This is a genomic window from Pseudomonas sp. ACN8, assembly GCF_002303925.1.
GTDB lineage: Bacteria > Pseudomonadota > Gammaproteobacteria > Pseudomonadales > Pseudomonadaceae > Aquipseudomonas.
In genome coordinates this window covers 1-55,281 of sequence record NZ_MRCS01000039.1, presented here as the reverse complement: position 1 = coordinate 55,281, position 55,281 = coordinate 1, and the positions used below count along the sequence as shown (strand labels likewise).

Below are 55,281 nucleotides of genomic sequence, written 5' to 3'. Positions count from 1 at the left end.
CTGGCGTCGCTGCATGCGGTGATCGGTGCGCTGATGTCGCTACTCAGGGTCAAGACCGGGCAGGGTGGCGGGCAAATCGTCGATGTGTCCCTGGCCGAAAGCGTATTCAACGTCATGGAGAGCCTGGTGCCGGAATACGACATGCTTGGCCATGTGCGCGAACGCAGCGGCGGCGCCTTGCCGGGCATCGCGCCGTCCAACACCTATCTGACCGCCGATGGCGCCTACGTGGTGATTGCCGGCAACAGCGATCCGATCTACAGGCGTCTGATGCAAACCATCGGCCGCGCCGATCTGGCCGAAGCGCCGGAGTTCGCCCACAACGACGGGCGTGCAGCCAAAAGCAATGTGCTCGACGCCGCCATTACCCACTGGACCAGCAGCCTGCCGATCGATGAGGTACTGGTCGCCCTGGAAGCCGCCGAAGTCCCGGCCGGGCGCATCTACTCGGTGGCCGACATCGTCGCCGATCCGCACTATCAGGCGCGGGACATGCTGCTCAATGCCGAACTGCCCGGTGGCGCCACGGTGAAGATGCCGGGCATCGTGCCGAAACTCTCGCAAACCCCTGGCGGCGTGAACTGGTCCGGCCCCGGACTGGGCCAGCACACCGACGGCATCCTCGCGCAATTGGGCCTGACCGCGATGGACATCGAACGCCTGAAAGTCGAAGGAGTAGTGCAATGATCACCGATTATTCCGACAGCCTGATCGTGCAGGAAGTGTCCCCGCGCGACGGTTTGCAAATCGAGCCGACCTGGGTTGAAACCCACGACAAGATTGCTCTGATCGATCAATTGTCGCAGGCCGGATTCAGCCGCATCGAAGCCGGTTCGTTCGTGTCGCCCAAGGCCATTCCGGCACTGCGCGATGGCGAACTGGTGTTCAAGGGCATCACCCGGCAACCGGGGGTGATCTACGTCGCGTTGATTCCCAACCTCAAGGGCGCGCAACGGGCGCTGGCATGCCGTGCCGATGAACTGAACCTGGTGATGTCCGCCAGCCAGACCCACAACCTGGCGAACATGCGCATGCGCTGTGAAGATTCATTGGCCGCGTTCGGCGAGATTGTGCAGTTCGCTGGCGACAGTTCCGTGCGACTCAACGGCAGTATCGCCACCACCTTCGGCTGCCCGTTCGAAGGCAAGATCGATGAGGACCGCGTGGTGCAAATCGTCGAGGCCTATCAGGAACTCGGCATCCAGGGCATCACCCTGGCCGATACCACCGGCATGGCCAATCCGCGTCAGGTCGACCGACTGGTGCGCCGGGTGCTGCAGCGTGTGTCCGCGGCGGACCTGACCCTGCACTTTCACAACACTCGCGGCCTTGGCCTGTGCAACGTGCTGGCCGCTTACGAGGCTGGCGCCCGACGTTTCGACGCGGCCCTCGGCGGCGTCGGCGGCTGCCCGTTTGCGCCGGGTGCGTCGGGAAACATCTGCACCGAGGATCTGCTGAACCTGTGCGATGAAGTCGGCATCCACACCGGTATCGATCTGCCGCTGCTACTGAAACTGTCCCGAGGACTGCCGGCGCTGCTCGGCCATGAAGTGCCCGGACAACTGGCCAAGGCCGGGCGTAATTGTGACCTGCACCCGATCCCTACCTGACACCAACCCCCTGTAGGAGCGAGCCTGCTCGCGATAGCGGTGTGTCAGTCGACATCAATGTTGGATGTGACTCAGTCATCGCGAGCAGGCTCGCTCCTACAGTAAAAAAGCACCTTAACCAGACAACAAAAACAATCGGACACCTACGGGAAGTCCGCCTGGAGAACTGCAATGAGCCTTAATGCACTGGAGGCCGGCGCGAGCCCGGCCGTTAGCCACGACGAAGAAAAAGCCCTGGTCAGCAAAGTCGCCTGGCGCCTGATGCCGCTGATCATGGTCTGCTACCTGTTCGCCTTTTTCGACCGCATCAACATCAGCTTCGCCAAGTTTCAGCTGCAGGCCGACCTGAGTCTGAGCGACACCGCTTACGGCCTGGGTGCCGGGTTGTTCGTGGTCGGTTATGTGATTTTCGAAGTGCCCGGCAACATGATGCTGTACAAGGTCGGCGCCCGGCGCTGGATCGCCCGGATCATGATGTCCTGGGGCCTGGCCACGGCGGCCATGGTGTTCGTCAACAGCGAATGGCAGTTCTACGTGCTGCGCTTCGTGATCGGTGCGATGGAGGCGGGTTTTGCCCCGGGCGTGCTGTATTACCTGACGTTGTGGTTCCCGCAGCACTATCGCGGGCGCATCACCTCGATGCTGTTCCTGGCGTCGGCGTTCGCCGGCCTGGTGGGCGCGCCGTTCTCCGGCCTTGTGCTGCAACACCTCGACGGCGTGCTGCAAATGCGTGGCTGGCACTGGCTGTTCCTGCTCGGTGGCGTGCCGTGCATCGGCCTTGGCTTGTTGGTGCTGACCCTGCTCAAGGACCGCATCGAAGACGCCCATTGGCTGACGCCCTCGGAGAAGACCCTGCTGGCCAGCCGCATTGCTCAACATGAACCGCACAAGAGCGGTGGTTCGCTGCTCGCCGCACTTAGGATTCCGGGTTTCCTGACCTTGGGCCTGATCTATTTCCTGATTCAGGTGGCGTCCTACGGCTTGAATTTCTGGGCACCGCAACTGATCCGTAGCGCAGGGACCGAGAGTCCGGTGATGATCGGCTTGCTGACAGCCATCCCTTATATCTGCGGTGCCATCAGCATGGTGGTGATCGGACGCCTGTCCGATGCTACTGGCGAGCGACGCAAGTTTGTCGCCGGTCTGGTGGCGGTTGGTGCGGTCGGGTTCTTCAGCGCGGGGATCTTCGCCAGTCACACGACCTTCCTGATTGTCGCGTTGGGCCTGCTCGGTGCCGGGATCATCGCCTCCATCCCGAGCTTCTGGACCCTGCCGCCAAAACTGCTGGCCGGTGCCGGCGCGGGCGCTGCCGGCGGGATCGCGGTGATCAACACCCTGGGCCAGTTCGGCGGCATCGTCAGCCCGGTGATGGTCGGCCGGATCAAGGACCTGACCGGCAGCACCACGCCGGCGCTGTATGTCATTGGTGTGTGTGCGCTGATCGCGGTGGCGCTGTTGCTATGGGGGTTGCCGCAGAAGTTGCGCACGCTGGATAAGTTCTAAACGGTTCGCAGGCTACGCCGGTCCCTGCACGGACCACGCATCCGTGCCGGGGCTGGCGAAGGCTGTGATCAATGGTCTGAAGTCTGTGGTGACAACGCTGACGCCATCGCGAGCACCACAGCACTGTCGCCTTACCCCGTCACCAAAGTTTTGCTCGGTGTGGCACCGAATTGAATCAACACCACCCCTGCAATCAACAACACCGCCCCGAACACCTTGGGCAATGTCACCTGCCGCTCCGCCAACCCGAACCAGCCAAAGTGGTCAAGTAACAGTGAAGCCACCACTTGCCCCGCCAACGCCAATGCCATGAACCCCGAAGCCCCCAGCTTGGGCAGTAGCACCAGCGCCAGCGAAATAAAACACACCCCAAATGCGCCACCGGTCCACATCCACAGTGATGCCTTGCTGATAAACGCCAGCGAGGGCAGGGGTAAACGCAGCGCCAGCATGATCGGCAACAACACCAGAACGCTCACCACCAACGATGCCAGTGTTGCCCACAACGGATGGCCCAACCCGCGCCCGAGGTTGACGTTGATTGCGCTTTGAAACGGCACCACCGCCCCGGCGATCATCGCCAGCCCTATCAGACCGGCCCAATGCAACGTACTCATGATCGATCTCCAACAGGTTTTGCTGGACTCTAGGGTATTCGTCGCGCAGATTTAAATTCCGTTTTGTTATCCAGAACATGCAGCAGATGAATGATCTTCGACGTATCGACCTCAACTTGCTGGTGATCCTCGACGCTTTGCTCAGCGAGCAACACGTGACCCGGGCGGCCGAGCGTCTGCACTTGAGTCAGCCAGCGGTTAGTCATGCGCTGGCGCGGTTGCGTGACCTGCTTGGCGATCCGCTGCTGGTGCGCGCTGGTGCCGGCCTTGTACCAACTCCGCGAGCGCTGGAGCTGGTGGCGCCGCTGGCCGAAGCCCTGGCCCAGGTGCAAGCGCTGCTGGCGCCGAACGCCTTCGATCCTGCGACCACCCAGCGGACCTTTCGCCTGGCGATGTCCGACTACGGCGCAGCCATTGTCCTGCCGGGACTGATCCGGACCTTGCGCCGTGAAGCGCCGGGCATCGACCTGCAAATCAGCCATGGCAGCCGCGAAAGCATGCTCGAAGGGGTGCTCAACGGTGACATTGATGTCGCCGCCGGTGTATTCCCGGAAATGCCCAATGAATTGCGCAGCACTCCGCTGTTCGAAGAGCACTATGCCTGCCTGGTGGACGGCGACAGCCTGCCCGCCGATGGTGTGCTCGACCTGCCCACCTACCTGGCACGACCTCACGTCCTGCTGGAGATGCGCGGCAGCGGCACCCCGGAAATCGAGCGCGCCCTGACTGCATTGCGCGAACGTCGTCGTGTGGCTGTCAGCCTGCCGCACTGGCGCGTCGCCCCGGAATTCATCAGTGGAACCGACCTGATCCTCACTGTCGCGTCGCGAGGCTTGCGCGATATCGATGAGCAATCACTGATTGTCGTCCCGCCGCCATTTCACATCCCGTCGTTCACCTTTGTGCTGGTCTGGCACAAGCGTCGGGGCGGAGATCAGGCGTTGAACTGGTTGAATGAACGGATCGTGCAGGGGACCCACCGCTGAAGAATTTCTGTCGCGATCAGGCAGTCGACAGCTGAAGACCTGATATAGACTGGCCACCATTCACCAGGCAGTTCAAAAGGACTCCCCATGACCCCATCCTTGCTAATGGCCGTGCTTGCCTCGGGTTTTATCTACGGCATCACCCCGGGACCGGGTGTGCTGGCGGTTTTCGGCATTGGCGCGGCCCATGGGCGACGGGCCGGGGCGGGGTTTCTGTGCGGGCATTTGCTCGGCGATGTGATGTGGTGCAGCACGGCGCTGATCGCGATTGTCGGTGCGCGGGAGATCGGCAGTACCGCGTTCGACGTGCTCGGAGTGCTCAGCGGACTGTACCTGTTCTGGCTCGGCTGGCGTGCGGTGCGCGCCCGTCGCAGCAGCGCTGATGCGCCACAGGGCCCGGCGCGGCAGCCGTTCTGGCACGGCATTCTGTTTGGTCTGACCAACCCCAAGGCCTATCCGGTGGCGGTGGCGACGTTCACGGCACTGCTGTCGAGCCGCGCGGAACTGCTCAACTGGTCGATGCTGCCGGCGCTGATCGCCCTGAGTTTCGTCGGCGGTTTGCTCGCCTACGCTATTCTCATTGGCGTTGTCGGTGCGCGGCGGGTGCGCAGCCTGTACCAGCGTCATGAACTGGCAATCACCCGGTTGTGCGGGGTGATGTTCATCGGTTTCGCCATCAACGCGCTGGTACATGCGTTGCCGGGGCTGATGCCGAACAAGGCTTGAACGTGATCACAAGGACGCAAGGCTGGCAGGGCAGGGATGATTGATGAGCGCTGCATTATCGGGACACCCACGCTGAACCATGGAAAACCGGAATTCCGCGCCGCTGGCGAGCTATATCGATTTGTTGCTGGACGCCGTCTGTGCGGTGGATAAGCAGGGCCGCTTCGTCTTTGTCAGCGCGGCGTGCGACCGTATTTTCGGCTACAGCGCCGAAGAGATGATCGGCGAGGCGATGATCGACATGGTGCACCCGGGCGATCGCCAGCGCACCCTCGACGCCGCTCGGGAAATCATGGGCGGCGAGCCCAAGCTCAACTTCGAAAACCGCTACCTGCGCAAGGATGGCAGCGTGGTGCACATCCTCTGGTCGGCACGTTGGTCCGAGGACGATCAGTTGCGCATCGCGGTGGCTCGCGACATCACCGAACGCAAGCAGGCCGAATCCCGGCAGGCCGCGTTGTATGCGATTTCTGAGGCGGCCCATGCGGCAGAGGATCTGCTGGCGTTGTTCAAACGCATCCACATGATCATCGGCGAATGGCTGCCGGCACTGAATTTTTCCGTGGCGCTGTACGACGAGCGCTGCGCGCAGTTGAATTTCCCTTATCACGTCGATGACCATGAGCCACAGCCCGAGCAGCCCGGAACCATGACCGGGCGCCTGTGCGCCGAAGTGATCCGCACGGGGCAGCCGATCCTGTTGACTCCGGACCAGCACCCACCTCCCGTTGGCTTCGAAGTGCTGCCGACCGGGCAGAACGCACCCTGTTGGCTGGGTGTGCCGCTGAACTCGCAGAACGGCACCATCGGCGCGTTGATCGTCAAAAGCATTCCGGGCGGCGAGCGCTACACCGAGCAGGACAAAGAACTGCTGCAATACGTCTGCGCCCAGGTCGCGACCGCCATTGAGCGCAAGCAATTGCACGCCCGCCTGCAATACATGGCCCAGTACGACCAACTGACCCAGTTACCCAACCGCGAGCTGCTGCGCGACCGGCTCAAGGCGTCACTGCAAGTGGCCCGGGAGGACGACGGGCGCATGGCGCTGTTGTACGTCGACCTCGACCGCTTCAAGCAAGTCAACGATACCCATGGCCACGCGGTCGGCGACATGCTGCTGCAAGCGGTGGCCAACCGACTCAAGGGTTGCGTGCGGGAAACCGACACCGTGGCCCGCATCGGCGGCGATGAATTCGTGGTGTTGCTGCACAGCATTCATGCGGCGGACGATACCGACATCGTGGTCGAGAAAGTCCGTCAGGTCCTGGCCCAGCCTCTGCGGCTGGACGGGCACAGCCTGAACATCCATCCAAGTATCGGCGTCGCTCGATACCCCGATCACGGTACTGAAGAGAAGCAATTGTTTCGGCATGCCGACGAGGCGATGTACTGCGCCAAACGCGAACATCACCTGCGACTGGTCTGAAAAACCGCGCACCGTTCGTCGTGGCAGCCAGGTAATTTTCTAAACCTTTTGGGGCGCGCAAATTCAGATTCTATGCGGGCTACAGCTCGCCGCGACTACCACCAAGAGGAAGAGAATCATGCCTAATTCAAGAAACTCGAACTCGGGGAACTTCGCCAACGATCGAACGAAGGCTTCTGAAGCCGGTCGCAAGGGTGGGAAAACCACCACTACGACCGTCGAAAAAGACCCGGCGAAACCCGACATGGGCCGCAAGGGCGGTCAGAAATCCCGCTAAAGGATGCAGGTGGTTTTGATTGAGAGGCGGGGGCGAAAGCTCCCGTTTGAATTTAACGAGGAGGGCGCGACCATGAACCGGATGGCCACCCGATTATGTAAGACCAGTCTTGCCACGTTACTGGGCCTGTTTGCCAGCGGCGTCTTTGCCCAGTCGACTGCCGAATTCATCGACGAGGCCTCGGCAAAAGGTATTGCCGATATTGAAACGAGTCGCTTGGCGCATCAGAAAGCCGAATCCAAAGAGGTCAAGGACTACACCATTATCGTCATCAACGACCGCACCACGGCGAACCAGCACCTGGCGAAAATCGCCAGGCAACTGGATATACCGGTCGCCCCCCGCGAAGAAATTGTCGAAAAGGCCAAAGCCCTGATGCCACAAGTCATGGATGGGGCGACCTACGACGAGGCCTATACCGCCAGTCAGGTGAAGACCACCCAGGAAGCCATCGATCAGTTGCAGCAGGAGGCGCAGACCACCGACGTACCGCAAATCAAGGCATTCGCCGAAGAAACCCTGCCTAAATTGCAAAATCACCTGGAAATGGCCAAGGCGTTGCAGGCCAAAAGTTAAGCGAAAAGTTTGAGCACAAACGGCGCGGGGCTTCAGTCACGCGCCGTTTTTCTGATCAGCACTGATCCAGATGCGGCTTGGGATTATGCGTTGGGTTCAGGCCATCGAGGTCGAACACCTGGTTCTCGCCCATGGCGCGGTAATGCCTGCGCAGCGCCTCCAGCTGCTTGAGGTCCAACGCCTCAAGCCCGAGCATGGCCTTTTGCGCCTCCTTGGTCACCCGCAACAACTCGTCGACTTTCAAATGCAGGATGTCGGTGTCGCGGTTCTGCGTGTTCTGGATCAGGAACACCATCAGGAACGTGATGATGGTGGTCGAGGTATTGATGATCAGCTGCCACGTATCGTTGAAATGAAAAATCGGTCCACTCAACCCCCACAGGAAAATCAGGATCAACGCGCTCATGAACGTCTTGGGGCTACCGGCCCAGAGGGCGAGTTTCTGCGCGATTTTTGCGAATTTCATGACCGAGTTCCTTTTGAGGGGGCGCCTGATTTTTCAGACAGTGGCGTTGGGATGAAAATTCGAAATGTTCGAAAAGGTGATTCTCTGAAACCTTTAGCGGTGTTCATCGCGGTATCGTAGCGTCCCGAGGACAACGTACCGACAGGAGAACACAATGAGTTGGTCCGCCAAACAGTACGTCGCTTTTGAAGATGAACGCACCCGTCCCGCCCGTGACCTGCTGGCGGCCATCCCCGCCGGGGACGTGCGCTTGGCCATCGATATCGGTTGTGGGCCCGGCAACTCCACCGAGTTGCTGGTGGAGCGCTTTGCCAATGCCAAGGTGTGTGGGCTGGACAGTTCCAGCGACATGATCGAAGCCGCTCGCAAGCGCCTGCCGCAGGTGCAGTTCGACATCGCCGACATCGACACCTGGAATGACAGTGGCCCGTTCGATGTGATTTTCGCCAACGCGGTGTTGCAGTGGGTGCCTGATCACGCGACGTTGCTACCCTCGCTGGTTAGCAAACTGGCGCCGAGTGGCAGCCTGGCTATCCAGATGCCTGACAACCTGAATGAGCACTCGCACCGCTTGATGCGCGAAGTCGCCGCTGATGGCCCATGGGTCGGCAAACTGGCAGGCACCGCCGGGCTGCGGACCGAAATGGCCGATGCCAGCGCTTATTACTCGATACTCAAAGCCTGTTGCACCCGCGTCGATGTGTGGCGCACCACTTACCATCATCCGCTCGCGGGCGGTGCGTCTGGCGTGGTGGAGTGGTTCAAGGGTAGTGGCCTGCGGCCGTTTCTCGAACCGCTGGACGAGGCGGAACGGGCGCAGTATCTGAACCAATATCAGACTGCTATTGAGCGGGCGTATCCGGCCCTGGCCGATGGTTCGGTGCTGTTGCCGTTTCCGCGACTGTTTATCGTCGCGACCCGCTGACGGGAAAAAGGGACGGCGTGATCTGTCCCTTTTTGATCCATCAACGCTGAACGCCGACCAGCATCATCATTGGCCGCTCCCGCTCTTCGGCAAGGGCTGGTTGCGCCGCCACCTCGGCATCGCTCGGCCCCCATTCGTTGACGTGCCGGATGCTGAACCCTGCGCCAATCAGCGTGTTGAGCAACGTGCCAATGGTGCGATGCTGCTTGATCACACCGTCCGCGAGCCAGTTGGTCACACGCTCGCCTTCCAGCTGATAACCATTCACGGGCCAACTCTTGCGGCCCTCGGCATCGATGATCCAGCCAGGGTTACGCGGCGCCATGAAGATCGGGTGTTCGATGGAAAACACGAAATGCGAGCCGGGCTTGAGCGCTGCGTGGACACTGGCGAACAGCCCAGGCAAGTCCTTGATGTAATGCAGCGCCAGGGAACTGTAGGCCAGATCGAAACCGGCGGCGGGCAGATCGAGATGCTCCAGGTCGGCGCGCTCATAACGGATGTTTGATGCGGATGTGGTCTTGCGCGCCTGCTCCAGCATCTTTTCCGAAACATCCAGACCGAGCACGCTATCAGCGCCTTGCTCGCTGGCCCAGCGACAAAACCAGCCGTAGCCGCAACCGAGATCCACCACCTTCAGGCCCCGCATTGGCGGCAGCATGGTCTTCAATGCAGGCCATTCCGGTGCGGCATCGAGGCCGCTGATGGAACGGGGCATCTGGCTGTAGCCCTGGAAGAATTCAGGGTCGTCGTAGATGTTTTGAGTCATGTGAAAGTCCATGTCCCGGAAAGAAAAGGCCCGAACATAGTACCGGACCAAGCCAGCACTGGAAGATCGGGCATGGGGCATCAGGACGGCTCTGCATCCATGCGTCGAGCGATTACATCCAGCACATCGCAACCGTCGCGCAAAGGCACGCAGCAGAGCAATGCGAAGTCACTGAGTACAACCGAGTCAGAGGTCAGGTCGCCGCGCATTGCGAGGTTTTCAAGAAGCTGCGTCACGGCGCGAATTCTGTAGCTGGCGGTGCTGAGCAGGGAGTGCAGGGGTTGGGTGGTGTTGACGTAGAGGGAGGGGAGGTCGTCGGCGTTGCTGGTTAGAGCCATGTATTCGTTCATGAGTGATTCCTTGAATTGAGGTGAACTACCACTCAGAGTCGCCAAACAATGGGTGGCAGCTGTACGCAGGTTGGCGAACCGGGACAAGGCAAACCGGCAGACCCAAAGGTCTCCCACGCACAGCCACCATAAACAGGTAGCCAAGTGCGTTCAGAAACGCTCCGAGATAGCTCGGAGGTTTCTATGCTTTGCCATCGAGTCGCCAAACCCGATACGCCATTTTGGCGTGGTCGGACTATAGGTCTCATGACAAAGGCACAGCAATGCGCAAGTGTACGGACATTTCCCAGTGTCGTGTAGGACGTTGCTTTTTCTGGCGTTGATCTCCGTTGGGCCTTTAAAAGTGGGTCTTTGCACTGACTTCGACGGGCCCTTTATCAAATCCCGCCCACAAAAAAACCGGCCACTTGGGACCGGTTTATTCATGTCGAAAGCAAGGTTTTCAGCTCTGTTGCAAGACCTTGAGTGCCGCCGAGGCCAGAAAACCCGAACGGCTTTTCTCTTCCGGGTGATGCAGTACGTACTCATCAATCCGGTTGAGGAGGTAGCCAGGCAACGTGATGTTCAGCTTCTGGGCCTTGCCCAGATATTTGGTTACGTCGATGTCCACCAGCGCCCACGCACACCCCGCATACTTTGGGTTGGCAGCATGTAAGGTCACTTTATTGGCGGGGGGAATTGGCGAACCGTCTTCGGCCAGAATCTCGAAGTGGCCTTCAATGGCTTCCCGCGCCATGGCCATCGCGTCATCCAGGTCTTCCCCAGCGGAAAAGCAGCCCGGAATGTCGGGGACTTCCACACCCCAGGCGTGTTGGTCGTCGCCCATTGAAATTGCAATTGGGTACAGCATGTTCATTGTCCTCCACGGACCTAGCGCATCGGGCTCCTTAGAGCAGCGCCTGTTGCAAAATACTGATGGCCGTTTTCTTGAGCAGATCTTTCTTCGGGTGAGGGACTGTCACTAGCCCCGGTTTGGTCGGGTGCTTGAAGTGATGATGGCTACCTCTGATTCGTACCAGATACCAGCCGTCCGCAACGAGTTGGCTTATCAAAAATCGGCTATTCACATCACCTCCCTGTGGTGTGCTTGTGGTTACTATACCTACTGCTATTTGTTAATCAACACTATAACCACCGGATCCTTCCTGGGGCCGGCGGGAACGCTATAGGAATCGAGTCTAGAAGGGTGTTCTGGCAAGGGCTTGGGGCAAACCTGAATTGATCTGTTTTGTGTATTGCGAGGTTTTGCCGTGAACACGGGATCCAAATTTCAGGCACAAAAAAACCGGTACCTGAACCGGTTTTTCTATCTCTGCATCTCCCTCCACCATCCTGACGTGAGGTTGAAATTGGGGGAGGCCTACGTTATCAGGCAACACCCGCCAGCAAGCTTTCGTAAGGAATCCGCAACCCGTCGTGCAGGCGCTTGATCATCGACAGGCTCAATTTACGTTTACGGTTCAGCACCTCAGATACCCTTCCGCTCGTGCCAATGAAGGGTTCCAGATCGCGAGGGGTCAGGCCTTGCTGGTCCATGCGAAATTTAATTGCCTCAATCGGATCGGAGGGCGGCATCGGGTAATGCTCGTCTTCGTACTTTTCGATGAGCAGCGCCAGATTTTCCAGCTCATCGCCCTCAGGCGAACCCATTTCAGCTCCCCACAATTGCTCCACGCGTGCAAATGCAGCGGTCAGGTCTTCTTGGTTGTGAATAGGTTTAATGTCCATCACACGGTCTCCGCGTTGATCTGATCGTACTGGGTGTGGGTGCCAACGAATCGTATGAAACCGAGCTGGCGCTGATAGTCGATTGCCATGATTACCCGGTATTTATTGCCACCGATGTTGAATACAACCCTGCCACCCTTGAGGATGCTGGCCGTTCTCAGCTCCGCTTTAACCTCTTGCGGCGTGCCGTAAACGGCTTTCTCCATGTGCCGATACCATTCAACCAGTGGTGTTTCGGAGTCAGTATAAGCCGGGCTACTTTCCCGGAACTCCCGCAATGTCCCTTTTGCAATCACACACACTGCACTTCCTCCCGTTTTGGGAGGTGGTAGTCTTCGTTTCGAAGAGATGCAATCTCTGATTCCGTGGAGGAAATCCTTTATCGGGATAAGTAAAACGTTAACAAAACCCGGTTCTTGCGCCAAAACGCTAATTTTCAGAGTTTGGAGACGCTAATCCAAATTCCGGACACAAAAAAACCGGCCACTTGGACCGGTTTTTTCTGTCTCTACATCCCCCGTCAAAACCACCCTGACGTGAGATCAAAATTCGATTGGAGCGGGTGAAGGGAATCGAACCCTCGTTATCAGCTTGGGAAGCTGGAGTAATGCCATTATACGACACCCGCTCAGAGCGGTGACTTTGTACCAGATACGGCCGCGGATTTGAAGTTTTTCTTTACGTGGAGCGGGTTTAACGCAGATGTGACAAAAAGCCCGGACCGCATGACGGTCGATCGCGGGCAAGCCTCGCGCCTGCAGAATACGTTTAACGCAGCAGGGCGGGGCTTGCTCGCGATGACGCTACTTCAGCTTGCCAATGCATGGTGTTCCTGGACGTTGTGGTAACGCGGTCGGCTTTCGAGTTGCGCTGGTTTAAGGAAGCCCATCAGTGCGTTGCGGCTGTCTCGGCAGGCGGCTTTGTGCTCCATGTCGAGAAAGTGGCCGGTGGCCTGAAGGGTGCTGAACGTGCTGTGTTGCACGTGGCCGGCGAACAACCGGGCGTCGTCGGCGGCGGTGTATTCGTCCCATTCGCCGTTTAGGAACAGCACCGGCACGTCGATCTTCTTCGCCGCGTGCAGGTAGCACTGGCGGTCGCTGTGAAGCACGTCGCTGATGTGGAAGTGCATCTGCCCGTACTCATGTTCGGCCAGGGAGCTGACGTGGCGATAGTTGAAGCGCTTGAACAACGACGGCAGGTGTTTGCCGATGGTGTCGTTCACCAGGTGTCCGACCCGGTCGCGGTCCAGGTTGCCGAGGTGTTCGACGCCGCGCTCGAGGTAGTCGAGCATATGCGCGTTGATCACCGGGGAAAACGAGCTGATCACGGCTTTTTCGATGCGCCGTGGCCGTTGCGACAACGCCATCATGGTCGCGGCACCGCCCCAGGAAAAGGACAGCACGTGTTCGGCGGCGAAGTGGTCGATCAGCTCAAGCAGGATCTGCCCTTCGATTTCCTTGGTGAGCATTTTTTCATGCAGGTTGTGGGCTTTTGACCGGCCCGCGTAGGGCTGGTCGTAGCAGACGACGTTGAACTGCGGATGGAGGTTTTTCACGGTTTGTGCAAACGACGCAGTCGTGGCCATCGAGCCGTTGACCAAAATAATGGTCTTCTCTGCGGCGTCTGCGCGATAGAACTCCGTGTAAACCCGATACTGACCCTGTATATCCAACACAGCGATTTCTGGCCTCATGTCATAAGACTCCTGGCAAGCGGGTATGCGCGCAAATGAGATTGCACGAGCTTTGTGACAGGTAGGCATACGCCTGGAATTTGAGAGGCCCATGTCGATCCATTGCAGTCCGGTCGACGGGTATTGTTATTGGCGGGCAGTCTGCCGGATGAGGCCGGAACCCTTGGGCTCCTACCGGCAAAAAGTTTCTTAGAGGTATGTGGTGACTCGTCGGTCACATTTCGGCCGACGTCCTGATTCAAGCAGGGGTCACATCAATGCGCAAGTGCCATTGGTAAATTGTTCGACAACTTTCTGCTGAGCGGTCGCTGGCTTAGATCGAGCCGATCTCTTCATCGCTCAGCGGGCGGTATTCGCCCGGTTTCAACGCGTCGTCGAGTACCAGCGGCCCCATGCATTCGCGGTGCAGGCGCATGACCTTGTTGTTGAAGTGGCCGAACATGCGCTTGACCTGGTGATAGCGGCCTTCGACGATACTCAGGCGCGCGCATTTTGGCCCGAGCAACTCTAGCCCGGCCGGTTGCGTGGTGAGGTCTTCGAAGGCGAAGTACAGCCCTTCGTTGAATTTGATCGCGTATTCGGGGCCGATGTCCTGTTCGGTTTCAACGTAATAGACCTTGGGCAGTTTGGTCTGCGGCTGGGTCAGGCGCCGCGACCAGCTGCCGTCGTTGGTGATCAACATCAAACCCGTGGTGTTGAAGTCCAGGCGCCCGGCGATGTGCAGTTCGTCCTTGTCCGGTTCATCGATCAGATCGAGCGCGGTCGGGTGCTGCGGATCCCGGGTGGCGCTGACGCATCCGGCGGGCTTGTGCAACATGAAGTGGCGCAGGGGTTTGCCGACTTGCAGCACGTCATTGTCGACCTCGACGCGGCTGAATTCGCGGACTTCGCTGTGGGGGTCACTGACGATTTTTCCGTCAACCCTGACGCGTTTTTCCACCAGCAACAGGCGTACCTGCTTACGGTTGAAGCACGGCAGGTTGCTGAGGAAACGGTCGACACGCATGACTTAAGGATCGGTGAAGAAAGGGGCGCGCATCTTACTTGATCGACTCGGACGCTGCTTGCAACTGCGCCTCGACCTCGGCGCAGCGCGGGCACAGGCACGAGGCGTCGCGCAGTTCCGCCGGCAGCGCCTGGAGCACGGCCGGGTCGATGCTGACGCCGTAGCACCAGCAGGCGCGGTCAGCGGTTCGCGGATCGGCCAGGGTGCAGTCGTTGGGGGCGCCGCAGGCGGGGCAGAGGTCAGGCTGGTTCATAGCTGGAGTGAGACATTTCCATGCAGGTTCGGTTGCGGCCACTTTGCTTGGCCCGATACATCGCATGATCCGCCCGTGACAGCAGGCTGTGCAAGGTGTCATCGGGCTGCAGGGTGGTGAGTCCGATGCTCACCGTCAGTTGCAAGGTCTTGTCGTTGTAGGCATAGCGCTGTTGTTCCACATGCTGACGAATTTTCTCGGCAATCATCAGAGCGGTCTTACCGTCAGTGTCCTTGAGCAGCACGATGAACTCTTCACCGCCCCAGCGGCAGACGATGTCGGAGTGCCGCAGGCAACTTTCCAGGTCCCGGGCGAAACCGATCAGTACCTGGTCGCCGGCCAGGTGGCCGTAGGTGTCGTTCAGCGCCTTGAAGTGGTCGAGGTCCAACAGCAAAGCGGTCAGCGGCTTGGGCTCGCGCCGGGCTTCGTGCATGGCTTGCGCGGCCAGCAGGTCGAAGCCACGACGGTTGGGCAGTTCGGTCAGGCTGTCGAGGATGGCCTGGGCCTGGATCTTGTCCTGATAGCGCTTGATCACCCGGTTGAGCAGGGCCAGCACAATCAAGGTCACCAGCAGACAGATCAGCAGGTTGAGGTACAGCGAGTGGCGGATTTCACCAAGGGCGCTGTCTTCGCGTTTGTCGACGAACAGGTACCAGTTCAGCTCCGGGATAAACCGCACGTTGAGGAAATGCCCCTGGCCCTGCACGGAATATTCATAGCTGCCGCTGTGGGGTTTGGGCAGCCGGCTGACCAGGTCTTTCATGCTGTCGAGTTCGCTGAGTTTCTGCCCGATGTGCGCACCCTGCGGACCCCCTTCGGCGCCGGTGAGCACCAGGCGCCCGAAGTTGTCGACGAAATACACACTGCGTTGATAGCGCTGCTGGTACTTGTCGATCAGCTTGATCACGGCGTCGACGGTCAGACCAACCCCGGCCGCGCCGATGAATCGGCTGTTGTAGTCGTAGACCTTGTAGTTGATGAAGAAGGTCAGGTTGTCCTTGTTGGCGAGGTCCGGGTCGACGTTGATCTCGTACGGATCCTTCATGTCCCTCACGCGAAAGTACCAGGCGTCGCGGGGCTCGGTGGTCTTGACCTGTTTGAGCACGCCCTTGGCGTGGTAGTAGGTCAGGCTGGTGTTGGAGACGAAGAACGCGGTGTAGGCGCCGTAGTGGGTCATGACCTCGTTGAGGTAGCGGGTCATCTGGTCGGAATCCTTTTCACCATTGACCACCCAGTCGCGCATGAAGGTGTCGCGGGCCATCATCGAGGAAATCAGGATCGGCCTGACGAGGTCTTTCTGGATTTCCGAGTAGACCGTGTCCGATGTCAGTGGCAACTCGGTGTTGACGATGTTGTCGCGGATCGAAGCCCGGGAGGCGTAGTAACTGAGGAAGGAGGTGGCGAGGAAACCTGCGCCCAGCAACGCGACCAGCGTGAGCACCAACGAACGTTGAGAGTACAGCGGCGAGCGAAGCGGCATGGCAGTTCCATTGGCAGTCATCCGATGGTTGCATTCTAATGGCACAGCGGAGAAATAACTGCTCCATGTGCGCGGCGAATGGTCGTTCCCATGTTCCACGGAGGTTGCAGGTGCTCCTTGTGGGGAGCTTGCTCGCGATATAGGTGTGTCAGTCACATCAATCGTGAATGTGCTGACGCTATCGCGAGCAGGCTCGCTCCCACAGGGTTTGGTGTTGCATGGGCGTCTGGTGCTTAGCCCAGTGATTTCAGATACATCCGCCACCCGCCCAAATGGCTGATGTTCACCGCGCCCTCCAGCCCATACGCCTCACAGATAAACCCGCTCTCCCAGCGACCGTCCGACAGTTGCACCTTGCCCAACCCCAGTGGCGCCGGGATTCCGGTCAGGAATGAACCCAACTCGCTGCTCGGCAACTCCCAGATCTCCACCGCAATCGCCACGCCGCCGTCCTTCACGCGGACCATGCCCGGACGAAACGGCGGGCCGCCGGCCAGGGCATGGAGTTGATAATCCGGCGAGCTGAATGTCGTTTCCACCAAACGGGCCCCGCGCTGCTTGAGTTGCCAGTTCAACGCCAACCCGTCCAGGTGTGCACCACAGACCACCAGCCGCGCCCGATCATGGCGGGCAACCGTCGTCGGTGCAGGCGCGACCAGGCCTTGCTGACGCTGCAGGGTATCCGCCACGCTCAACAGGTACTGATCGGTAAAGGCCCGGCCAAACAGCGTCACCCCCCAGGGCATGCCGTTGTCCATGAACGCGCTGGGCACGGCGACGGCGGCGTAGTCGAGCAGGTTCATGAAGTTGGTGTAGTAGCCCAGTTCCGAATTGCGCAGCACCGGTTCGGCCTCGAGCTGCGCCAGCGTCACCGGGCGGCCGATGGTCGGCGTGACGACGCAATCCAGGCCTTCCAGAGCTGTGTCGCACAGGGCTTTGAGCGCTTGCAGCCGGTATTGGGCGCGGAAGGTTTGCACGCCATCGACGGCGGGTGCCTTGGCCAACACGGCGCGAATCACCGGCAACACGGCCTCGGGATTTTGCGCCATCAACTTCCCGGCCACGCTGTAGCGTTCGGCCACCCACGGACCCTCATAGAGCAAGCGTGCGGCCTCCAGAAACGGCGACAGGTCCAGTTCCACCGCTTCGCCACCCAGGGCCTTGAGGCGGTCGATGGCATCACCGAACAACAGCGGACCCTCAGGGCAACCGAAGAATTGCAGGTCCTGTGCACGGGGTACGCCGAAACGGAAGGGGCGCGGTGTACCGAACGCCGAACCGTCGTTCCACAGGGGGTTGCTGCGGCTGTATTCGTCCCGAGGGTCGAGGCGTGCGGTGAGCGCCAGCAACTGACTGGCTTCCCGCGCCGTGGCGGTGAAGGTGGTGACGCAATCCAGCGTACGACAGGCCGGAACCACGCCAGCCGTCGAGATCAGGCCCTTGGTGGCCTTCATGCCGACCAGATTGTTCAACGCCGCCGGCACACGCCCTGAGCCGGCGGTGTCTGTGCCCAGCGCAAAACTCGCGACCCCGAGCGCCACCGCCAGCGATGATCCGGCGCTGGAGCCGCCCGACGGATACTCCGGCAACACGCTGTTGGGGCACGCGCCATACGGTGAGCGGCTGCCGTTGAGCCCCGTGGCGAACTGGTCGAGATTGGTCTTGCCCAACGGAATCGCACCAAGGGCCAGCAATTGTTCGACGATGGTCGCCGAACGCTCCGGCACGTAGGCGAATGCCGGGCACGCCGCCGTGGTCGGAATGCCCGCCAGGTCGATGTTGTCCTTGATCGCGAACGGCACGCCATACAGCGGCAGGCTAGCGAGATCGCGATCGTCGAGGGCGGCGAGGTAAGGCTCCAGTTCATCGACACTGAGCAAGTGGATGAACAGGTGATAGTCCGGGTTCAGCGCGGCGGCTTTGTCCCGCAGTTGCAGCAGCAATTGCCGTGGCGTGATGCGGCCGTCGCGATAAGCGCCGCGCAGGGTGTCGAGTTGCAGATCGATGTTCATGGCGATAGTCCTTTTCAACATGGGTTCAGTCAAGTTCCAGCACCACAACGCGCTGCCCGGCGCGCACCGCCGAACCCGGTTGCACGCGAATCTCGCGTACCACGCCGGCCATTGGCGCGAGCAGGGGGATTTCCATCTTCATCGACTCCAGGATCACCAGCACGTCACCGGCCTCGACACGGCTACCGGTCTCGACCTGAACCTGCCAGAGGTTGCCGGCGATGTGGCTGTCGACGCTTTGCTGACCGCTGGTCAGCGGTGCATCTTCGGTCGCCTCCGGGGCCAGTTCTTCACTGTCGAAATGCGCCTGGCCACTGGCGATCCAGCGTTCGCGCTCGGCGTTGAATGCGCCTTTTTGCTGCTCGCGAAACGCGTCGATGGTCTCGGCTTCCCGGGCCAGGAACGCCTGGTATTGCGCCAGGTTCAACTGACTGTGCTCGATGTTCAGGTCGAAGCGCCCGAGGGGGAAATCCCGGCGGATGCGCAGCAGTTCATCGGCGCTGACCGGGTAGAAACGGATCTGGTCGAAAAACCGCAGCAACCAGGGTTTGCCATCGAACGCGGCGACTTCGCGGTAGCGGTTCCACATCTGCAAGGTGCGCCCGACAAACTGATAGCCGCCGGGGCCTTCCATGCCGTAGACGCACATGTAGGCGCCACCGATGCCCACGGAGTTTTCCGCGGTCCAGGTGCGCGCCGGGTTGTACTTGGTGGTCACCAGGCGATGGCGCGGGTCGAGCGGGGTGGCGACCGGTGCGCCGAGGTAGACGTCGCCCAGGCCCATCACCAGGTAACTGGCGTCGAACACCGTGCGCTGCACTTCATCGAGGTTCGGCAGGTCGTTGATGCGGCGGATGAACTCCAGGTTGCTCGGGCACCACGGCGCGTCCTTGCGCACCGTGGTCATGTATTTCTCGATGGCCAACCGGCACGCCGGGTCGTCCCAGGAAAGGGGCAGATGCACGATGCGCGAGGGCACTTGCAGGTCCTTGGCGGCGCACACGGCGTCCCATTCGCCGGCGACGATGCCGAGCAGGTCGGACAGCGGCAGTTGCTCGGGCTGATAGTGGATTTGCAGTGAGCGGATGCCGGGGGTGAGGTCTATCACGCCGTGCAGGTCTTTGCTTTCCAGCGCCTGCATCAGGGCGTGGGCGCGGAAGCGCAGGACCAGGTCCAGTTCCGGGGCGCCGATTTCCAGCAGCAGGTGGGTGTCGCCGGACAGGCGCGCCACCAACCGCGTATTGTCCTGACCCAAATCCAACACAACAGGCGACACAATCCCCTGTAGGAGTGAGCCTGCTCGCGATTGCGGTGTTTCAGTCACAGAGATGTCGGAGGTGATGCCGTCATCGCGAGCAGGCTCACTCCTACAGGAGGGATTCCATTTCAAGGCGAGGGCTCGGGCAGTTTTGATATCGACCGGCAGGAACTGCACCTTGTCCCCGGCCTTGAGCTGCCCCAGTTGCCAAAGATCCGCCTCGATCACCGTCACCGGGCACACGAACCCGCCGAGGCTCGGGCCATCCGGGCCGAGGATGACCGGCATGTCACCGGTAAAATCCACCGCACCGATCGCATACGGATTGTCGTGGATGTTCGACGGATGCAAACCGGCTTCACCACCGTCGGCACGCACCCACTCAGGCTTCGGTCCGATCAGGCGAACGCCGGTGCGGCTGGAGTTGAAGTGCACTTCCCACTGTGTGGCGAAGAAGGTGCCAATGTAGTTTCGCGTGAAGTATTCCGGCGCACCGTGGGGGCCGTAGATCACCCGGATCTGCCGAATCGCCGACAACTCGGTGAGCTGTTCTTCAGCCAGCTGCTGACCGGCACAGCGGTCATTGAGGGCTGGCAGGTGCAACACATCACCGGCGCGCAACGCGCGGCCACCGTGACCACCAAACTGGCCGAGGGTAAAGGTGCTTTTGCTGCCCAGATAATCCGGTACTTGCAGGCCGCCACGCAGGCACAGATAGCTGCGTGCACCTGTGCCTGCGATGGTGCCAAGGCTCAACGTCGCGCCCGCTGGAATCAGTAGTGCCGTGCTCATCGGTACGCTTTCACCGTTGAGCAGCAATGGAATCACCGCGCCGGTCACCGCCACCACCGCCTCGCAATTGAAGCGCAGCAACGGCCCGCTCATGGTGATTTCCAGCGCCGCCGCGCCTTCGTCATTGCCCAGCAAACGGTTACCCAGACGCAACGCCCGACTGTCCATCGGCCCCGATGGCGGCACGCCGACCGCCCAGTAACCGAGACGGCCGGGATAATCCTGAACGCTGGTCTGGGTGCCGGCGCTGAGCACCTCGAACGTATTGGCCTGATAGACCAGGCCTTCCAGGCAACGGGTCCACGGCTGGCCGCTGGCGAAAGGCGCATCGAGCAGAATCTGTCGCAGGTAATCGCGGTTGGTTTCCACGCCATAGAGCAGGCTGGCCCCCAGCGCCTGATGCAGATCCGCAGCGGCCTCCTCGCGAGTCGGCGCCCAACTGATGACCTTGGCGATCATCGGGTCGAAGTAGGGCGGGATCTCGCAGCCAGCCTCGACCCAGGTGTCGATACGCAGTTCAATGCCATTGGCCACGGGGAAATCCACGGCGGTGAGCAAGCCTGGGCTCGGTTGAAAATCCCGCCCCGGATCTTCGGCATACAAACGCGCCTGAATCGCATGGCCCACCGGTTTCAAACCCTGTACCAGATCGCTCAGGGGCGGCAGGTCGCCGGCCGCCAGTTGCACCATCCAGCGCACCAGGTCGACACCCCAAACCTGTTCGGTGACGCCGTGCTCCACCTGCAATCGGGTGTTTACTTCCAGAAAATAGAAACGCCGGGCCTCACTGTCGAACACAAACTCCACGGTGCCGGCGCTGCGGTAGTTCACTGCCTTGGCCAGTTTGATGGCCGCCGCGCACAGCGCCTCGGCCATGCCGTCGGGCAGGTTCGGCGCTGGGGTTTCTTCGAGGACTTTCTGGTTGCGACGTTGCACCGAGCAATCGCGTACGCCGAGGGCGATCACCTCGCCACGACCGTCGCCGAACACCTGCACTTCCAGGTGGCGGGCGCGCTGGATGTACTTCTCGATGAACACCCCGGCGTCGCTGAAATTGTTCTGGCCCAGGCGCTTGACCGCTTCGAAGGATTCGCTCAACTCGGCCGCGCTACGGCACACGCGCATGCCGATCCCGCCACCGCCAGCCGTGCTCTTGAGCATCACCGGGTAGCCAACCTGTTCACCGGCCAGCAGCGCGGCATCGAGGCTGTCGAGCAGTTCGGTGCCTTCGAGCATCGGCACGCCGTGTTGTCTGGCCAGGGCGCGTGCGGTGTGCTTGAGGCCGAACACCCGCAGTTGTTCCGGCGTTGGGCCGATGAAGGCAATGTTGACGGCCTCGCAGGCTTCGGCGAACGCGGCATTTTCCGAAAGAAAGCCGTAGCCGGGATGGATCGCGGTGGTGCCGGTGGACTTGGCGATGGCGAGGATCTTGTCGACCGCCAGGTAAGTTCCAGCCGCTGCACCCTCACCGAGGCAGTGGGCCTCATCGGCTTGCAGGATGTGCAGGCTGGCGGCATCGGCTTCGGAGTACACGGCAACGCCCTGCACTTGCAGTTCACGCAGGGTCCGCAGGATGCGACAGGCAATGGCGCCACGGTTGGCAATCAGGACTTTTTCGAACATGGCATAACCCCTGATGGGGATGCGGGCCGTCCCGCAGTTTTTCGAAAGGCACCGGGGTCGTCCCCGACGGCAACATCAACGCAGATCACTGTGGGAGCGAGCCTGCTCGCGATAGCGGTGGGTCAGCCAACACAAGTGGTGAAGGTGCTGACGCCATCGCGAGCAGGCTCGCTCCCACAGGGTTTAGTGGTGTTTGGACGGTTTGAAGCACTGCCCGGAACGTGCCTGGCACAAGACAAACAACCAGCGGCGCAGTCTCGGGAATTTCAATTCCATACCAGCAACTCCGCAGGGGTGGGGTTGTAGGCGTTGCAGGGGTTGTTCAGTTGCGGGCAGTTGGAAATCAATACGATCACGTCCATCTCGGCCCGTAGGTCGACGTACTTGCCCGGTGCGGAGATGCCGTCTTCGAAGGTCAGGCCGCCGTCGGCGGTGACCGGTACGTTCATGAAGAAGTTGATGTTCGGCCCGATGTCGCCCTTGCCCAGTCGACCATCGTGAGCACAGGCGCGCAGGTAGTTGTCGCGGCAGCTGTGCATGTAGCGTTTTTCCAGGGCGTAGCGCACGGTGTTGCTCTCTTGCGCACAGGCGCCGCCCAGGGTGTCGTGACGCCCGCAAGTGTCGGCGACGATGGTCAGCATCGGCTTGCCGAGGTTGGAATAGAGCACGCTGCCGGTGCTCAGGTACACGCTGTTCTGCCGACGCAGGGTGCGCTGCACGTCGTAGCGCTCCCTGGGATTGGCGACGCTGTAGAACAAGGTGTCGACAGCCTGGTTGCCCTCAAGGTCGAGGATGCGCAGGGTCTGTCCGGCCTTGACCTCCATCAGCCAGGGTTCGCCGGCGGCGATGGTGGCGCGGTAGACGGCCGTTTCAGGCGACTGTGGAGCGATGGCGATTGCGGGTGACATGGCAGCGATCCTCAGACAAACAAACGGTCGGTGTTGATGAAGCCGCGCTCGTTTTCCGGGCGCGAGGTGCGGCAGTGTTCGGCGACGCTGGCGTCGGCGTTCATCCAGCTGAGCTTCAGCGGTTTCGGTGCATATTCCGGCGACGGATCCATCGGGTGCTGCAGGGCGGTGAGCACCACCAGGGTGTCCATCGGCGCGTACAACTCGATGTAGTCGCCAGCCTTGGAATTGCCCTCGACGAAATGGAAGCGCCCGGCGTCATCGACGCTCACGCGGCTGAACAGGTTGAGGGTCATCAGCAGATCGGACAGGCCCAGCCCCCACTTGCCCAGCTCCACCAACAGGTTGTCGGTGCCGTTGCGGAAGAAGCCGTTGCGCAGTTCCTGATAGCGGCCCGCGCCGTACTTTTGCGCCACTTCTTCAGCGCAGAGCACGCCACCCAGGCTGTCGCTCCAGCCGCAGGTGTCGGCGGTGATGGCAGCCAGCACGCGGCCCATGTCCGAGTACAGGCAGTGGCCTGCGGTGAGCTTGGTGGTGTGTTGGCATTTGAGGCTGTCGGGCAGGTTCAGGCGTTCGGTTTTTTCATTGGCGTTGAGTAATGTCAGGCTGACGTTGGCGCCGCCACGCAGGTCGGTCAGGCGCAGCAGTTGTCCGCGTTTCAAGACGAAGGAACGATGGCCGCCGCCGGGGAGCATTTCTTCGGCGAAGGGCGGGAACAGTCGGGTCGAATCAGTCATTTGCAAAATTCCTCTAAGCGATACGAAGCGTGCCCGCCAAAGGAGCCGGCAAGGCATCGACGGCGGCACGGTGGGTGCGGCGGTCGCTGTTCAAAGGGATGTCGTAGGTGATGCGTGCGCCATAGCGGCCGGGCGCATGCGGGTCGAGGCGGACCTTGTCGAACACCAGCAGGCGTGTGCCGAGGCTGAAGCCTTCGGACAGGTCATGGGTGACCATGAACACCGTCAGTCGGGTCTCGCGCCACAGCTCCAGGAGCAAGGCGTGCATGTCTTTGCGGATGCCCGGGTCGAGGGCGCCGAACGGTTCGTCGAGCAGCAACACCCGCGGCTTCATGATCAGCGCCTGGGCGATGGCCAGCCGTTGTTGCATGCCGCCGGAGAGCTTTGCCGGGTACTTGTCCAGCGAGTGGCCAAGGCCGACTTTGTGCAGCAGCACCGAAGCCTGTTCGCGGGCCTCTTTTTTCGCGCTGCCGAACAGACGTCCGAGTAGCGGCGAGCGGGGCAGTTCAAGGCCGAGGGCGACGTTGTCCAGCACGCTGAGATGGGGGAACACCGAGTAGCGCTGGAACACCACGCCACGGCTGGCGTCCGGCTCGCCGGCCAAGGGCTGACCGTCAAGCAGGATCTCGCCGCGACTGGCGCGTTCCTGGCCGAGCAGCAGGCGAAGGAAGGTCGATTTACCGCAACCGGAAGCCCCCACGAGGGTGCAGAACTCACCTTCGTTGACGTTCAGGTTGAGGCCTTCGAGTACCACTTGATCGGCGTATTGCTGCCAGACGTTTTTCACCGTGATGAAGCTCATTTGGCCGCACCTTCATACCAAGGGAATGCGTGGCGGGTCAGTTGCTTGAGCCCCCAATCCATCAGCCAGGCGAGCAAGGTGATCCACACCACGTAGGGCAAAATCACGTCCATCGCCAGGTAGCGGCGCACCAGGAAAATCCGGTAGCCGAGGCCGTCGGTGGAGGCGATGGCTTCGGCGGCAATCAGGAACAGCCACGCCGAGCCGAGCATCAGTCGCAGCGAAATCAGCAGTCGTGGCAGCAGTTGCGGCAACACCACCCGCAGCATCAGGGTCCAGGTAGACGCGCCGAGGGTCTGGGCCTTGATCAGCAGTTCCACGGGAATTTCCCGGGCGCGCTGTTCCAGGTCCCGGGCCAGGGCCGGGGTGATGCCGATCACGATCAGCATCACTTTCGACAACTCACCCAGACCGAAGACGATGAACAGAATCGGCAGGATCGCCAGCGGTGGCACCATCGACAGCACGGTCAGCAAGGGTGACAGCGGCGCACCGAACAGCGGCAGGGTACCGGCGGCGATCCCCAGGCACAGCCCGGCCAGGGCGCTGATGCCCAGGCCGATGGCCAGACGCCGCAGGCTGGATGCCGTGTCCTGCCAGAGCAGGTATTCGCCGGTGCGGCTGTCGGCGACGAAGGCCAGGCGTTTCACTGCATCGGTCATCTGCACGGCGCTGGGCAGCAGCTTGTCGTTGGGGTTGTCCGCCAGTCGCTCGGCCGAGCCCATGAAGTAGGCGAACAGCACCAGGGCGAACGGCAGGATCACCAGCAACAGGCGACTCGGGCGGTCCGGGTGACGGTTGATCAGGCGCATGGCCAGGTCTCCTGATTACAGCTTGGCGTCGGCGGCCATCTGCACGTAACTCGGGTCGAAGCGCAGTTTGAGGTTGCCCTTGTCGCCGCTGGTCACGCCGTTGGCGAAGGCCATGCCGACCGCGCTGGTGTCCTTGGCGCCTTCACCCAGCAAGCCGTGCTGGAAGGAGAACTCGGCGACCTTGCGCATGGTTTCCGGCAGTTGCTTGCTGGTGCTGAACGCCAGGGCTTCTTTCGGGGTGGCGAACAATCTGGTGGTGTCCAGTTGCGCCTGAAAACCCGCCAGGTCAGTGCCGGAGGCCTTGGCCATGTGCTCCAGGGCGGCTTTGCTGGCGGCGTTTTTCGCGCTCATCAACTCGACCACTTCGAACCAGGCGCCGGTCAGTGCCTTGCCGAGGGCCGGGTTGTCTTTGAGGGTCTGGGAGTTGACCACCATCATGTCCATGATTTCACCGGGGATCTGGCTGGAGTTGAACACCTCGGTCACCGCGGGCTTGGCCTTGATGTCCGAGAGCATCGGGTTCCAGGTGGTGACGGCGTTGACCTGATCGGTGTTGAAGGCGGCCGAGATATCGGCGTCGGAGGTATTGACCACTTTCAGGTCTTTCTCGGTGAGGTCCACCGAATCCAGGGCCCGGGCCAGCAGGTAGTGGGAGACAGAGAGCTCCACGAGGTTGACGTCCATGCCCTTGAGGTCGGTGACTTTCCTGCCTTCGCCCTTGAGCACGATGCCGTCGTTGCCGTTGGAGAAATCGCTGACGATCAGCGCGGTACTGTCGACGCCGCCGGCGGCCGGAATGGTCAGCGCGTCCATGTTGGTCATGGTGCAGCCGTCGAACTGGCCGGCGGTGTATTGGTTGATGGATTCGACGTAGTCATTGAGCTGCACCACATCAATTTTGATGCCGTACTTTTTTGCCCATTTGTCGACGATGCCCTGGCTGCCGGCATATTCCCACGGCATCCAGCCGGCGTAGATCGTCCAGCACACGCTGAAGTGGTCTTTCTGGGCGGCCTGGGACGAGAAGCTCACGAGGGCGGCGAACGTAGCGGCGAGCAGGGCGGGTAAACGAAGCTGAGACATGGTGGTTCTCCAGTTGATCAAGGACGGACAGGACGGCAGCGGCACCGCTAACGGTGGCTTGTCTCCCGGGCTTTTGTCCCGCCGTGTAACCTCAACTGGAGGTCGCCAACTCTCGGACCAGTCACTCGCGATTGCGAGCCGGAACCCTAGTCAGCCATTGCAAATTGTGGTGCCGCGAACCTGTAGTGACGCCTGCACTTTTTTTGGAACAAGTGCGCTAAAGCGAGAGACGTGCCAAGTTGGTCCGAGCGCTCTAGCGTGGGGGCCAGGGAGGTCGACGGTGTTGGTTGGAAAGGCGCGCTGCCTTGTGATGGTGCGCGGGTGCACCGCATTGGAACCTGTCCGCCGCTGATCAGACGGTGGATGCAACGTCGCACTTGGCAGGGGATTGCCAGTCAAAAAAGGTGTCACTGCTGTCGCAGGTCTTTACGGAGGCCGCCATGTTACGTCGATTGTTGTTAGGTGCAGTACTCGGTCTTGGGTTGTCTGGCTGCTACTACTACGCCGGTCCTGCCGACGTCTACGGGGGATCTTATTACTACCCCGGCTACTACTCGCCCTATTACTACGGTTACTACGGTCCACGTTATTACGGTGGCCATCGCTCTTATTACTACGGTGGGCATGGTTACTACCGTGGCCACGGCGGTGGACATCATGGCGGTGGCCATCGCGGTGGCCACCGTTGATCAGGGCGTGAATGGATGAAAAACCTTTCATCGGTCAGATGTTTCTAGGTGTTTCAAGGACGCACCAGATTCCGAATTCGGTGTCTGATATTTCGACAGTCACCGAACATTTGACTGTCGCCTGCCAGCGTCGTTGGTGTGGCTTACCCGCGGTCCAGGAGGCCGCCATGCTCTGTCGAATACTTCTGCTAGCTGTGTTGGGATTATCCCTTGGTGGGTGCGTGCCTTATTACGATGAAGGAGGCAGTTACTACAGTTCCGAGGCCTATACCTCGCCGGCGCCAACCCATTACGCCGGGGGGAGTTCCTACTACTACAATGGTGGCGGTTACTACACACCGCCGCCCCGGTATTACGTGCCTCCAGCGCGCTACTACCAGCCGACACCGCGCTATTACTCACAGCCGCGGATCTATCAACCGTCGCGCTATTACTCGCAGCCGCGGATGTATCAACCCTCGCGCCATTACCAGTCGGCCCCTCGTTACTATCAGCCGTCGCGGGGCGACTACCGCATGCATCAGAACCATCACTGGGACGGCCGTAACCGCGGGAACTGGAACAACGACTATCGCGGTCACGACGGTCGCGGCTATCGCAGCGGGCGGAGTAATCACCGCTAACCGTTAAACCGAATAAATACAAAACCTGTGGGAGCGAGCCTGCTCGCGAAGGCGGTGTGTCAGACAGCAATAACGTCGACTGACACGCCCTCATCGCGAGCAGGCTCGCTCCCACATTTTTTATGCCTGGACTTCAGTATTCGGACAAATCCGCCAACGGATGCCGACCTTCCCACGCCTTGTGAAAGTGCGCTTCTACCACCGCGTCCGGCACTTTGTTGATGTCCGGCCAGTGCCAGTGCGGTTTCTGGTCCTTGTCGATCAATCGGGCACGTACGCCTTCGCTGAATTCCGGATGACGACAGCAGTTGAGGCTCAGGGTGTATTCCATCTGGAAGACTTCGGCCAGCGACAGGTGCCGGGCACGGATGATCTGCTCCCACACCAGATGAGCGGTCAGCGGCGCGCCTTCGCTCAGGGTCCTGGCTGCACGGCTCAGCAACAGGTCGGTGTGATCGCGCAAGGCGCTGATGGCCTTCCAGGCGCAACGCACGTCGCTGACATCCAGCAACTCGTCGATCTGCTGTCGGCGCGGCAGCCACTGGGCTTCGGGCATCTGCGCCACGGCTTCCTGCTGCAAGGCCTTGAGCAGGCTGTTGAGCTGCATCGGTGTCTGTTCCTGCCAGTTCAATTGCAACAGGCCTTCGATCAATTGCGGCTGCTGCTCATCGAGCAGGAAACGATCGGCCAGGTCCAGGTCGATGGCATCGCGGCCGTTCATGTGCGCGCCGGTCAGGCCCAGGAACAGCCCGAGCTTGCCAGGCAGGCGCGACAGAAACCAACTGGCGCCGACGTCCGGGTACAGGCCGATGCTGATCTCGGGCATGGCCAAGCGGCTGCTCGGCGTGACGATACGGGTGCTTGCCCCTTGCAACAGCCCCATGCCACCGCCGAGCACATAGCCATGGCCCCAGCAGATCAGCGGTTTAGGGTAGGTATGGAGTTTGAAGTCCAGGCGATATTCCGCCGCAAAAAACTGCGCGGCCAGTGGCGGTACTTCACCCGGATGGACGCGACAGGCCTCCACCAGGCTGCGCACTTCGCCGCCGGCGCAAAAGGCCTTGGCGCCGTTGCCGCGCAACAGGACGCAGACGATTTGCGGGTCCTTGGCCCAGGTTCCCATGCGGTCGCGCAGGGCGTTGATCATCGGCAGGGACAGGGCGTTCAGGGATTTTTCGGCATCCAGGCTGGCGATGCCGATGCGTGCGCCGTCGGTGCCGGTGAGTTCTTCGAAGTGCAGATTCATCGTGACCTCGATCGGGAATTTGAGGGTTAAGTATGATCGCTGTGTGGGAAAGTGCCGGATCTGCGACAGATCAATTGACAAGCGTGATGCGCTTTCCTAGGGTTCGCCCCATTGTTTTTGCCGGATGTAACCATGACTGCTGACGACCGTATCAAACTCGAACCGGGCTGGAAGGAGGCACTGCGTGCCGAATTCGACCAGCCTTACATGGCAGAGTTGCGAAACTTCCTGCAACAGGAGCGGGCGGCGGGCAAGGAGATCTATCCGCCGGGGCCGATGATTTTCAACGCGCTCAATTCCACGCCGCTGGACAAGGTCAAGGTGGTGATCCTCGGTCAGGACCCTTATCACGGCCCGGGCCAGGCCCATGGCTTGTGCTTCTCGGTGCAACCGGGCGTACCGGCGCCGCCGTCGCTGGTGAACATTTACAAAGAACTCAAGCGCGACCTGAACATCGACATCCCCAACCATGGCTACCTGCAGAGCTGGGCCGATCAGGGCGTGCTGATGCTCAACACCACCATGACCGTCGAGCGCGCCAACGCCAATGCGCACAAGGACAAGGGCTGGCAGTTTTTCACCGATCGGGTCATTGAAGTGGTCAGCCAACAGCAACCGCATCTGGTGTTCATGCTGTGGGGCGCTCATGCCCAGAGCAAGCAGAAGCTGATCGATGCGACCAAGCATCTGGTACTGACCTCGGTGCACCCGTCACCGCTGTCGGCCTATCGCGGCTTTCTCGGTTGCGGGCACTTCAGCCGCACCAACAAGTTTCTGGAGCAGAATGGCGAGACGCCGATCGAGTGGCGGTTGCCGCCGGTTTGAAAAGCATCGCCAGCAGGCTGGCTCCCACATTGGTTTGCGGTGTTTACAAAACCTGTGGGAGCCAGCCTGCTGGCGATGAATTCAACTCGGTCTTACTCCGGATTCCGGTTCCAATACTTGAACAACGGCTCCGCCAGAAACAGCACAAACAACAGCCGCATCACCTGCATCGCCGTCACCAGCGGCACCGACAGTTGCAGGGTCTCCGCCGTCAGGCTCATCTCGGCAATACCGCCAGGCATCATGCCCAAAGTCAGTGAACGCAGATCCAGATGGGTCAGCGCACTCAAGCCCAATGCCGCCACCGTGGCGATCAACATGGTCAACACCGTGCCGATCAGGGTGCGCCCCATGAACGATGGCGCATGCCGGAAAAACTGCCGGTTGAAGTGACAGCCCAGGCCGCTGCCGATCAACCATTGGCCAATCTGGCTTCCGCCATTGGGCAAACCGATGTGCAGATCCCAGCCGATGCTGACCGCCGCGCTGACCAGCAACGGCCCGAACAGCCAGGGGTTGGGTTGGCGCAGGCGCTCCCAGATCCAGGCCGCCAACGCACCCGCGGGGAACAACACCGCCAGCCAGCGCCAATCGATGCTGCCAACGTGGGAATTTGGCGTACCGTCGCCCAACAAATACTTGAAGGCTGCCGGTACGCACAGCACCACCACCAACACCCGCAAGCTCTGCCCCGCCGCCACACGGCTGAGCACCGCGCCATTGCGGGCGCCGAGGTTGACCATCTCCCCGGAACCGCCGGGCATGCTGGAAAAGAACGCCGTGGCGCGATCTTCACCGGTGCGACGCATCAGCCACACGCCGACGACCGCCGACAGGCTGGTGACCAACGCACCGAAGAAGATCAGACCGAAATGACTGAGTACCTGCTCCACCACCACTGGAGTGAAGTGCAGGCCGATACCGATACCGACGATCCACTGGCCGCACTTGCGCCCGCCAGGGATTTCGGCCAATTGCCAGGGTGTCAGACAGCGCACGAGGATGATCGCCAGCAATGAGCCGACCATCCACGGCAAAGGCCAGCCGACCTGGCTGGCGAGGAAACCGCCCAGCAGGCCGACCAGCGGGGTTCCCCACCAGAGTGTGAAGGGGGACCGATCAGACATCGGCGATAACGCCTTGCGCGGCCGAACGTTTGCGCCAGATGCGGATGAGCGGCATCAGCAGCATGATCGCCGTCAGGATCCAGCAACCGAAGGTGATCGGGCTCGACCAGAGGATTTCCAGCGCACCGTTGGAAATCGACAGGGCGCGGCGCAGGTTTTGTTCCATCAGGCCTCCGAGGATGAAGCCCAGCAATACCGGCGACAGCGGGAAGTCCAGCTTGCGCAGGATATAACCGAAGATGCCGATGCCGATCATCAGGAACAGGTCGAACGTTGTCGCGTGCACCGCGTAGACGCCAATCCCGGTAATGATCGCGATCACCGGTACCAGTGCCCAGTTTGGCACGGCGAGGATGCGGGTGAAGATGCGGATCATCGGGATGTTGAGGATCACCAGCATCACGTTGGCGATGAACAACGAAGCGATCAGGCCCCAGACGATGTCCGGTTGCTGTTGGAACAGCAGCGGGCCCGGGGTGATGTTGTACAGCGACAATGCGCCGATCATCACCGCCGTGGTACCGGAACCTGGAACGCCGAGGGTCAGCATCGGCACCAGCGCACCGCAGGCCGCGCCACCGATGGCGGTTTCCGGCGCTGCGAGGCCGCGCATGTCACCCTGGCCGAAAGTACCCTTGGCACCCGCCATGCGTTTTTCGGTCATGTAGGCCACGGCACTGGCCAGGGTCGCACCGGCACCCGGCAACACGCCCATGATGAAACCCAGTACGCCGCAACGGATATTCACCGCGAACACCGACGCCGCTTCCTTGAAGTTGAACATCATGCGGCCGGTGGCTTTCACTGCTTCCTGGCCGTGATGGGTTTTTTCCAGCAGCAGAAGGATTTCGCTGATGGAGAACAGGCCCAGCACCAGCACGACGAACTGGATGCCGTCGGTCAGGTGGATGTTGTCCCCGGTGAAGCGATACACACCGCTGTTGGCGTCGATGCCGACGGTCGACAGGAACAGGCCGATCAGCGCCGCGATGAACGTCTTCAGCGGACGGTCACCGGCCATGCCGCCGAGGCAGACAATCGCAAACACCATCAGCACGAAGTATTCCGCCGGGCCGAAGGCAATCGCCCATTTCGCCAGCAGCGGGGCGAACAGCACCATGCCGCAGGTTGCGATGAAGGCACCGATGAACGAACTCCATGCCGACAGCGACAGCGCTACACCGGCCAGGCCTTTGCGGGCCATCGGGTAACCGTCGAGGGTGGTCATCACGGTGGACGCTTCGCCCGGGATGTTCAGCAGGATCGAGCTGATCCGGCCGCCGTATTCGCATCCCAGGTACACCGCCGCCAGCAGGATCAGCGCCGATTCCGGTGGCAGACCGAGGGCGAATGCGATCGGGATCAGCAACGCCACGCCGTTGATCGGCCCCAGGCCCGGCAACAGGCCGACCACGGTGCCGATCAGGGTGCCGCACAGTGCGGTCACCAGGTTGTACGGGCTCAGCGCGACGCCGAAACCCTGACCCAAATAGCCAAGAGTATCCATATCAGTTCTCCAGAACGTCGAGCACGCCAAGCGGCAGCGGCACGTCCATCAACTTGTCGAACAGCAGGTAGAGGCCGACGGCCATCAGACTGATGATCACGATGCTCGGCACCCAGCGACCGCCATACAGACGGGCCATGGGCACGCCGATCAGGATGCTGGCGACGATGAAACCCAGGGGTTCGAAGGTGCCGGCGAACACCAGCAAAAGCGCCACACAGATGCCGATCTTGGTCAGGGTTTCGCGGTCCAGCGGCGGCTCGTCATCGCTGTGCTTGATCGGCGCGGGACGAAACACCATGTACAGCAGTGCCGAACCCATCAGACCGAGCATCAGCAACGGAAAGGCCCGAGGCCCCACCGGTTCGTAGGAAAAAGCCGCTTGATACGGCCACGCCATCAATGCCAGGCCGAGACAGGCCAGCAACAGCACCGAAGCAAAAATGCGTTGTAAGAGCATGGGGAACTCCTGTGCCGCGACTCCGCCAAACGGAGCCGCGGCCGCTAGACAGGGGCGATCACTGGATCAGGCCGAACTCTTTGGCCAGCACTTTGTAGTCGGCGACTTGTTTCTTCACGTAAGTGTCCAGCTCCGGGCCGGTCATGGCGAACGGGAACAGTTCACGCTGATCGCGCAGCTTGGCGAACTCGGGTGATGCCAACAGCTTGTCGAAGGAGTCCTTCCACCAGGCATAGTCTTCATCGCTGACTTTCGGCCCGAGGTAGAAACCACGGACCACTGGCCAGACGATGTCGTAGCCTTGCTCGCGGGCGGTCGGGATGTCCTTCATTTCCGGCTCGTCCAGGCGCTTGTCGGCGAACACCGCCAACAGGCGCATGTCGCCGCTCTGGATGTGCGGCATGGAGTCGGAAATGTCGGTGCTGCCGACCTGGATGTGGCCGCCGAGCAGGGCGGTGGCGATTTCGCCGCCACCTTCGAGGGCAACGTAACGCAGGTCACGGGGGTTGATCCCGGCGGCCTTGGCGATCAAGGCAGTTTGCATCCAGTCCTGGCTGCCGACGGTGCCCCCGGAACCGATCACCACTTTGCTCGGATCTTTCTTCAGTGCCTGCACGAGGTCGTCGAGGGTCTTGTAGGGCGAATCGCTTTTCACCGCGATGGCGCCGTAGCTGGTGCCGACAGCGGCCAGCCAGCGCACATTGGTTTCATCGAAACGACCGAACTTGCCCTGGGCCAGGTTCAGCAGCGAACCACTGGACCAGGCCACCAGGGTGCCCGCATCGGCCGGACGCTGGGCGACCACCGCGTTGTACGCCACCGCGCCGACACCGCCGGGCATGTAGGTCACGCGCATCGGTTTGGTCAGCAGTTTTTCGTTGACCAGCGCGCTTTGCGCCAGTTTGCAGGTCAGGTCGAAACCACCGCCGGGCGAGGCCGGGGCGATGCATTCCGGGCGTTTTGGCTCGGCCATGAGTTGGCCGGCGAACAGCACACAGCTGGCGGCGAGGGCGAAACGGCGCATTGAACGGCTCATTTTTGTCTCCATTGGAGTTGTTGTTTTTCGGGATGATTCAGGTGCGACGATTTCGCACGGTGCTGGCGCGTTCGAGTCCGTACGGACTGAACGACGAGCAGCCGGCTTCGGCGCTGGCAAGCGTAAACATCGGGGAGCGAGAGAAAGGGCGGGGCGGGCAAGCCTGAAGCTGTGTGGACAGCATGGTGCAATACCTCGTTTATTGTTTTTATTGGCGAAAACGCTTCGAGGCGTTTTTCGGTAGTTACATGTCAAAGCACGCTTTCAAACTACGATTCGATGGTTGGCAGTCGAAACCATCCGTGGGCCGACTCTAACGTCCCAACCTTTCGCTAACCTTTCAGCGGGCTTTCACGATTTTTCGGGCTTCACAGCGATGGATGCCGCTGTAAACTCCGCGCCAAAGAATGGCGTCGACCATCCCTGAATGAGGTAAAGATCCATGCGTGTCCTGCTCGTCGAAGACCATTTGCAGCTCGCCGAAAGTGTCGCTCAGGCGCTCAAGAGCACCGGGCTGACCGTGGACGTTCTGCACGATGGCGTGGCAGCCGACCTGGCGCTGGGCAGCGAGGAGTACGCCATGGCGATCCTCGACGTCGGCTTGCCGCGCATGGATGGATTCGAAGTGCTGGCGCGTTTGCGGGCGCGGGGCAAGAACCTGCCGGTGTTGATGCTGACCGCCCGAAGCGACGTCAAGGACCGGGTCCATGGCCTGAACCTCGGCGCCGATGACTACCTGGCCAAGCCGTTCGAACTGACCGAGCTCGAAGCCCGGGTCAAAGCCTTGTTGCGCCGCAGTGTGCTGGGCGGTGAGCGCATTCAGCGTTGCGGTGTGCTGGCCTATGACCTGGAAACCCGGCGTTTTACCCTTGGCGAAGAATTGCTGACCCTGACCTCCCGCGAACAGGCCGTACTCGAAGCCCTGATCGCGCGCCCCGGTCGGGTGATGAGCAAGGAGCAACTGGCGTCGCAAGTGTTCGGTCTTGATGAGGAAGCCAGCCCCGATGCGATCGAAATCTACGTGCACCGCCTGCGCAAGAAACTCGATGGCCAGCCGGTCGCCATCGTGACCTTCCGCGGCCTCGGTTACTTGCTGGAAAGCCGCGATGCATAAGCCCAGCAGCTTGCGCTGGCGGTTGCTGTGGAACCTGGCGCTGTTGCTGGTGGTGTTGATGCTGGCCAGTGGTTTGAGCGCCTACTGGAACGGTCGTGAAGCGGCCGACACGGCCTATGACCGGACCCTGCTGGCCTCGGCGCGAACCATCGCCGCCGGCGTCTCCCAACGCGACGGCACCCTGAGTGCCGACGTGCCCTACGTGGCCCTCGATACGTTTGCCTACGACAGTGCCGGGCGAATTTTCTACCTGGTCAACGACATCAATCAGAAGCTGATTTCCGGATACGAAAACCTGCCGGCGCCACCGCCGGGAACACCGCGCACCGATGACTATCCGGCGCTGGCACGCTTCTACAACGCCCAGTATCGCGGGCAGAACGTGCGCGTGGTAAGCCTGCTCAAACCCGTGAGCGAGCCGAACATGAACGGCATGGCGGAAATTCGCGTGGCGGAAACCGATGAAGCGCGTGTCAGCATGGCCCGTAGTCTGGCGGCCGACACCTTGTTGCGCTTGGGCATGCTGGCAATCGGTGCGCTGATGCTGGTGTGGTTTGCGGTGAGTGCCGCGTTACGTCCGCTTGAGCGTCTGCGCACGGCGGTGGAAGAGCGCCAGCCGGACGATCTGCGCCCCTTGCCGTTGGTGGAAGTGCAGCGCGAATTATGGCCACTGGTGCGCGCGCTCAATCACTTTACCGAGCGCTTGCGCGGCCAGTTCGAGAAGCAGGCGCAATTCATCGCCGATGCTGCCCACGAACTGCGCACGCCGCTGGCGGCGCTCAAGGCGCGCCTGGAACTGGGCATGCGCTCAGCCGAGCCCGAAACCTGGCGCAGCACGCTGGAAACCGCCGCCCAGGGCACGGATCGCTTGACCCATCTGGCCAATCAGTTGCTTTCCCTGGCACGGGTCGAAAACGGCGCCCGGGCGATTGCCGAGGGCGGCGCGCAGTTACTCGACCTGAGTCAATTGGCTCGGGAACTGGGCATGGCCATGGCGCCGTTGGCCCACAAGCGTGGCATCGCGCTGGCGCTGGAGGCGGATGAACCGGTCTGGCTGCGGGGCGAGCCGACGCTATTGAACGAACTGCTGAGCAATCTGGTGGATAACGCGCTGGCCCACACGCCGCCGGGTGGCAACGTGATTCTGCGGGTCTCGGCGCCCGCCGTGCTGGAAGTCGAAGATGATGGTCCCGGCATACCACTTGAAGAGCGGGATCGGGTATTCGAGCGTTTTTACCGACGCAATCAGCAAGTGGCCGGTTCCGGATTGGGTCTGGCGATTGTCGGTGAGATCTGCCGCGCGCATCTGGCGCAGATCAGCCTGCACGATGGTGAGCACGCGGGGTTGAAGGTGCGGGTGAGTTTTATTGCGGGGGAGTGATGGGGCTTGTTCTGGCCCCATCGCGAGCAGGCTCGCTCCCACATTGGATCTATGCAGAACTACAAATCCCTGTGGGAGCGAGCCTGCTCGCGATGGGGGCGACGCGGTCTAGATCAGTAAAACATCGAGCGTGTTTCTTCCAGGTCAGCACACATCGCCTTATCGTCCGGATCGATCCCGAGTTTGACGAAAGCAGGCACGCTGAAGGCATCGATGCGCGAGATTGGATGGTCAGTGTCTTTGTGGCAATACAGGCTGGCCACCTGCACCAGATCCACATAGTCGACCTGCGCAGACTGACGTTTGAAGTTCAGGTATAGCTGTGGAACTTGCACCAGCATGTCGGGAAATTCCCAGACCTTGAGCAGTTTTTCGCCGATCAGCGGATGAATCCGGTCGATCACATGATTGAGGCTGACCGGGTCGGACAGCAGCTCATAGTGATCTTCGGCGTAGGTCAGGATCGGCAGCACACCGATCTGGTGCACCAGCCCGCCAAGGGCCGCCTGATCGGGCTTGAGTCGGGTGTAGCGGCGGCACAAGGCGTAGCTGACGCCGGCAATTTCCAGGCTTTTGCGCCAGACATCGCGCATCTTCTGTTCCACCACCTCGGAGCGGGCATGGAAAATCTGCTCCATGACCAGGCCGATCGCCAGGTTACAGCTGTAGTTGATGCCCAGGCGGGTGATCGCGGTATGCAGGTCGGTCACTTCCTGGGCCGCGCGCAACAGCGGGCTGTTGACCACTTTGATCAGGCGTGCCGACAGCGCGGTATCACGGCCGATCACTTTGCTCAGGGTGCTGACGCTGACTTCCGGGTTTTCCGCGGCTTTGCGAATCTGCAGGGCCACTTCCGGTAACGTTGGCAGAACCAGGTCATCGTTATTGATGGCCTCAACCAAATCCTGTTGGACCTTTTCCGCCAGCTCGCTCATTTAGTCTCTCTAGGTGTTGCGTCAAATACTGCCGTTATTGCTGGATTTCGCGGTCGCGGTCCAGTTCATAAGGCAGGTCGAGCAGCTTCAAGGACGGCCCTTCGAGCGCGCCCAGGTGGATGTCTCCACTTTCTGCTGCTTCGGCTTGCAACACAGCCAGGAGTTCAATGTTCTGTCCGGCGCGGGCAGCCAGCACCACTTCGCCGATGGAGCTGCCGTGGGTCGGGGAAAACAGCGGGGTACCCGGTTCAGGCAGTTCGCCGGCAGCCAGTTGCAGGCGGTACAGGCGGCGCTTGAGTTTGCCCAGGTACTGCATCCGCGCGACGATTTCCTGCCCGGTGTAGCAACCTTTCTTGAAACTCACGCCACCGACCGCTTGCAGGTTGAGCATCTGCGGGATGAACAACTCGCGGGTGCCGGGCATGACCTGGCCGATCCCTGCGCGGACCTGACCCAGCAGCCATTGATTCAGATCGCCTTCGCTCAGTACCGCTGAAAGCTTGCCTTTGACCGCATCGGCTTGACCGGCGGCGACCCACAGTTCGGTGCGTTCCGGCGAGACACGGATAGCAATCAGCCCATCGTTGCGCACGACGCTGTCGGTTTCCGCCGGCAGGTCCAGGCCGAGGCTGACCAGTGCGGCGTCGCCATGGTCAACGCCGAAGCGGACCCAGGCGGAGCTTTCGTCGGTCAGTTTCGACTTGGAAAACACCGCGTATTTTTTCAGGTCCGCCAGTTGCGGTTCGAGCAATTCGCTGGCCATGGCCAGGACCACGCCGTCCCCTTCGAGCAGGATGCGGAAACTCGACTGCATCCGGCCTTTTTGCGTGCAGCGCGCACCGAGGCTGGCCCGGGAGTCGCTCAGGTAATTGAGGTTGCAGGTCAGTTGGCCTTGCAGGAATTTGCTGGCGTCCGCGCCGCGGACCGCGAGAACACCTTCATGAGAAAGGGTGCAGAAAAAAGCAGAATCGGCCATGGGTCATCGCAGGGTAAAAAGTCTGGTGGACATCATAAGGGCGCGCCTTCGAAATGGGTAGTTAACAAAGGCTCGACGGTGGCCGACCAAAGCCGACTGTTCGATGGGGCGCGGGCCTGTATACTTGCGGCCTATTTGAGGAGCGCTCCATGGTCGAAGATGTTGAACTGAACCGCCTCTTTTGGCACAGCCGCCGCGGCATGCTTGAGCTTGACGTGCTGCTGGTACCGTTCACGAAAGAGGTTTACGCAACGCTCAACGAAGTGGATCGCGCGTTGTACGTCCGACTGCTGACGTGTGAGGATCAGGACATGTTCGGCTGGTTCATGGAACGCAGCGAATCGGAAGATCCCGAGCTGCAACGCATGGTCCGCATGATCCTGGATCGTGTCCAGCCCAAATAACGGGTTCGAATGCCGCTGGCATGCCTCACGGCAGTTGCTGGCGGCGTATCTTCTGGCCCAGCTGTTCGCGTTGGGTTCGTTGTTTTTACTATCAATTCCACTCTGGGCCAGTTTGCTCGGTGTTTTTGGCTGTCTGCTGCATGGCTTTTGGGTGCTGCCGCGTCGGATTTTACTGACGCACCCACAGGCATTCCGCGGCTTGCGTCGCGATGCGGATGGCTGGCAGTTGTGGAATCAATCGAAGGGTTGGCAGCCCGTGCAACTGCGCCCGGACAGCCTGGCGCTGCCATTGGTGGTGGTACTGCGTTTTCGGCTGCGTGGCGAGCGCCGGGTCCGGGCCATTTGCGTGCCCCGGGATGCGCAGGCGGCGGATGTGCACCGACGCCTGCGGGTCCGGCTCAAATTCAGCCGACGTAGGTGGGCGGCACCAGAATAGTGTCCAGCGCGACCGGCAACATGTCCGGGTAGTCGAGGGTGTAATGCAGGCCGCGGCTTTCCTTGCGCTCCATGGCTGACAGAATCATCAGCTCGGCCACCTGGGCCAGGTTGCGCAGCTCGATCAAGTCCCGGCTGACCTTGTAGTTGCTGTAGAACTCGTCGATTTCATCCAGCAACAGTTGCACGCGGTGTTGCGCACGTTGCAGACGCTTGTTGGTGCGCACGATGCCAACGTAGTCCCACATGAATCGCCGCAGTTCATCCCAGTTGTGCGCAATGATCACGTCTTCATCGGAATCGGTGACCTGGCTCGCATCCCAGACGGGAAGGGGGGCCGGCATCGGCACCCGGGGCAGTTGTTCAATAATGTCCGCCGCCGCCGAACGGGCGTAGACGAAACATTCCAGCAGCGAGTTGCTGGCCATGCGGTTGGCGCCGTGCAGGCCGGTGAAACTGGTTTCGCCAATGGCGTACAGCCCAGGCACATCGGTACGGCCCTGTTGATCGACCATCACGCCGCCGCAGGTGTAGTGCGCCGCCGGGACAACCGGAATCGGTTGTTTGGTGATGTCGATGGAAAACTCCAGGCAGCGTTCGTACACCGTCGGGAAGTGCGACTTGATGAAGGCTTCGGGCTTGTGGCTGATGTCCAGGTAGACACAATCGACACCCAGTCGCTTCATTTCATGGTCGATGGCCCGGGCGACGATGTCCCGTGGCGCCAACTCGGCCCGTGGGTCGAAGCGCGGCATGAAGCGCTCGCCGTTGGGCAGCTTCAGGTGCGCACCTTCGCCTCGCAGGGCTTCGGTGACCAGGAAACTCTTGGCTTGCGGGTGATACAGGCAAGTAGGGTGGAACTGGTTGAATTCCAGGTTCGCCACCCGGCAGCCCGAGCGCCAGGCCATGGCAATGCCATCGCCGCAGGCACCGTCAGGGTTGCTGGTGTAGAGGTAAACCTTGGCCGCACCACCGGAGGCGAGGATCACAAAGCGGGCGCCGTAGGTGTCGACTTCGCCGGTGCCGCGATTGAGCACATAGGCGCCGAGGCAGCGATCACCTTCGAGTCCCAGGCGTTTCTCGGTGATCAGGTCGACCGCCACCCGCTGCTCCAGCAGTTCGATGTTCGGCCGTTTCCGGGCCTGGTCGAGCAGGGTGGTGAAAATGGCCGCGCCGGTGGCATCGGCGGCATGGATGATGCGCCGATGGCTGTGGCCGCCCTCGCGGGTGAGGTGGAACTCGAACCCGCCGTCTTCGTTACCCGACTGTTCATCGCGGGTAAAGGGCACGCCCTGGTCGATCAGCCATTGAATCGCTTCCTTGCTGTGCTCGACGGTAAAGCGCACGGCCTCCTCATGGCACAGGCCGCCGCCGGCATTGAGGGTGTCATCGACATGGGATTCAACGGTGTCGGTGTCGTCCAGCACGGCCGCAACGCCGCCCTGGGCCCAGAAAGTCGAGCCATTGGCGAGGTTGCCCTTGCTCAGAACGGCAATGCGCAAATGACCGGGCAAGGTCAGCGCAAGGCTCAAGCCGGCAGCGCCGCTGCCAATTACCAGAACATCGTGTTGAAACTGTTGGCTCATTTCAGGATTCCGCTCAAAGCGACCCGGGTCGGGGTTGGCGCAGCTGGACTGTCGAGTCAGTGCAGCCGCACAGCCCACTAGTATATAGAGGGGGGGAGCGGCACAATACCCGAGCGTTCATGGCATTGTGAAACTACCGTGACCCAAAACACCGGACGCTTCGTCGGATGTTTTTCTGCCCGTTGGGCGCGAGAATGACTGTATCGCCGATTTAACAGTCTTTTTCCCTTCACGGTTGCACAATGTCGGGTTGGCACGACTATAAATATTTGGAACTTTTGCCAAAGGGCCAAGATCAATAGACGGTTGCCTGAAACAAGGGACAGTGTCGGTTTCAGCGCGGGATTGCAGTTCGATCCTTGCTGAAGAATCCGATGACAAGATTATCCGCGCAGCCGGGTCAACTCGTGCTGCGCTTTTCGTGCGTGCCAAATCAGAGCCCGCAGGAAACTTGCCTGGAGGGGGAGAACTTTTGCGAAAAGCACGAGTCTATGTTTGCAAGTCTGGTGGTTTACTTCTGCAAGCCTCCTCCGAGCTCATCGAGGAGTGTTCATGCTAACCCAGGAAGAGGATCAGCAACTGGTCGAACGCGTTCAGCGCGGCGACAAGCGTGCTTTCGATCTGCTAGTGCTGAAATACCAGCACAAAATTCTCGGGTTGATCGTGCGTTTCGTGCACGACACCCATGAAGCCCAGGATGTGGCACAAGAAGCCTTTATCAAGGCATACCGTGCACTTGGAAATTTTCGCGGAGACAGCGCGTTTTATACGTGGCTTTACCGCATCGCCATCAACACGGCGAAAAACTATCTGGTTTCACGCGGCCGTCGGCCGCCGGATAGCGATGTCAGTTCCGAGGATGCAGAGTTCTACGATGGCGATCATGGCCTCAAGGATCTCGAGTCGCCAGAGCGGGCCTTGCTGCGGGATGAGATCGAAGGCACCGTCCATCGAACCATTCAGCAACTGCCGGAAGATTTGCGTACGGCTTTAACTTTACGTGAGTTTGATGGTCTGAGTTACGAGGACATTGCGAGTGTCATGCAATGTCCGGTAGGCACCGTGCGCTCCCGGATCTTCCGCGCCCGGGAGGCCATCGACAAAGCCCTGCAGCCGTTGTTGCAGGAAAACTAAAGACAGCGGCGACAGCCAAGAGAGGAACGCCATGAGTCGTGAAGCCCTGCAGGAATCGCTGTCCGCAGTGATGGATAACGAAGCGGACGAATTGGAATTGCGTCGGGTATTGAATGCCTGCGACGATGTTGAAAACCGTGATACCTGGGCTCGTTATCAGATCGCTCGGGCAGTGATGCACAAGGATCTGCTGCTTCCACGCCTGGATATCGCCGCGGCTGTTTCTGCTGCCCTGGCTGACGAAGCCGTACCGGCAAAAGCCTCCCGTGGTCCATGGCGCAGCCTGGGTCGTCTGGCGGTCGCAGCTTCCGTGACCCTGGCGGTGCTGGCCGGTGTGCGTCTGTACAACCAGGATGAGATCGCCGGCGTCGAATTGGCCCAGCAATCCACTCAACCCGCGTTGGCCGCTCCTCAAGTAAAAGGCCCAGCCGTTCTGGCAGGCTACAATGAGAGTTCGGATGCTACCGGCCCAATGGCCAACGGCGTATTGCAAGGTCAGCCAGGCTGGCACGATCAGCGTCTGCCAGGTTACTTGCGCCAACACGCACAACAGGCTGCACTGAAAGGCACTGAGAGCGCTCTGCCGTACGCTCGTGCCGCAAGCCTGGAAAACCGTTAAGGAGGATCATGCGCGCCATACCTCTACTTTCGCTTCTGCTCAGCGGCTGGTTCATCGTTCCAGCCCAAGCCGATGAAGCCCAGGACTGGTTGACCCGCCTGGGCCAGGCAGAGCAACAGCAAAGCTTTCAGGGTACTTTCGTCTACGAGCGTAACGGTAGTTTTTCTACCCATAACATCTGGCACCACGTCCAGGATGGAAAGGTCCGAGAGCGATTGATCCAGCTCGACGGTTCCGCTCAGGAAGTCGTGCGCATTGATGGGCAAACCCAATGCGTCAGCGGCACACTGATAGCCGGGCTTGGGGACTCCCCGAACTCCGCTGCCCGTGCACTCGATCCTCAAAAGCTCAAGAATTGGTATGACCTCGCCGTCATCGGCAAGTCGCGTGTCGCCGGGCGTCCGGCGGTGATCGTATCGCTGAAACCCCGCGATCAGCACCGCTACGGCTTTGAACTGCATCTGGACAAAGAGACCGGCCTGCCTCTGAAGTCCTTGCTGCTGGACGACAAGGGGCGGTTGTTGGAGCGCTTCCAGTTCACGCAACTGGATACCGCTGACGTTCCTTCCGAAAAAGACCTGCAGGCCAGTAATGATTGCAAGCCGGTCAACCTCGAGAGTGACAAGGCTTCTGCCGCCAAGTCTGCCCAGGTCTGGCGTTCCGACTGGTTGCCGCCCGGCTTCGAGCTGACCAGCAGCACCGCTCGCAAGGATCCGCAGACCAAGACCCAGGTCAACAGCCTGATGTATGATGATGGCCTGACGCGCTTTTCGGTATTCCTCGAGCCGTTGAATGGCGAAACAGTCACCGACACCCGTACTCAGTTGGGGCCGACCGTTGCGGTTTCCCGGCGCCTGGCCACGGCACAGGGCGACATGATGGTGACGGTCGTCGGCGAGATACCGGTCGGTACTGCTGAACGGATAGCGCTTTCGATGCGCACCGACACCGCTGCAACCAAGCAGTGAGCTGAATTCGAAATGTTTCGTGAGCATTTCAATTTGCAAAAATCCCGTAAATTTCTTATAGGTCAGAGCCCCTCGGCTCTGGCCTTGTTTGTTGTTCCCGGAACAAAAATACCGGCGTATCGTTCCCGGTGTTCCTTGCTCCATATCGCTTAACCATGCTCGTCGTAACGGGAGCCGTATGTCGATACCTCGCTTGAAGTCCTACCTCTCCATTATTGCCACCGTGCTGGTGCTCGGTCAGGCGGTCACCGCCCAAGCGGTCGAATTGCCTGACTTTACGCAACTGGTCGAACAGGCCTCGCCTGCGGTCGTGAACATCAGTACCACTCAAAAGCTGCCAGACCGCAAAGTCAGCGAGCAAATGCCCGACCTCGAAGGCTTGCCGCCGATGCTGCGCGAATTCTTCGAACGGGGCATGCCGCCACAATCACGCTCACCTCGTGACCGTCAGCGCGAGGCAACGTCCCTGGGCTCGGGTTTCATCATCTCTTCCGATGGCTATATCCTGACCAACAACCACGTGATCGCCGATGCTGACGAAATCCTCGTCCGCCTGGCCGATCGCAGCGAAATGAAAGCCAAGCTGATCGGTACCGATCCACGTTCCGACGTGGCGCTGCTGAAAATCGAAGGCAAGGATCTGCCAGTGCTGAAGCTCGGTAAATCCCAGGACCTGAAGGCCGGCCAATGGGTTGTCGCGATCGGCTCGCCATTCGGTTTTGACCACACGGTGACCCAAGGTATCGTCAGTGCCGTTGGTCGCAGCCTGCCGAACGAAAACTATGTGCCGTTCATCCAGACCGACGTGCCGATCAACCCGGGTAACTCCGGTGGCCCGCTGTTCAACCTGAACGGTGAGGTGGTCGGGATCAACTCGCAGATCTATACCCGCTCCGGTGGCTTCATGGGCGTGTCGTTTGCAATCCCGATCGACGTGGCCATGGATGTTTCCAATCAGCTGAAATCCGGTGGCAAGGTCAGCCGTGGCTGGCTGGGCGTCGTGATTCAGGAAGTGAGCAAGGATCTGGCCGAGTCGTTCGGTCTGGAGAAACCGGCCGGTGCGCTGGTGGCCCAAATCCAGGATGATGGTCCGGCTGCCAAGGGTGGTCTGCAAGTGGGGGACGTGATCCTGAGCATGAACGGTCAGCCGATCGTCATGTCGGCCGACCTGCCGCACCTTGTTGGCGCGTTGAAGGCTGGTGCAAAAGCCAATCTGGAAGTGATTCGTGAAGGCAAGCGCAAGAATGTCGAGCTGACCGTCGGTGCAATTCCGGAAGAAGGCAAGGAGATGGGCGCCGAGCCAAAATCCAGCATCGAGCGCAGCAGCAATCGCCTCGGTGTTTCCGTGGTCGAGCTGACTGACGAGCAGAAGAAAACCTACGACCTCAAAGGTGGTGTGCTGATCAAGGAAGTGCAGGACGGTCCTGCCGCGCTGATCGGCTTGCAGCCGGGTGATGTGATCACCCATCTGAACAACCAGGCCATCGGTTCCACCAAGGAGTTCGCGGACATCGCCAAGGCGCTGCCAAAGAACCGCTCGGTGTCGATGCGGGTACTGCGTCAGGGGCGTGCGAGCTTCATCACCTTCAAACTGGCTGAATAATCCGGTTGTTGGTTGAATAAAAAACCGCCTCGAAAGAGGCGGTTTTTTTGTCTGGACTGTTTGTCTTCGGGGCGTCAGCCCATCATGTCCTTGATCATGCGCTCCTGTTCCATCAACTCGCGTTGCCGTGCGTCGATCCGCGAAGACAGCGGGAAGTTGCTGCCAGCCCTGCGTTTGGCGAAGTCCAGTTGCTGAATGGCCTGTTTGTAGTCGCCGACCAGCGCAAAGTATTCGGCGCGAGCCTGGTGCAGGCCGATGATATTGCCCGACAGGCCGCGCGTCTCGGCAACCTGATACCAAACGTCCGGATCATCCGGGCGCGACTTGAGCAGGCCTTCGAGGGCTTTCTCCGCATCCGCAGTACGGTTCTGCTTGAGCAGCAGGTCGACTCGCATCTGGTTCAGCGGGTAGTTGCCAGAGTATTGGCCCATCAACCGGTCAACCCGGGACTGGGCATCCGCCAGGCGATTGTTGGTGATATCCAGATCGACCTGAGCCAGGTTGTAGATGATTTCATTGGGTGACTTGGCCAGCAACTGCTTGAGGTTTTCCCGTGCTTCGTTCAATTGGCCGCCCTTGATCTGGGCGATCGCCAGGCCGTAGCGAGCCACGTCGTTTTTCGGGTTCTCGTCGAGCTGTGCGCGAAAGCGCTTGGCGCCAAGCCCCGGGGTTTCTTCATAGATCAGCTGTACGCGTGCGCGGATCAGTTGGTAGCGCATGCTGTCTTCGATACCGCCCGTTGGAAACTGTTCGGCGCGGTTGCGGGTGTCGGCGATACGAGACTCGGTGACCGGGTGAGTCAGCAGAAATTCCGGCGGCTTGGCATCGTAGCGGTACTGACGCCCCAGGCGCTCGAACATGCTGGGCATCGAGCGGGGGTCGTAACCTGCCTTTTCCAGATTGAGGAGGCCGATACGGTCGGCCTCCTGCTCGTTCTGGCGGGAGAATCGCCGCTGTTCCTGGATGGCTGCGGCCTGTGTGCCGGCAATGGCTGCAATCCCGGCGTCACCGCCACCTGCGGCTGCCAACACGATACCCGCCAGCAATGCAGCCATCATGGGTACTTGCATGCGTTGCTGCGCTTCGACGCCTCGGGCAAAGTGGCGTTGCGACAAGTGAGCCAATTCGTGCGCCAATACTGAGGCGTATTCGCCTTCGGTCTGGGCGTAGAGGAACAAACCACCGTTCACCCCGACGATCCCGCCGGGTGCCGCAAAGGCGTTGAGCTGCGGGCTGTTGATCAGGATGAATTCCAGGCGCCGGTCAGTGACCTGGCTGGTCTCGACCAGTCGGTAAACGCTGGATTCCACGTAATTCTTGAGTTGCGGATCGTTGAGCTGCGAAACCTGACTGCGCAACATGGCCAGCCAGGCGCGGCCGAGCTGGTATTCCTGTTGCGGTGAGACAATGGCAGAACTGGCGTCGCCGAGTGACGGCAGGTCGTCGGCGAAGCCCGGTGAGGCGAGCAGGCAAGCGAGCGTCAGCAGGGTAGGGCGCAAAAATGTCATGCACAAAGCCTTAGTCGACAAAGACCTTACTGTAGCCGGACACCGGCGTTGCGACCAGATATTCTAGGCAACTCAACCACCTGACCCGGAGTGATGCAATGACCGACGCTGTAGAACATGACGTTGAACTGGACGCCAGTGGCCTGAATTGCCCGTTGCCGTTGCTCAAGGCCAAGATGGAGCTCAACCGGCTGGCCAGTGGTGCGGTACTCAAGGTCATCGCCACCGATGCGGGTTCGCAGCGCGACTTTCGCACCTTTGCCCGATTGGCCGGTCATACCCTGCTTCGTGAAGAAGATGATGCGGGTGTTTACCGCTACTGGTTGAAAAAAGCCTGAAATCGGCTGCGTTTGCTCCTAAGGATTATTGATGTTCAAAGTGTTACGCGACTGGATTCAGCGCTATTTTTCCGATGAAGAAGCGGTGGTGTTGGCTGTCCTGCTGTTTCTGGCATTTACCGTCGTACTGACCCTGGGCGGTATGCTGGCGCCGGTACTCGCCGGGATGGTGCTGGCGTACCTGATGCAGGGGCTGGTGGTGGCCCTTGAGCGCCTGCGCGTGCCGGGTTGGGCAGCGGTGGGGCTGGTTTTTGCGTTGTTCATGGGGTTGTTGCTGGTATTCATCGTGGTTGTCGTGCCATTGCTATGGCACCAATTGATCACATTGTTCAACGAGTTGCCCGGCATGCTTGCCAAGTGGCAGTCGCTATTGCTGTTGCTGCCCGAGCGCTATCCGCACCTGGTATCCGACGAACAAGTGCTGCGGGCCATCGAAGTGGCGCGGGGCGAAATCGGCAAGTTTGGCCAGTGGGCACTGACGTTCTCGCTGTCGAGCCTGCCATTGCTGGTGAACATCATGATCTACCTGGTACTGGTGCCGATCCTGGTGTTTTTCTTCCTCAAGGATCGGGCCATGATCGGCCAGTGGGTGCGCGGTTACCTGCCCCGAGAGCGGGCGTTGATCACCCGGGTCGCCCATGAAATGAACCGGCAGATCGCCAATTACATTCGCGGCAAGGTCATCGAAATCTTCATTTGCGGTGGCGTGACCTACATCGCCTTCGTTGTCCTTGAGCTCAACTACGCGGCGCTGCTGGCACTGCTGGTGGGGATTTCGGTGGTGGTGCCTTATGTCGGTGCCGTAGTGGTGACCGTGCCCGTGTTTCTGATTGCGTTGTTCCAGTGGGGCTGGAGCGATCAGTTCATCTACTTGATGGCGGTCTACGGGATCATTCAGACGCTGGATGGCAACGTGCTGGTGCCATTGCTGTTCTCGGAGGCGGTGAATCTGCACCCGGTGGCGATCATCTGCGCGGTGCTGCTGTTTGGCGGGTTGTGGGGGTTCTGGGGGGTGTTCTTTGCGATTCCCCTGGCGACGCTGTTCAAGGCCGTGCTGGATGCGTGGCCGCGAAAGGAACCGGTGGTATCGCCGCTGCTTTAAATCTTCAGTGAGGCTGATGGGCCTCTTCGCGAGCAGGCTCGCTCCTACATCAGATCGCGTCAGTCAAAACAACTCGGTCAACTGTAGGAGCGAGCCTGCTCGCGATAGCGTCGGAACAGGTCTCGAAGAAATCAGGCTTTGTTGAGGGCCTGAGCGGCAGCCAATACCGCATCAACATGCCCCGGCACCTTCACACCACGCCATTCCTGACGCAGCACGCCGTTGGCATCGATCAGGAACGTGCTGCGATCCACGCCCATGTATTCCTTGCCGTAGAGCTTTTTCAGCTTGATCACGTCGAACAGCTGGCAGATGGCTTCGTCCTTGTCGCTGATCAGCTCAAAGGGGAATTCCTGTTTGCACTTGAAGTTCTCGTGGGATTTCAGGCTGTCGCGAGACACGCCGAACACTTCGGTATTGGCGGTCTTGAATGCAGCGTATTGATCACGAAAACCCTGCCCCTCGGTCGTGCAGCCTGGGGTGCTGTCCTTGGGGTAGAAGTAGATCACTACTTGCTTGCCCTTCAGGCCCGCTAGGCTGACGGTCTGCCCGCTCGTGGCGGGGGCTTCGAAATCGGCGACCGGTTGGTCGATGGCAACGGCCATGAAAGCTTCCTTACATTGGGTTCTGTGGGCGCCAGGGTTCGATCAGGGCATCGAGGTTCAGCGCGTCGGCAAAATCCAGGAACTGATCGCGCAGCCAGCTGATTTGCACGCCGGCCGGCAAGGTCACGGTAAACGTGGCGTTGAGCATGGTGCCGCCGGTCTGCGGAGCCTGATAAGTGTCACAGGTCAGGTTTTCCAGCTCGACATTGTGGTCCATGAAGAACTGGCACAGCTCGTTGATGATGTCCGAGCGGTAGGCCGAGCTGACATAGGCGACGTACGGCAGGGCCTGGGGGCGGTTTTCCAGGGCCGCGCTGCGCACCACGTTGACCGTGAACGCATGCCGCTTGGCCAATACTGGCAGGCTGCCTTCCAGGCGCGCCAGGGCATCCCAGCTACCGGAGATTTCCAGCACCAGGGCACTGCATTCGCCATGGCGGGTCAGGCGAGAGGTGACAACGGCGCAGCGGTTTTCATGGCTGGCGCGGCACAGGACGTTGGTCAGCTCCATGGGGTTGGCGCCGAGGGCACTGATAACAAGGAATTGTTCGCGAACTGTGGGGGTGGACATGCAGCATTCCTAAAGCGATGAGCGGTCGGTACGTCCAGAGGGCGTTTTGCCGGGAGCGAGCCTGCGGATGCGAATTCAGAAAACCCCAAGCGGCAGGTTGCAACGTGCTCCGGCAGGGCGGGAGCGAGAGGCGGCAACGCTGGATCAGGGCTTGTGATGCCGAAAATGGAGGCTGAAACCCGACGCACGAGCTTGTCTGTACCGATCAAAGTCTGAAGGGTAGCGAAAACCGGCGCCAAGGGGAATGGCGGCAGCACAGTACTTCGCTTGTGCAAGCATCTTGGCGCCAGTACCATTACGGCTCTCTTTTTCCGGCAGGAGCGGTTTCATGATTGCGGGCAGTATGGTGGCACTGGTCACACCCATGGATGCACAGGGGCGTCTTGACTGGGACAGCCTCAGCAAACTCGTGGACTTCCACCTTGAAAACGGCACCCATGCCATTGTCGCCGTCGGCACCACCGGCGAATCGGCAACCCTCGACGTCAACGAGCACATCGAAGTCATCCGTGCCGTGGTCAAGCAGGTCAATGGTCGCATTCCGGTGATCGCCGGTACCGGCGCCAATTCGACCCGCGAAGCGGTCGAATTGACCCGAAATGCCAAGGAAGCCGGCGCCGATGCCTGCCTGCTGGTCGTGCCGTACTATAACAAGCCGACCCAGGAAGGCCTGTACCTGCACTTCAAGCACATCGCCGAATCGGTCGACATCCCGCAGATTCTCTATAACGTTCCCGGCCGCACCTCCTGCGACATGCAGGCCGAAACCGTGATCCGCCTGTCCACCGTGCCGAACATCATCGGTATCAAGGAAGCGACTGGCGACCTCAAGCGCGCCAAGGCCATCCTCGACGGCGTAAGCAAGGACTTCGTCGTCCTTTCCGGCGATGATCCGACCGCGGTCGAGCTGATCCTGATGGGCGGCAAGGGCAACATCTCCGTCACCGCCAACGTCGCGCCGCGTGAAATGGCCGATCTGTGCGAGGCCGCTCTCAAGGGCGATGCCGAGACTGCACGGGCAATCAACGAAAAACTGATGCCGCTGCACAAGGACCTGTTCATCGAAGCCAACCCGATTCCGGTGAAGTGGGCTTTGGTTGAAATGGGCCTGATGCACGAAGGCATTCGCCTGCCGTTGACCTGGCTGAGCACACCTTGTCACGAAACGCTGCGCACGGTCCTGCGCCAGTGCGGCGTCCTGGTTTAATTGAGGAAGTACAACGCATGAAGCGAATGGCCGGACTTTCCGCACTTGCCTTGATTATCTCCAGCACCAGTGGCTGTGGATGGGTCTGGGGCCCGGAAGGTTATTTCCGTGACCGTGGTAGCGATTACCTGGAAGCGCAACAGACTGCACCGATGCAAATACCGCAGGATATCCATACCGCCAAGCGTCTGGATCCGCTGTTGCCGATCCCGCGTAACGTGGCCGATGACACCGCCAAGGGCGAATACATCGTTCCTCGCCCGCAGCCACTGACGGCGGCTGCGGACGCCAGCCCCTATTCTCTGCAGAAGAGCGGCGGCTCCAGCTCCATCCTGGCGCAGAATCCACCGGCTGAAATCTGGCCAGTGGCCGTCCAGTTCTTCCAGGACAATGGTTTCCGTCTGGATGAACAGCGTCCGCAAACCGGTGAATTCACCACGACCTGGCAGCATTCCGATGAGCTGTCCGCGGCCATGGCCAAGCGCCTGAGCGCGGCTGGCGTCAGCACGGACAGCGAAACCCGCGTGCGGGTGCGCATCGAGCCAGGCGTGCAGCGCAACACCAGTGAAGTCTATGTGGTCAGCGCCGAGCGTCCTGCCGGCAGCACCGCCGATGTGGCCTTCACCAACCGTTCGGTCAACACTGGCCTGGACGCGGCACTGGTCGACGATATGCTCGCGAGCATGAGCCGTATCTCCGAGAAGGGCGGTTCGGTCTCCATGCTGGCTTCCCGTGATTTCGACGCGCCTAGCCGTGTCAGCCTGAGTGAAGACGGCAGCGGCAACCCTGTGCTGAACGTCGGCACCGACCTGGATCGTGCCTGGTCGAGCGTCGGTCGCGCGCTGGAACAAGGCGAATGGCGTGTTGAAGACATCAACCGTAGCCTGGGCCTGTACTACATCAACCTGGCCGAAAAAGCCGAGAGCAAAGACGACAAACCAGGCTTCTTCAGCAGCCTGTTCGGCAGCGCGCCGAGCAAGGAAGAGCTTGAGGCCCGCGCCGAGCGTTATCAGGTTCGCCTGAGCAAGGTTGGCGAGAACGTCCAGGTCACCGTCGAGAAAAACATCAACACCGTGGCGCCAGCAGACGTGGCGCGTAAAGTGTTGAGCAAGATTCAGGACAACCTGGGCTGATCGCATGCGTTTTGCCGTTCTCGGCAGCGGTAGCCAAGGGAACGGCACGTTGATAGCCAGCGCTGATACGTATGTATTGGTGGATTGTGGGTTTTCCCTGCGGGAAACCGAAAAACGCCTGCTGCGCCTGGGTGTGAACCCTGCGCAGCTGAGCGCGATACTCGTGACCCACGAACATGCCGACCACGTGCATGGCGTGGGTTTGCTGTCTCGGCGCTACAATCTGCCTGTCTACCTCAGTCGCGGGACCTTGCGCGGGATGCGCAAACCGATTGAACCCGCAGGCTTTCTGGCCGGCGGCGAGCAGCTGCAAATCGGCGACTTGAGCATCGGTGTCATTGCCGTGGCCCACGATGCACAGGAGCCGACACAATATGTTTTCAGTGACGGTTTGCGGCGCTTCGGCCTGTTGACCGACCTGGGTTCCTATTGTGACAAGGTGCTGGACGGCTATCGGGACCTCGATGCGTTGATGATCGAGTCCAATCACTGCCGTGACATGCTGGCTCGCGGTCACTACCCGTACTTTCTCAAGCAGCGGGTGGGCGGTGAACTGGGACATTTGAATAACCACCAGGCGGCATTCCTGGTGGCCGAGCTGGGCTGGAAAGACCTGCAACACCTGGTCCTGGCCCATCTGAGCAGCAAGAACAACCTGCCGCGGCTGGCCCGGCAATGTTTTGTCGACACCCTCGGGTGCGACCCGGACTGGCTGCAACTGGCCGATCAAGATTCAGGGCTCGACTGGCGCCACATCGCCTAGCCCATCTACTTAGCAAGCGGAGCCCATCATGGAAAAACGTGAAGAACTCTACCGCGGCAAAGCCAAATCGGTTTACAAGACCGACGACGCTAACCGTTTGATCCTGCTGTTTCGCAACGACACCTCGGCGTTCGATGGCAAGCGTATTGAACAGCTTGACCGCAAAGGCATGGTGAACAACAAGTTCAACGCCTTCATCATGCAGAAGCTCGAAGCGGCCGGCGTGCCGACCCAATTCGACAAATTGCTGGGCGACAACGAATGCCTGGTGAAGAAACTCGACATGATCCCGGTCGAGTGCGTCGTGCGTAACTACGCCGCCGGCAGCCTGGTCAAGCGCCTGGGTGTCGAGGAGGGCATGAAGCTCAACCCTTACACCTTCGAACTGTTCCTGAAGGACGACGCCAAGGGCGACCCGTTCATCAACGAATCCCACGTCGTGGCCTTTGGTTGGGGCACCGCCGAGCAACTGGTTCGCATGAAAGAGCTGTCGCTCAAGGTCAACGAAGTCCTGAGCAAGCTGTTCGACGACGCCGGCCTGCTGCTGGTCGACTTCAAGCTGGAATTCGGCGTGTTCCACGATGGCTCCATCGTGCTGGGCGACGAATTCAGCCCGGACGGCTGCCGTCTGTGGGACAAGGCCACCGGCAAGAAAATGGACAAGGACCGCTTCCGTCAGGGCCTCGGTGACGTTATCGAAGCCTACGAAGAAGTCGCCAATCGTCTGGGCGTGCCGCTTTAACCGACGCAAGCATCTGATAGCACAGAAATATTTCGCTCAGGGGGTTCGCTTCCTGCGAAAGTGTTGTTATGATGCGCGCCGTTGGAGAGATGCCAGAGTGGCCGAATGGGACGGATTCGAAATCCGTTGTACCTTCACCGGTACCTAGGGTTCGAATCCCTATCTCTCCGCCATAAATACCAAAGAAATCCCGCGAGCTAGACGCTCAGCGGGATTTTTTTTGCCTGCTGAAAAGTCACGCGACTATCAATCGACCATCAAACGATGTGCGCCATTCAATGGAGGTTCATGCTTGTCCGGGGCTGTCGGTGGACGAGGCGTTTTGTCCTATGAGCGGCGCATCATGGCAGCTATTCCCTTTCGGGAAGGCTCGGAGCTGATCACAAGTCCGCATTGTCCGCCCTGCTACTGCGACATTAGGGTGCGGTGCGTGATTCCAGGTCTATTTCCGTCGGCCACCGCACCTTGGGCGCCAAACGGCGCGCGAGGTTGAAGGTCACGTCTTCGTTGTTCCAGTCGCGGGGCGGGTGGGGGAAGGTGGGCAGGGCTTGTGGGCCTTGTTGCATGAACAGTTGAGCCATGGCCCAGTACTCGCTGAATCGGATTTCATGGGATCAGCGGCCTGCATCCTCAATGGAGCGAGGAAACCTTGGCTCGTAACACAACAGCAGGGACACCCAATGGCCACAGGCATGCACAAGGATCAACGGCAGTAACAGGCCATAGATCGGCACGAAGATCCACAGCTGAGGGATTTTCACGAACCGGCTGTCCAGTTGCCACACAGCCATGAAAGAGCGCCACGGCCAGGGAAATTTGCCGATGAGTTTTTTGGGTTTGGGCGCCGCTTCCGGCCCCTCTTCCATGTAGCGCCGAATGTATTCCCAGAACGCCAAGAGTTCGGAGGCGTTACGGGTTGGCTTGCCCACGAAGGTGATTTCGAAGTCGTCCTTGAGATGGCCGTCGGCGTCACGGACGGAGTGGGTTTCTTTGTCCCATCCCAGCATGACGAAGCCTCCCGTGCCGTCCAGTTCGGACATCTTCGGGTTGATGCAGACTTCGGCGGTGTCCCAGTCCAAGGCGACAATGCCTCCCAGGTGTTTGGGGCGAAGCAGGTAGATCTTGCGGGTGATGCGGTTGAAGCGGACGATCAGGCGTCGGGCGGTGAAAATTTCAAGTCGCAAGTAAGGAAAAACGTATTTCATGTATAAATACAGAGAAGTTATGGGGATCAATGGGATGGCATGCAACAATATAATATTAAAAACATCCAGCGGCGTTGTTTCATCGCTGTACTCGCCACGGTAATATATGACAAGGAAGTAAAGTGTCGCGACGAGCATCCAGATAAAGAGAGCACCACAGGTTCCAGGTATTAACGTAATTAGTCCACGCTTCTCATCGTTTGGAGTGCGAACATCAATGTACGTGGAATTGTAATCATAAAGAGACTCGTTGTCCGAAATCGCTTGGGAAACCGGTTGCGTTACCCGGATAGGCGGGAGCTTTTCTTTGTTCGCTATTTGCTGGTCAGCTTCTTTCGCCAATGCTTCGTAATCAGTCGTCGCGCGACCGTCGTACATGAGCCATTCAAAAAAATACATTAGAGAGTTGTCTCGATAGGTTTGTGAAAGTTTTTTAGCTCTTGCTCTACGGATTCGGGGGTTCCATTGCTTCGATCTTTTCGGAAAGTACAGTGGTTCAAGTAATTCTGAAGCTCATTGGGGAGCAGCATTTCTAACGCGACGGAAGCTGCGAAAATCACCAGGTTTATTCGTATGCACCAACGCAGCATAAAAGCCATTTTCAATGCAAGCTGTGTGGATTTTTGATGAGTAAATACCAAAAAACGATTTCGTCCATGTATCTGGATTAGCCGTTCCAGATACGGGGCGGCCGCTGCCAATCCGATGGCTGCTGAGAAGAACGCTGCGCTAAGTTGAGCGGTGGCTCTGACAAAATAAACTGCAGCGATGGACCATTTTTTTTGATTGAAAGCTTTCACACCGTCGGCGATATCAAAGGCCATACCGGCAAATGTCGCTCGCCCCGCCAACATCGCCTTGAATACCAAGGCCAGCGCGGTGTTGAGCGGGCCATCCAGCCTGGACGCCGCGCTGCTTTGCAGCAGGCGGGTACCGAAGGTGTTGGTCAGCAGCACCGCGCCGCTGAGTCGGAGAGTGGAGTTATTGAAACCGCAGTAATTGGCTGAATCGGATTTCATGG

Annotated in this window: 59 protein-coding genes, 2 tRNA genes and 1 riboswitch (1 of these 62 only partly in view); of the genes, 27 read left to right on the top strand and 34 right to left on the bottom strand. The window is 60.2% G+C overall.

The window, feature by feature from the left end; translation table 11 throughout:
* From BSF44_RS21020 to BSF44_RS21010, 3 genes are all read left to right on the top strand, one after another.
* Positions 1-687, top strand: the 3' portion of a protein-coding gene (locus BSF44_RS21020; RefSeq protein ID WP_095945139.1) for a CaiB/BaiF CoA-transferase family protein. It extends 507 nt beyond the left edge of the window; the window shows 687 of its 1,194 coding nt (coding positions 508-1,194); the start codon falls outside the window, past its left edge; the stop codon is at positions 685-687.
* Positions 684-1,610 (top strand): hydroxymethylglutaryl-CoA lyase, encoded by a 927-nt coding sequence (locus BSF44_RS21015; protein ID WP_095945138.1) that lies wholly within the window; start codon positions 684-686, stop codon positions 1,608-1,610. The genes BSF44_RS21020 and BSF44_RS21015 overlap by 4 nt, the downstream gene beginning before the upstream one ends.
* Positions 1,611-1,781: 171 nt before the next feature.
* Entirely contained in the window at positions 1,782-3,113 is a 1,332-nt protein-coding gene (locus BSF44_RS21010) for an MFS transporter (protein WP_095945137.1), read from the top strand.
* A gap of 131 nt (positions 3,114-3,244) precedes the next feature.
* Here BSF44_RS21010 and BSF44_RS21005 read toward each other — a convergent pair whose 3' ends face one another.
* Positions 3,245-3,730, bottom strand: coding sequence for a DMT family transporter (locus tag BSF44_RS21005; RefSeq protein ID WP_095945136.1), 486 nt, complete (start codon positions 3,728-3,730; stop codon positions 3,245-3,247).
* A gap of 77 nt (positions 3,731-3,807) precedes the next feature.
* On the opposite strand from BSF44_RS21005, the gene BSF44_RS21000 reads away from it, so the two are divergent.
* From BSF44_RS21000 to BSF44_RS20980, 5 genes are all read left to right on the top strand, one after another.
* A complete protein-coding gene (locus BSF44_RS21000; protein WP_095945135.1) occupies positions 3,808-4,716 on the top strand; it encodes a LysR family transcriptional regulator in 909 nt (302 codons plus the stop codon).
* Between the two features lie 87 nt (positions 4,717-4,803).
* Positions 4,804-5,442: a LysE family translocator gene (locus BSF44_RS20995; protein ID WP_095945134.1), complete on the top strand. Its 639-nt coding sequence runs from the start codon at positions 4,804-4,806 to the stop codon at positions 5,440-5,442.
* Positions 5,443-5,521: 79 nt separating this feature from the next.
* A complete protein-coding gene (locus BSF44_RS20990) occupies positions 5,522-6,868 on the top strand; it encodes a bifunctional diguanylate cyclase/phosphodiesterase (RefSeq protein ID WP_095945133.1) in 1,347 nt (448 codons plus the stop codon).
* Between the two features lie 118 nt (positions 6,869-6,986).
* A complete protein-coding gene (locus BSF44_RS20985) occupies positions 6,987-7,145 on the top strand; it encodes a KGG domain-containing protein (protein ID WP_095945132.1) in 159 nt (52 codons plus the stop codon).
* Between the two features lie 72 nt (positions 7,146-7,217).
* A complete protein-coding gene (locus BSF44_RS20980) occupies positions 7,218-7,721 on the top strand; it encodes a DUF4142 domain-containing protein (protein WP_095945131.1) in 504 nt (167 codons plus the stop codon).
* A 55-nt stretch (positions 7,722-7,776) separates the two neighbouring features.
* Here BSF44_RS20980 and BSF44_RS20975 read toward each other — a convergent pair whose 3' ends face one another.
* The gene (locus tag BSF44_RS20975; RefSeq protein WP_095945130.1) at positions 7,777-8,187 is read right to left on the bottom strand and encodes a low affinity iron permease family protein; all 411 of its coding nucleotides are present in this window, start codon (positions 8,185-8,187) and stop codon (positions 7,777-7,779) included.
* Positions 8,188-8,341: 154 nt separating this feature from the next.
* Between BSF44_RS20975 and tam the strand changes: the two genes are divergently transcribed.
* A complete protein-coding gene (gene tam, locus BSF44_RS20970) occupies positions 8,342-9,112 on the top strand; it encodes a trans-aconitate 2-methyltransferase (RefSeq protein ID WP_095945129.1) in 771 nt (256 codons plus the stop codon).
* Between the two features lie 40 nt (positions 9,113-9,152).
* Here tam and BSF44_RS20965 read toward each other — a convergent pair whose 3' ends face one another.
* The 18 genes from BSF44_RS20965 to BSF44_RS20880 form a co-directional block, all read right to left on the bottom strand.
* Complete coding sequence (locus BSF44_RS20965) at positions 9,153-9,881, bottom strand: bifunctional 2-polyprenyl-6-hydroxyphenol methylase/3-demethylubiquinol 3-O-methyltransferase UbiG (RefSeq protein WP_095945128.1); 729 nt, start codon at positions 9,879-9,881, stop codon at positions 9,153-9,155.
* Between the two features lie 80 nt (positions 9,882-9,961).
* Positions 9,962-10,231, bottom strand: coding sequence for a short-chain dehydrogenase (locus BSF44_RS20960; RefSeq protein ID WP_095945127.1), 270 nt, complete (start codon positions 10,229-10,231; stop codon positions 9,962-9,964).
* Positions 10,232-10,673: 442 nt separating this feature from the next.
* On the bottom strand, positions 10,674-11,081 hold the full coding sequence (locus BSF44_RS20955; protein ID WP_095945156.1) for a type II toxin-antitoxin system HicB family antitoxin: 408 nt from the start codon (positions 11,079-11,081) through the stop codon (positions 10,674-10,676).
* A 37-nt stretch (positions 11,082-11,118) separates the two neighbouring features.
* On the bottom strand, positions 11,119-11,298 hold the full coding sequence (locus BSF44_RS20950) for a type II toxin-antitoxin system HicA family toxin (RefSeq protein WP_077184214.1): 180 nt from the start codon (positions 11,296-11,298) through the stop codon (positions 11,119-11,121).
* A 301-nt stretch (positions 11,299-11,599) separates the two neighbouring features.
* Positions 11,600-11,959, bottom strand: coding sequence for a type II toxin-antitoxin system HigA family antitoxin (locus tag BSF44_RS20945; protein ID WP_095945126.1), 360 nt, complete (start codon positions 11,957-11,959; stop codon positions 11,600-11,602).
* Positions 11,959-12,261 carry a type II toxin-antitoxin system HigB family toxin gene (locus tag BSF44_RS20940; protein ID WP_095945125.1) on the bottom strand — a complete coding sequence of 101 codons (303 nt, stop codon included), beginning with the start codon at positions 12,259-12,261 and terminating at the stop codon, positions 11,959-11,961. Before BSF44_RS20940 ends, BSF44_RS20945 begins: the two co-directional genes overlap by 1 nt.
* A gap of 252 nt (positions 12,262-12,513) precedes the next feature.
* Positions 12,514-12,587: transfer RNA gene (locus BSF44_RS20935), tRNA-Gly, on the bottom strand.
* A 180-nt stretch (positions 12,588-12,767) separates the two neighbouring features.
* Entirely contained in the window at positions 12,768-13,652 is an 885-nt protein-coding gene (locus BSF44_RS20930) for an alpha/beta fold hydrolase (protein ID WP_046041531.1), read from the bottom strand.
* Between the two features lie 313 nt (positions 13,653-13,965).
* Positions 13,966-14,658, bottom strand: coding sequence for a pseudouridine synthase (locus BSF44_RS20925; RefSeq protein ID WP_095945124.1), 693 nt, complete (start codon positions 14,656-14,658; stop codon positions 13,966-13,968).
* 34 nt (positions 14,659-14,692) lie between these two features.
* Positions 14,693-14,911 (bottom strand): cysteine-rich CWC family protein, encoded by a 219-nt coding sequence (locus BSF44_RS20920; RefSeq protein WP_095945123.1) that lies wholly within the window; start codon positions 14,909-14,911, stop codon positions 14,693-14,695.
* Positions 14,898-16,391: a sensor domain-containing diguanylate cyclase gene (locus BSF44_RS20915; RefSeq protein ID WP_095945122.1), complete on the bottom strand. Its 1,494-nt coding sequence runs from the start codon at positions 16,389-16,391 to the stop codon at positions 14,898-14,900. The genes BSF44_RS20920 and BSF44_RS20915 overlap by 14 nt, the downstream gene beginning before the upstream one ends.
* Positions 16,392-16,624: 233 nt before the next feature.
* Positions 16,625-18,403, bottom strand: coding sequence for an allophanate hydrolase (gene atzF, locus BSF44_RS20910; RefSeq protein ID WP_095945121.1), 1,779 nt, complete (start codon positions 18,401-18,403; stop codon positions 16,625-16,627).
* 25 nt (positions 18,404-18,428) lie between these two features.
* Positions 18,429-22,076 (bottom strand): urea carboxylase, encoded by a 3,648-nt coding sequence (gene uca / locus BSF44_RS20905; protein ID WP_095945120.1) that lies wholly within the window; start codon positions 22,074-22,076, stop codon positions 18,429-18,431.
* 266 nt (positions 22,077-22,342) lie between these two features.
* Positions 22,343-22,984: an urea amidolyase associated protein UAAP2 gene (locus BSF44_RS20900; RefSeq protein WP_095945119.1), complete on the bottom strand. Its 642-nt coding sequence runs from the start codon at positions 22,982-22,984 to the stop codon at positions 22,343-22,345.
* Between the two features lie 11 nt (positions 22,985-22,995).
* A complete protein-coding gene (locus tag BSF44_RS20895) occupies positions 22,996-23,721 on the bottom strand; it encodes an urea amidolyase associated protein UAAP1 (protein ID WP_095945118.1) in 726 nt (241 codons plus the stop codon).
* Positions 23,722-23,734: 13 nt separating this feature from the next.
* Entirely contained in the window at positions 23,735-24,523 is a 789-nt protein-coding gene (locus tag BSF44_RS20890) for an ABC transporter ATP-binding protein (RefSeq protein WP_095945117.1), read from the bottom strand.
* Positions 24,520-25,335, bottom strand: coding sequence for an ABC transporter permease (locus BSF44_RS20885; RefSeq protein ID WP_095945116.1), 816 nt, complete (start codon positions 25,333-25,335; stop codon positions 24,520-24,522). Before BSF44_RS20885 ends, BSF44_RS20890 begins: the two co-directional genes overlap by 4 nt.
* 15 nt (positions 25,336-25,350) lie before the next feature.
* A complete protein-coding gene (locus BSF44_RS20880) occupies positions 25,351-26,418 on the bottom strand; it encodes a putative urea ABC transporter substrate-binding protein (RefSeq protein WP_095945115.1) in 1,068 nt (355 codons plus the stop codon).
* A 60-nt stretch (positions 26,419-26,478) separates the two neighbouring features.
* Positions 26,479-26,579: riboswitch (guanidine-I (ykkC/yxkD leader) on the bottom strand.
* Positions 26,580-26,858: 279 nt separating this feature from the next.
* Between BSF44_RS20880 and BSF44_RS20870 the strand changes: the two genes are divergently transcribed.
* Both BSF44_RS20870 and BSF44_RS20865 read left to right on the top strand, forming a co-directional pair.
* A complete protein-coding gene (locus BSF44_RS20870) occupies positions 26,859-27,107 on the top strand; it encodes a hypothetical protein (RefSeq protein WP_095945114.1) in 249 nt (82 codons plus the stop codon).
* 167 nt (positions 27,108-27,274) lie between these two features.
* Positions 27,275-27,730 (top strand): hypothetical protein, encoded by a 456-nt coding sequence (locus tag BSF44_RS20865; RefSeq protein WP_095945113.1) that lies wholly within the window; start codon positions 27,275-27,277, stop codon positions 27,728-27,730.
* Positions 27,731-27,863: 133 nt separating this feature from the next.
* On the opposite strand, the gene BSF44_RS20860 is transcribed toward BSF44_RS20865, so the two are convergent.
* Positions 27,864-28,976, bottom strand: a complete 1,113-nt coding sequence (locus BSF44_RS20860; RefSeq protein WP_095945112.1) for an enoyl-CoA hydratase/isomerase family protein — start codon at positions 28,974-28,976, stop codon at positions 27,864-27,866.
* 132 nt (positions 28,977-29,108) lie between these two features.
* Between BSF44_RS20860 and ung the strand changes: the two genes are divergently transcribed.
* Complete coding sequence (gene ung, locus BSF44_RS20855; protein WP_008050720.1) at positions 29,109-29,801, top strand: uracil-DNA glycosylase; 693 nt, start codon at positions 29,109-29,111, stop codon at positions 29,799-29,801.
* Positions 29,802-29,893: 92 nt separating this feature from the next.
* On the opposite strand, the gene BSF44_RS20850 is transcribed toward ung, so the two are convergent.
* From BSF44_RS20850 to BSF44_RS20835, 4 genes are read right to left on the bottom strand one after another with little or no spacing between them, the layout of a single operon-like run.
* Complete coding sequence (locus tag BSF44_RS20850) at positions 29,894-30,928, bottom strand: AbrB family transcriptional regulator (RefSeq protein WP_095945111.1); 1,035 nt, start codon at positions 30,926-30,928, stop codon at positions 29,894-29,896.
* On the bottom strand, positions 30,921-32,435 hold the full coding sequence (locus BSF44_RS20845) for a tripartite tricarboxylate transporter permease (RefSeq protein WP_095945110.1): 1,515 nt from the start codon (positions 32,433-32,435) through the stop codon (positions 30,921-30,923). Before BSF44_RS20845 ends, BSF44_RS20850 begins: the two co-directional genes overlap by 8 nt.
* Before the next feature lies 1 nt (position 32,436).
* Positions 32,437-32,895, bottom strand: a complete 459-nt coding sequence (locus tag BSF44_RS20840) for a tripartite tricarboxylate transporter TctB family protein (protein ID WP_095945109.1) — start codon at positions 32,893-32,895, stop codon at positions 32,437-32,439.
* Between the two features lie 58 nt (positions 32,896-32,953).
* On the bottom strand, positions 32,954-33,931 hold the full coding sequence (locus BSF44_RS20835; protein ID WP_095945108.1) for a tripartite tricarboxylate transporter substrate binding protein: 978 nt from the start codon (positions 33,929-33,931) through the stop codon (positions 32,954-32,956).
* Between the two features lie 442 nt (positions 33,932-34,373).
* Between BSF44_RS20835 and BSF44_RS20830 the strand changes: the two genes are divergently transcribed.
* Together BSF44_RS20830 and BSF44_RS20825 are read left to right on the top strand one after the other, a co-directional pair.
* Complete coding sequence (locus tag BSF44_RS20830; RefSeq protein WP_007979804.1) at positions 34,374-35,045, top strand: response regulator; 672 nt, start codon at positions 34,374-34,376, stop codon at positions 35,043-35,045.
* A complete protein-coding gene (locus tag BSF44_RS20825) occupies positions 35,038-36,426 on the top strand; it encodes a sensor histidine kinase (protein ID WP_095945107.1) in 1,389 nt (462 codons plus the stop codon). Before BSF44_RS20830 ends, BSF44_RS20825 begins: the two co-directional genes overlap by 8 nt.
* Before the next feature lie 113 nt (positions 36,427-36,539).
* On the opposite strand, the gene BSF44_RS20820 is transcribed toward BSF44_RS20825, so the two are convergent.
* Together BSF44_RS20820 and BSF44_RS20815 are read right to left on the bottom strand one after the other, a co-directional pair.
* The gene (locus BSF44_RS20820) at positions 36,540-37,361 is read right to left on the bottom strand and encodes an HDOD domain-containing protein (RefSeq protein WP_095945106.1); all 822 of its coding nucleotides are present in this window, start codon (positions 37,359-37,361) and stop codon (positions 36,540-36,542) included.
* Positions 37,362-37,395: 34 nt separating this feature from the next.
* Positions 37,396-38,337 (bottom strand): folate-binding protein YgfZ, encoded by a 942-nt coding sequence (locus BSF44_RS20815; RefSeq protein ID WP_095945105.1) that lies wholly within the window; start codon positions 38,335-38,337, stop codon positions 37,396-37,398.
* A gap of 149 nt (positions 38,338-38,486) precedes the next feature.
* Here BSF44_RS20815 and BSF44_RS20810 point away from each other — a divergent pair, with 149 nt between their 5' ends.
* Together BSF44_RS20810 and BSF44_RS20805 are read left to right on the top strand one after the other, a co-directional pair.
* Positions 38,487-38,741, top strand: a complete 255-nt coding sequence (locus BSF44_RS20810) for a succinate dehydrogenase assembly factor 2 (protein WP_007979797.1) — start codon at positions 38,487-38,489, stop codon at positions 38,739-38,741.
* Complete coding sequence (locus tag BSF44_RS20805) at positions 38,725-39,177, top strand: protein YgfX (RefSeq protein ID WP_095945104.1); 453 nt, start codon at positions 38,725-38,727, stop codon at positions 39,175-39,177. The genes BSF44_RS20810 and BSF44_RS20805 overlap by 17 nt, the downstream gene beginning before the upstream one ends.
* Here BSF44_RS20805 and nadB read toward each other — a convergent pair.
* Positions 39,146-40,762, bottom strand: a complete 1,617-nt coding sequence (gene nadB, locus BSF44_RS20800) for an L-aspartate oxidase (protein WP_095945103.1) — start codon at positions 40,760-40,762, stop codon at positions 39,146-39,148. The two genes, BSF44_RS20805 and nadB, sit on opposite strands and share 32 nt — an antisense overlap.
* Before the next feature lie 552 nt (positions 40,763-41,314).
* Between nadB and rpoE the strand changes: the two genes are divergently transcribed.
* The 4 genes from rpoE to BSF44_RS20780 all read left to right on the top strand — a co-directional run bounded on the left by rpoE (position 41,315) and on the right by BSF44_RS20780 (position 45,086).
* Positions 41,315-41,896 (top strand): RNA polymerase sigma factor RpoE, encoded by a 582-nt coding sequence (gene rpoE / locus BSF44_RS20795; RefSeq protein WP_003172477.1) that lies wholly within the window; start codon positions 41,315-41,317, stop codon positions 41,894-41,896.
* A gap of 31 nt (positions 41,897-41,927) precedes the next feature.
* Complete coding sequence (locus tag BSF44_RS20790) at positions 41,928-42,515, top strand: sigma-E factor negative regulatory protein (protein ID WP_095945102.1); 588 nt, start codon at positions 41,928-41,930, stop codon at positions 42,513-42,515.
* Positions 42,516-42,523: 8 nt separating this feature from the next.
* The gene (locus BSF44_RS20785; protein ID WP_095945101.1) at positions 42,524-43,483 is read left to right on the top strand and encodes a MucB/RseB C-terminal domain-containing protein; all 960 of its coding nucleotides are present in this window, start codon (positions 42,524-42,526) and stop codon (positions 43,481-43,483) included.
* Between the two features lie 178 nt (positions 43,484-43,661).
* Positions 43,662-45,086, top strand: a complete 1,425-nt coding sequence (locus BSF44_RS20780; RefSeq protein WP_095945100.1) for a DegQ family serine endoprotease — start codon at positions 43,662-43,664, stop codon at positions 45,084-45,086.
* A gap of 74 nt (positions 45,087-45,160) precedes the next feature.
* Here BSF44_RS20780 and BSF44_RS20775 read toward each other — a convergent pair whose 3' ends face one another.
* Positions 45,161-46,594, bottom strand: coding sequence for a M48 family metalloprotease (locus BSF44_RS20775; protein ID WP_095945099.1), 1,434 nt, complete (start codon positions 46,592-46,594; stop codon positions 45,161-45,163).
* 98 nt (positions 46,595-46,692) lie between these two features.
* On the opposite strand from BSF44_RS20775, the gene BSF44_RS20770 reads away from it, so the two are divergent.
* Positions 46,693-46,932 carry a sulfurtransferase TusA family protein gene (locus tag BSF44_RS20770; protein ID WP_007996208.1) on the top strand — a complete coding sequence of 80 codons (240 nt, stop codon included), beginning with the start codon at positions 46,693-46,695 and terminating at the stop codon, positions 46,930-46,932.
* Between the two features lie 31 nt (positions 46,933-46,963).
* Positions 46,964-48,034 carry an AI-2E family transporter gene (locus BSF44_RS20765; protein WP_095945098.1) on the top strand — a complete coding sequence of 357 codons (1,071 nt, stop codon included), beginning with the start codon at positions 46,964-46,966 and terminating at the stop codon, positions 48,032-48,034.
* A gap of 131 nt (positions 48,035-48,165) precedes the next feature.
* Here the strand turns inward: BSF44_RS20765 and BSF44_RS20760 are convergent, their stop codons facing one another.
* Positions 48,166-48,639, bottom strand: coding sequence for a peroxiredoxin (locus tag BSF44_RS20760; RefSeq protein ID WP_095945097.1), 474 nt, complete (start codon positions 48,637-48,639; stop codon positions 48,166-48,168).
* Positions 48,640-48,649: 10 nt separating this feature from the next.
* The gene (locus BSF44_RS20755; protein ID WP_007979776.1) at positions 48,650-49,210 is read right to left on the bottom strand and encodes a glycine cleavage system protein R; all 561 of its coding nucleotides are present in this window, start codon (positions 49,208-49,210) and stop codon (positions 48,650-48,652) included.
* 328 nt (positions 49,211-49,538) lie between these two features.
* Between BSF44_RS20755 and dapA the strand changes: the two genes are divergently transcribed.
* The 5 genes from dapA (at position 49,539) to BSF44_RS20725 (ending at position 53,228) form a co-directional block, all read left to right on the top strand.
* Positions 49,539-50,417: a 4-hydroxy-tetrahydrodipicolinate synthase gene (dapA, locus tag BSF44_RS20745; RefSeq protein ID WP_095945096.1), complete on the top strand. Its 879-nt coding sequence runs from the start codon at positions 49,539-49,541 to the stop codon at positions 50,415-50,417.
* Positions 50,418-50,434: 17 nt separating this feature from the next.
* Positions 50,435-51,550 carry an outer membrane protein assembly factor BamC gene (gene bamC / locus BSF44_RS20740; protein ID WP_095945095.1) on the top strand — a complete coding sequence of 372 codons (1,116 nt, stop codon included), beginning with the start codon at positions 50,435-50,437 and terminating at the stop codon, positions 51,548-51,550.
* Positions 51,551-51,554: 4 nt separating this feature from the next.
* Positions 51,555-52,313: an MBL fold metallo-hydrolase gene (locus BSF44_RS20735; RefSeq protein WP_095945094.1), complete on the top strand. Its 759-nt coding sequence runs from the start codon at positions 51,555-51,557 to the stop codon at positions 52,311-52,313.
* 28 nt (positions 52,314-52,341) lie between these two features.
* Entirely contained in the window at positions 52,342-53,055 is a 714-nt protein-coding gene (gene purC, locus BSF44_RS20730) for a phosphoribosylaminoimidazolesuccinocarboxamide synthase (RefSeq protein WP_007944067.1), read from the top strand.
* 83 nt (positions 53,056-53,138) lie between these two features.
* Positions 53,139-53,228 (top strand) — tRNA-Ser (locus BSF44_RS20725).
* Positions 53,229-53,471: 243 nt separating this feature from the next.
* Here the strand turns inward: BSF44_RS20725 and BSF44_RS20720 are convergent.
* The 3 genes from BSF44_RS20720 to BSF44_RS30395 form a co-directional block, all read right to left on the bottom strand.
* Positions 53,472-53,636 (bottom strand): hypothetical protein, encoded by a 165-nt coding sequence (locus BSF44_RS20720; RefSeq protein ID WP_371918287.1) that lies wholly within the window; start codon positions 53,634-53,636, stop codon positions 53,472-53,474.
* 33 nt (positions 53,637-53,669) lie between these two features.
* A complete protein-coding gene (locus BSF44_RS20715; RefSeq protein ID WP_256589123.1) occupies positions 53,670-54,638 on the bottom strand; it encodes a DUF6708 domain-containing protein in 969 nt (322 codons plus the stop codon).
* A gap of 20 nt (positions 54,639-54,658) precedes the next feature.
* A partial coding sequence (locus tag BSF44_RS30395; protein ID WP_095945092.1) for a hypothetical protein occupies positions 54,659-55,281 on the bottom strand: 623 nt, incomplete at its 5' end.

Coding starts and splice junctions, on each gene's coding strand:
- BSF44_RS21015 (WP_095945138.1), top strand. CDS start 684: ATGATCACCGATTATTCCGACAGCCTGATCGTGCAGGAAGTGTCCCCG.
- BSF44_RS21010 (WP_095945137.1), top strand. CDS start 1,782: ATGAGCCTTAATGCACTGGAGGCCGGCGCGAGCCCGGCCGTTAGCCAC.
- BSF44_RS21005 (WP_095945136.1), bottom strand. CDS start 3,730: ATGAGTACGTTGCATTGGGCCGGTCTGATAGGGCTGGCGATGATCGCC.
- BSF44_RS21000 (WP_095945135.1), top strand. CDS start 3,808: ATGCAGCAGATGAATGATCTTCGACGTATCGACCTCAACTTGCTGGTG.
- BSF44_RS20995 (WP_095945134.1), top strand. CDS start 4,804: ATGACCCCATCCTTGCTAATGGCCGTGCTTGCCTCGGGTTTTATCTAC.
- BSF44_RS20990 (WP_095945133.1), top strand. CDS start 5,522: ATGGAAAACCGGAATTCCGCGCCGCTGGCGAGCTATATCGATTTGTTG.
- BSF44_RS20985 (WP_095945132.1), top strand. CDS start 6,987: ATGCCTAATTCAAGAAACTCGAACTCGGGGAACTTCGCCAACGATCGA.
- BSF44_RS20980 (WP_095945131.1), top strand. CDS start 7,218: ATGAACCGGATGGCCACCCGATTATGTAAGACCAGTCTTGCCACGTTA.
- BSF44_RS20975 (WP_095945130.1), bottom strand. CDS start 8,187: ATGAAATTCGCAAAAATCGCGCAGAAACTCGCCCTCTGGGCCGGTAGC.
- tam (WP_095945129.1), top strand. CDS start 8,342: ATGAGTTGGTCCGCCAAACAGTACGTCGCTTTTGAAGATGAACGCACC.
- BSF44_RS20965 (WP_095945128.1), bottom strand. CDS start 9,881: ATGACTCAAAACATCTACGACGACCCTGAATTCTTCCAGGGCTACAGC.
- BSF44_RS20960 (WP_095945127.1), bottom strand. CDS start 10,231: ATGAACGAATACATGGCTCTAACCAGCAACGCCGACGACCTCCCCTCC.
- BSF44_RS20955 (WP_095945156.1), bottom strand. CDS start 11,081: ATGCTGTACCCAATTGCAATTTCAATGGGCGACGACCAACACGCCTGG.
- BSF44_RS20945 (WP_095945126.1), bottom strand. CDS start 11,959: ATGGACATTAAACCTATTCACAACCAAGAAGACCTGACCGCTGCATTT.
- BSF44_RS20930 (WP_046041531.1), bottom strand. CDS start 13,652: ATGAGGCCAGAAATCGCTGTGTTGGATATACAGGGTCAGTATCGGGTT.
- BSF44_RS20925 (WP_095945124.1), bottom strand. CDS start 14,658: ATGCGTGTCGACCGTTTCCTCAGCAACCTGCCGTGCTTCAACCGTAAG.
- BSF44_RS20920 (WP_095945123.1), bottom strand. CDS start 14,911: ATGAACCAGCCTGACCTCTGCCCCGCCTGCGGCGCCCCCAACGACTGC.
- BSF44_RS20915 (WP_095945122.1), bottom strand. CDS start 16,391: ATGCCGCTTCGCTCGCCGCTGTACTCTCAACGTTCGTTGGTGCTCACG.
- atzF (WP_095945121.1), bottom strand. CDS start 18,403: ATGAACATCGATCTGCAACTCGACACCCTGCGCGGCGCTTATCGCGAC.
- uca (WP_095945120.1), bottom strand. CDS start 22,076: ATGTTCGAAAAAGTCCTGATTGCCAACCGTGGCGCCATTGCCTGTCGC.
- BSF44_RS20900 (WP_095945119.1), bottom strand. CDS start 22,984: ATGTCACCCGCAATCGCCATCGCTCCACAGTCGCCTGAAACGGCCGTC.
- BSF44_RS20895 (WP_095945118.1), bottom strand. CDS start 23,721: ATGACTGATTCGACCCGACTGTTCCCGCCCTTCGCCGAAGAAATGCTC.
- BSF44_RS20890 (WP_095945117.1), bottom strand. CDS start 24,523: ATGAGCTTCATCACGGTGAAAAACGTCTGGCAGCAATACGCCGATCAA.
- BSF44_RS20885 (WP_095945116.1), bottom strand. CDS start 25,335: ATGCGCCTGATCAACCGTCACCCGGACCGCCCGAGTCGCCTGTTGCTG.
- BSF44_RS20880 (WP_095945115.1), bottom strand. CDS start 26,418: ATGTCTCAGCTTCGTTTACCCGCCCTGCTCGCCGCTACGTTCGCCGCC.
- BSF44_RS20870 (WP_095945114.1), top strand. CDS start 26,859: ATGTTACGTCGATTGTTGTTAGGTGCAGTACTCGGTCTTGGGTTGTCT.
- BSF44_RS20865 (WP_095945113.1), top strand. CDS start 27,275: ATGCTCTGTCGAATACTTCTGCTAGCTGTGTTGGGATTATCCCTTGGT.
- BSF44_RS20860 (WP_095945112.1), bottom strand. CDS start 28,976: ATGAATCTGCACTTCGAAGAACTCACCGGCACCGACGGCGCACGCATC.
- ung (WP_008050720.1), top strand. CDS start 29,109: ATGACTGCTGACGACCGTATCAAACTCGAACCGGGCTGGAAGGAGGCA.
- BSF44_RS20850 (WP_095945111.1), bottom strand. CDS start 30,928: ATGTCTGATCGGTCCCCCTTCACACTCTGGTGGGGAACCCCGCTGGTC.
- BSF44_RS20845 (WP_095945110.1), bottom strand. CDS start 32,435: ATGGATACTCTTGGCTATTTGGGTCAGGGTTTCGGCGTCGCGCTGAGC.
- BSF44_RS20840 (WP_095945109.1), bottom strand. CDS start 32,895: ATGCTCTTACAACGCATTTTTGCTTCGGTGCTGTTGCTGGCCTGTCTC.
- BSF44_RS20835 (WP_095945108.1), bottom strand. CDS start 33,931: ATGAGCCGTTCAATGCGCCGTTTCGCCCTCGCCGCCAGCTGTGTGCTG.
- BSF44_RS20830 (WP_007979804.1), top strand. CDS start 34,374: ATGCGTGTCCTGCTCGTCGAAGACCATTTGCAGCTCGCCGAAAGTGTC.
- BSF44_RS20825 (WP_095945107.1), top strand. CDS start 35,038: ATGCATAAGCCCAGCAGCTTGCGCTGGCGGTTGCTGTGGAACCTGGCG.
- BSF44_RS20820 (WP_095945106.1), bottom strand. CDS start 37,361: ATGAGCGAGCTGGCGGAAAAGGTCCAACAGGATTTGGTTGAGGCCATC.
- BSF44_RS20815 (WP_095945105.1), bottom strand. CDS start 38,337: ATGGCCGATTCTGCTTTTTTCTGCACCCTTTCTCATGAAGGTGTTCTC.
- BSF44_RS20810 (WP_007979797.1), top strand. CDS start 38,487: ATGGTCGAAGATGTTGAACTGAACCGCCTCTTTTGGCACAGCCGCCGC.
- nadB (WP_095945103.1), bottom strand. CDS start 40,762: ATGAGCCAACAGTTTCAACACGATGTTCTGGTAATTGGCAGCGGCGCT.
- rpoE (WP_003172477.1), top strand. CDS start 41,315: ATGCTAACCCAGGAAGAGGATCAGCAACTGGTCGAACGCGTTCAGCGC.
- BSF44_RS20790 (WP_095945102.1), top strand. CDS start 41,928: ATGAGTCGTGAAGCCCTGCAGGAATCGCTGTCCGCAGTGATGGATAAC.
- BSF44_RS20785 (WP_095945101.1), top strand. CDS start 42,524: ATGCGCGCCATACCTCTACTTTCGCTTCTGCTCAGCGGCTGGTTCATC.
- BSF44_RS20780 (WP_095945100.1), top strand. CDS start 43,662: ATGTCGATACCTCGCTTGAAGTCCTACCTCTCCATTATTGCCACCGTG.
- BSF44_RS20775 (WP_095945099.1), bottom strand. CDS start 46,594: ATGACATTTTTGCGCCCTACCCTGCTGACGCTCGCTTGCCTGCTCGCC.
- BSF44_RS20770 (WP_007996208.1), top strand. CDS start 46,693: ATGACCGACGCTGTAGAACATGACGTTGAACTGGACGCCAGTGGCCTG.
- BSF44_RS20765 (WP_095945098.1), top strand. CDS start 46,964: ATGTTCAAAGTGTTACGCGACTGGATTCAGCGCTATTTTTCCGATGAA.
- BSF44_RS20760 (WP_095945097.1), bottom strand. CDS start 48,639: ATGGCCGTTGCCATCGACCAACCGGTCGCCGATTTCGAAGCCCCCGCC.
- BSF44_RS20755 (WP_007979776.1), bottom strand. CDS start 49,210: ATGTCCACCCCCACAGTTCGCGAACAATTCCTTGTTATCAGTGCCCTC.
- dapA (WP_095945096.1), top strand. CDS start 49,539: ATGATTGCGGGCAGTATGGTGGCACTGGTCACACCCATGGATGCACAG.
- bamC (WP_095945095.1), top strand. CDS start 50,435: ATGAAGCGAATGGCCGGACTTTCCGCACTTGCCTTGATTATCTCCAGC.
- BSF44_RS20735 (WP_095945094.1), top strand. CDS start 51,555: ATGCGTTTTGCCGTTCTCGGCAGCGGTAGCCAAGGGAACGGCACGTTG.
- purC (WP_007944067.1), top strand. CDS start 52,342: ATGGAAAAACGTGAAGAACTCTACCGCGGCAAAGCCAAATCGGTTTAC.
- BSF44_RS20720 (WP_371918287.1), bottom strand. CDS start 53,636: ATGGCTCAACTGTTCATGCAACAAGGCCCACAAGCCCTGCCCACCTTC.
- BSF44_RS20715 (WP_256589123.1), bottom strand. CDS start 54,638: ATGTACGACGGTCGCGCGACGACTGATTACGAAGCATTGGCGAAAGAA.